The organism is Peribacillus sp. FW305-BF15, assembly GCF_058783805.1.
In genome coordinates this window covers 39645-97315 of sequence record NZ_JBYSYV010000007.1, presented here as the reverse complement: position 1 = coordinate 97315, position 57671 = coordinate 39645, and the positions used below count along the sequence as shown (strand labels likewise).

Genomic DNA, 57671 nt, shown 5'->3' with positions numbered 1-57671 from the left:
GGATGCCCATTACAAAGGGGCCACAGAACTCGGCCGCGGCATCGACTACCTTTATCCGCATGACTACGAGAATGGCTGGGTGAAACAGCAATACTTACCGGACAAACTTCGCAGCAAAAAATATTACAAACCGAAAAAAAGCGGGAAATTTGAACAAGCACTTGCCTCGGTCTATGAAAATATCGAGAAAAAGAAATAACTCCGGATCACTTCAAATCCGGAGTTTTTTTATTGAAAACTTTCAACATGCCTATGTTGACAAAACTGCCTCCCCATTGTTCATTCATCATCTCAATGATGAAATCTTTCATCGCACTGATCATCCCACTAATCTAACGGACGCAAACTAAATCACGGACCAGTTTTTTGGTTTGTAAACAGAAAAGTGTACAGCCACATTCCATTTAAACTTATTTCAATTAATATCCCAACTGCACGTATTTTCCAAAGAGTTCCAGTTCAATATATTGACCATTATCCCGCAAAAAACCACCAGTAAACCATTGTGTTTTACTCATCCATAGGCAATATGTACAATTGTCAGCCAAATGCCCCGTCTAGGTCCTTTCTTAAGAGATCGCTTAAGCTAAATTCCCTTTGAATTGCCTTGCTTGGCCAATTTTGCTCGTATCTAGTAAATGGATTACAATCCTAGCGTCAATTATGAGTCTAGCGGCATGTCCTTTTACAAAGGCTGTTTTAACATACTTTGTTGCTATTTACCAGGTGGTGAGTTGTGGTTGATTTCCCCTCCAGATGCTCGCTTTCCGCGGGGCGGGCGGTGAGCCTCCTCGGCGTAAACGCCTGTGGGGTCTCACCTGTCCCGCTGCTCCCGCAGGAGTCTCGCACTTCCGCTCCAATCAACCTTAAATAGTTTCGTTTTAAAAACAACAATCTTTACGAAAAGAGCCTTTACAAAAGAAGGCACAACAACTCTTTGGTTGCTGTACCTGTATGGTCAATCTTCGTCTTTATAGATACCCTTCGATGCTTTAATCATATTTTCCAGCCACATTTTCTTAAATACATTCACACGACGAGGAGTGCCATTTTCCTCACCCTCAGCTGAATTTTCAGTTTCTTCTTCTGCAGCCTCGGAAAGGATTTCATTTGAACTGCTTTCATCTGATGAACTTTCCGTTGAACTGCTTTCATCTGATGAGCTTTCCGTTGAACTGCTTTCATCTGATGAGCTTTCCGTTGAGCTGCTTTCATCTGATGAACTTTCCGGTGAATCACTTTCGTACGATGAGCTTTCCGTTGAATCACTTTCGTACGAGGAACTTTCCGGTGAATCACTTTCGTACGATGCACTTTCCGTTGTATATTCCATTTATTCTTTAACCTCCAAAATTTATTTATCCTCTAGGGATATCCGTACTGCATATATATGTTCCTACTTTCTAATAGGGACTTTGCTTATCACCCATTTTTAAGTAAATCTCCGTTCTAATTTAACTAGTTGTTAAATCTGATTAGCTTTCAGTTGAACTACTTTCATCATCTGATTGGCTTTCCGTTAAATCACCCTCGTCTGATGAGCACACTCTCGTACGATGAGCTTTCCGTTGAATCACTCTCGTATGATGAGCTTTCCGCTGAATCACATTCGTATGATGAACTTTCCGTTGAATCACTTTCGTATGATGAACTTTCCGTTGAATCACATTCGTATGATGAACTTTCCGTTGAATCACTTTCGTATGATGAACTTTCCGTTGAATCACTTTCGTATGATGAGCTTTCCGCCGAATCACTTTCGTATGATGAACTTTCAGTTGAAAATTCCATTTGTGCTTAGCCTCCAAGACTTATTTATTCTTTAAGGATATCGTATTGCATATATATGCGCCTTCTTTCTTGGAGGGACTTTGCTTATCACCCATTTTGAAGGAACACTCTCCATCCATTTTGACTGGTCCAATTCATTAGATTCATAGTTTTTCTCATTCCAAACAAAAAAAGTAACCACGGACTCTTTTCCGAAGCTACTTTATTATTCCTTCATATTAGCTATGATGTCCCTTTAGCCAACCGATCACTGATTTCCCACTAGATTCTCGAAGACCCTCGACACTTTCCTTAGAGATGATCTCGCCATCCTTAATCAGAATGACTTCATCCTTATAAACTGAAGTGACCCAAACAGTCGTTGAATCCTTTCGAGTTGAAACACTCCCCATAAACACACATAAACATGGTAATGACAAAACTTACCGCCGTCACAATATTTTACTTCCAAGCAACATCGCTGCAGACTGGGGATTGTACATCCACAATTGCATCTCCCTTCATAATTCAAACATTTAAAAATCACCTAAAAAGACTTGCAACCTCTAAATATCCGGATGTAAACAAAAAACAAACACTAGGCCAAATTACACAACCATCAACGAAAAAAATGTAGTTTTCCCAATCAGTCATTATATTAATCTTTTAATGAATCTAACTTCCTACCCCCTCAGATTTGTTCTAGTTACTAGTAATCAGCACACCAAAATATGTAAAAGGTATTATAAAATAGTAAAATATACTATTCATTTATTATGAAATTAAATATAATAGATGAAGTGGTTACAAAATGAGGAAGGAAGTAAAATATGAGACATGAAAAAAAGAAGAAAAAGAAACGGACGTGGCTGAAGGTAGTCGGGATAATTGTCCTACTTTTTATACTAGCTGGGGGAGCCTTTGCCTACTCCGTATGGAATTCACTGACTAAAACCGTTGACACGATGCATACACCAATAGACCGTACCACGGATAAACGAACGAAAGACCTTGCACTGTCAGATCAAGAGCCATTCTCGATGCTCATGCTTGGTGTCGATGAACGTGATGGCGACAAAGGCCGTTCAGATACAATGATTGTCTTAACAGTCAATCCACAAAAGAAATCGGTCAAAATGCTAAGCATTCCGCGTGATACACGGACCGAGATCGTCGGTCATGGGACACAGGATAAAATCAACCATGCATTTGCCTTCGGCGGCGCAAAAATGTCCATGGACACCGTTGAGAACTTCCTGGATATTCCAATCGACTATTATATGAAGATCAATATGGAAGGCTTTAAGGATATCGTTGACGCAGTCGGCGGCGTGACCGTTCAAAACGATTTGGACTTTACATCCGATGGCATTCATTTTGCAAAAGGTACGCATACCCTTAACGGTAAAGAAGCTCTTGCCTATTCAAGAATGAGACATGATGATCCAAGTGGTGATTTTGGCCGTCAATCCAGACAACGTTCCATCATCGAAGCAGTCATCAAGGAAGGCGCAAGCCTTTCCTCCCTGACGAAATACGATGAAGTCTTCGCTGCACTCGGTAATAATATCCAGACTAATTTGACGTTTGATGACATGATGGACATCCAAAAGAACTACAGGGATGCAAGCAAAAGCATTACCCAGTCGTCCATAAATGGCAATGGAACGAAAATCGACGGAATCTACTATTATATTGTGTCGGATGAAGAAAAAGAAAAGGTTCAATCCGAATTAAAAGAACAATTATCCATTAAATAAGAAAAAATGAAAGAGCTGTCCGGACCCGCATCCTGACAGCTTTTTCATTTTTTCCGTCCAATATTCTGACAAAAAACGAACACCAAATGTAGAGATTTGTTGGAATTTTTGTTGTTTATTAGGCATGAAAAGACGGTATAATCTAATATGAGCTGACAATTCCATCTTCCCCTTGCCCCTTTCATCACTTGACACAATTATTCTTTGGACCCGGAATTCCATCAACCACCATTCATCAACTATAATAAATGATCCTAAAAAAAGGAGTGGATTTAAATGAAAATCAAAGCAGGCAGCTGGGCTATGCTAAGCAAACAGGACAAAATGTTTATTCTGAAAGCCATCAGTGACCGTTCAAGAATGAAATATGTTTCATGAGAATTAAATCTATTCGGCATTATATGAGAGCAGCGCCTCTCCCTTTTCAATAAAACGAACTTGAGCCTGAAAAAGGAGAGGAATCTATTTAAACCGATAATCCCATAATATACGCCATTCGCCCTTTTCTTTGACGACATAGCAATTTTGTTTCAAAGTAAACATTCCAAAGCGAGAATTGAAGACCTGTGTAACTGGAATTTCATAGGCCGTTTTATGCAGCCTTCCACTCTTATCCAACTTCCAGTTCTTCACTTTCTTAGAATGGCCTACATCATACTGAAAGGACTCCACATCCATATGCTGTAAAAATACATGTGACCGATTTTGCACATAATCTGCCCGATTCGGAAACCGCTGCTTCATTTCAGAACTTAACAAATCCCAGGATTTCCCGAACTCCGCTTCACTTTCATACTCATAGAAATCTTCAACCACGCTTTTTGATCCGCTGGGAAAAAGAGAAATGATACAGGCTCCTACAGCTAAAACCACGAGAATAGCCGTCAATACTCCTATTGGAATCTTACTGATTCTCCTCACCCTCATCACCCTCACAGGTTATCATTCATATATATATATATGGGAAAACGATAAAAAAGAAGCATGTTATTAAACATGCTTCTTAAGTATATGTATCAAAAATGATTTCTTAGATTCATTGACGCCTCCTCCATCGATACAAGAAAAGAAAATGACAATCGCCCATTAAATGAGAAAAAAAGAGCGAAGTATCCAAGAATCATATACTATCAGGTTGTTCAATGATCCCGCTTAATTTCTCCTTAATCTCCTCCACAAGTTCATTTACAGTAACAACTTGTCCAGACTCACCCTTGGCAAAAGTGTCTTTTAAAATATCATAAAAATCCATGCGAAATTTCCACTCCAATATATAATTGAGCCACCATTTCATACTGTTGTCCTAATATTTTTTTCAAAAATAAGGAATATAGCTCATGTATTTGATATTCACATATAAAGCGGGAATTAGCAAGCAGAAACTAGTTTAAAAACCAAAAATTTACCCAATTTTAACATTTCTGAAATTTTCCTTAGGAATGAATACTAGTAAGTTATAGGTAGATAGTTTGTGTATAAAAACAAAAAAGGACCGATTCCTCAGCCCCTTCGATAACACAAATTATGCTTGTCCCATTAAATAAGTCATTAATGATATCAAAACTAAAATAATTGTAATATAAGTCCCAATAAAAATTTTCTTGCTTCTCTGTTTCTTTTCATAAACTTCCTCGAACGTAATGAATTTGTTTTTTGTCATCAAATAGTCTCCTTATATCTTGATGGCAGCTATCTGACATCGCCTTTTGCGAAGTCCCTTTGCTTGATCTCTATAATGTAATATCGGCATATAACCAAAAATATTTAGGTATTATTAACTACTTTTTTAATAGGCGATATTTCTTAAATGTGTAGAAGGTTAAGACTAACGCATTATGTACAATAACTAAATTCTATGATTATCATGTTAAATCCTGCCTAGGCATCAGTTTAATTAAGCACTTACTTTATGACATTCATTATTATTTTTATCCAACCTAAAAATGCCAACCATAACGGTACACTAAATACAGTTCCCCACATTAATCCCTTCAAAAAGGCAATAGGTACATCCATAATAAAAATCCCCCTCAATAAGGTTGCATTTTTTTATTATTATCGCCATGTTCTTTATTCTGGATACCTTTTACGTTAATGAAAATAAAAAAAGAAGACTGTATAACAGCCTTCCCTAACGTAATTTTTATCCTGATTTGCTTTTTCCAGTTTATTTTCCCTTGATGAACTCCCGCACATCTTCAATAGATAATCCTAGATTTTTAGCCTCTAACATTAAATAAACCCATTCTTCCCGTTCATTGTTAGCTTCCATGATAAACCCCACCCAGCTTGTGGTAACACAGCCGTCTTAGCATGTAGCCTTAGACCTGTAATTTTGCGTCCCTACTTTTCAATAGGTTTGCCTTTCTCAAGAATATTTCACATTATGATCTTCCTATTTTGGTTCATGGAGTTAATTTTTCATTCTTTCTTTTTAAGAAATCGTAATAACCCATGAATTTTTTCACTAAGTATTAAATACTATATTCATGTTAATTATACTTAAAATCCTGACCATTAATTAAAATACTTTTCGTTAATTTCCGCCATCATTCTACAATATTCTTCAAATAACAACTAGATAAATAGGAATTTTTATCAATCACAACAAGCTGAATAGGGATTAATATTAAACAAAGCATTACGTTAACTTTCTTCGCCGTTTATTAAAAACTTTCATAAAAATACTTCCTTCTTCTGTTTTAAAAAACTTAACTCCAACTAATTTTAAAGGTGTCCATATTTCTCTCATTTGGTATAAAGGCATTAAAGATCATCCTTTCTTCTATAAATTATTAATTGAGCTTTTTCTTTTAAAAGTGACAGGTATATATTAAATAGCAACATCTATTATTTTACATTTTTTGTTACTTTATTTTTATTCTTCGATAGAATTAACATAACAAACAAAATGTTCTTTATAACGAATAGTTAAATTGAAATTACCATCTTTACATTATTATGTCAATTGGTTTCTTAGTTTATTCTATTTGCATATTTAGTAGTTTATTTCCCTCTTACAGGAATAATAAACATCACCTGTATGTCTAATCCACAACTTGCTAACCAATCCCCAAACTTCCATATCTTACATTAAATTTATGGTAGTGGGAACAGGATTTATCCATTGGCCAAAGTCTTGAAATTATTAAGGCATTTGTGTTCCGACTTTCAACTATGCTCCTTTTTATTAATTGACAAAAGTTTTTATTCGCCCATTAAACATTTCATAATTGAGCCTAAAAATTAGGATATGATGGTTAATTTTGTATTTTTCTGTCTTTTCTTGTCTGTTTTAAAGAACTAACTATACTTTATTAAGAACAAGTGCTATATTATAAAAAAAACGGTTCTTATGGAGGAGGATATGACTAGATATGAGGAATTCGACTCATTAAGGGGTTTAGCCGCTCTCATTGTGTTAATTGGGCATTATTTGATGGTATACCCTTCATATGCTAATTATCAGTATGGTTCAAACAGCTCCTACATAATTTATTTATTCAAGGAAACTCCTTTACGCCTTTTTTTCAGCAGTGGAAATGAGTCTGTCATTCTATTCTTTGTATTGAGTGGTTTTGTTTTGTATTTATCAGTTAATAGTGCTAAATTCCACTATTCTACATACTTAATAAAACGAGTGTTTCGAATTTATTTACCATATTTAGTAGCAATAAGCATGGCTATATTGGCTAAAATGTTTTTAAGCCAAATTGATTTGCCCTTTATCACAGACTGGTTTAATAAATCTTGGACAGGCCCAGATACTCCTTTCTTATTAATAGAACATCTTTTGTTTATAGGGCAGTACAATACAGACGCCTATAACAATGTTATATGGTCTCTTGTACACGAAATGAGAATTTCAATTATATTTCCTTTACTGATTTTTTTATTTATACGAAAAAAGCTTAAAGACTCTTTATTATGGCTTTTTGTTTTAATGTTTTCGTCGACTATTTTATTGTTTTTGTTTGGTTCTGGTGGCGATATAACCAGCATTCTTCTAAGTTTCCACTACTGTACTCTTTTTTTAATGGGAGCAATAATAGCGAAATATCGACATGGGCTTTTTTCCTATACCTTGAAAATGAAAAAACCTGTAAAAATCGCATTGTTGTTGGGTGCAATTATCTGTTTTATGTACGAAGGCATCATTGGTGAAGTGGATTTTTTAAACAATTATATTTTCAGGGATTATGTAGTCTCGTGCGGTGTTTGCATTTTTATTTTCATGAGCGTGTCATCCCAGAAAGTTTCAAAGATTTTGAGGTCTAGAATGCTAACTCTTCTTGGGAAAATTTCCTATAGCTTGTATTTGTACCATCTTATATCCTTATTCTCATTGATGTACCTTTTCTATAACAAGCTGCCTACCGTTTTAATATTGATCTTTTCATTTTTCTTATCTTTTTTACTCTCTTCAGCGTCCTATCTACTCGTGGAAAAACCATGCATGAGGCTCGGAACGTATTTCACAAGAAACAAACAAGAAAAAGTAATATCCAGAGATTCGATAGCTTTAAAACGTAAAATAGGATAATTCCAACTATTATATAAATATTCTTTGCAAGTTGTGAACGTATTCTTACTATCTCTAAAAAAGTGGTGAAATCGATGAATGAAAAAGTAAAAATTAAAGATTTTATACGAATCTTAAAAAAGCGAATATTTATCATTATTCTATCTACCCTTTGTATTACTGGTTTCATTATTTTTTCGTCCATGTACCTTATGAAACCAACCTATCAGTATTCCACTCAAGTTCTGGCAGGATCATTAAGCATGGATGAAAAGGAAGCCTCGATAAACAAGGTTCAAGAGAACAGACAGCTTGCCCTTTCGTATATGGACATCATTAAAAGTCCGCAAATCATGATAGGAGTTAAAGAGGAATTGAAACTTAAGGCTTCAAGCTATGACTTACTTAAGCAAGTTTCCATTACAAATAGAGATAATTCCCAAATCATCACGATAACCGTCAAGGATTCGAATCCTGAATCCGCTAAGGACATTGCCCAGACTGTCGCGAGGCATTCGATATCTAATTTTAAAGACATTACAAACGTTAAACAGATTAGTATTCTCAATGATAATAAAATGGAACAAGCAGAACTTCTTTTCCCAAAACCGAAATTCATCATAGCTATTTCAATCGTAATAGGCTTTTTCGCTGGAATAGGTTTAGCACTTCTTAGAGAACACTTTGATGATTCTACCTACTCCGATAGGGAGCTTGAGCTCCTTGGAATTCCATTATTAGGGAGGCTTGATTTAAACACCAAAAGGATAAACAAAAAACGTAAAACAACTTATAAAACCTTACCTTCCACAAAACGAGGTGAATATAGTGAGTATTAAATTCACAAGGAAACAATCCTTTTACCTAAATGAAATCAATAAAGAGCAATTTTATTCTATTTGTACCAATATCGAGTCGCATCTTCAAAAAGGCGATTCTATATTGATGATTACCTCTCTTTCACAATCACAGAATATTTCAAATGCTACCGCGTACTTAGCACTTGCCTTTTCTGAGCAACGTAAACGGGTGCTTGTAGTGGATGCTAATCTGCGCCAGCCTTCGCTGCATCAAGTGTTTAATATTGATAATTCATTCGGTTTGACCAACTTGCTTTTAAATGAGACGCCCATTAACGAACATGCTATACATATTAAGGGTCATCTATTCTGTATCCCTACAAGCGAAGCCATTTATGAACCAGCAACATTATTAACATTAGAGACCCTTCCGACTCTGATTGAAGAGTGGAAGAAGGATTTTGACATCATTTTATTCCATACATCAGACAGTTTAAATAAACCTGATGCAAATATCGTTGCTAAATATTGTGATGGCATAATATTAGCGATACAAGAAGGCAGAGATAAGTTAGAGAAAATTGCCGGTGTGAAAATGCAATTTGAACGGGCAAATCTTGAAATTTCAGGATCAATGATCATTTCTTAATTCAGGGAGGATAACCAGTGGATTCGAAAGTCAGAGTCGATAGGCAGGAAGAAATCCTGATAAAACCACTATCGACATCATCTAGTTTTAATATAAAGCGCGTTATGGATATAATCATCTCGTTTTTTATGCTGATACTTACAGCACCTATTTTACTTTTATTCTGCATTCTAATCCCTATTGATTCAACTGGCTCCCCTTTTTTTTATCAGCAAAGACTAGGCCTTGATGGGAAGCCTTTCAATATGATCAAGCTGCGTTCCATGGGCATCGATGCCGAAAAAAATGGTCCGAAGTGGGCAAGTGCAAATGATTCCAGGGTTACTAGAATAGGAGCCTTTATACGAAAAACACGGATTGATGAAATCCCTCAGCTTATTAATGTTTTAAAAGGAGATATGTCACTCATCGGGCCAAGACCTGAAAGAGAATTTTTCTATAAAGAATTTGAAAAGTTTTTGCCTGGCTTTAAAAACCGTTTATATGTAAAACCTGGAATTACTGGATGGGCACAAGTAAATGGGGGGTATGATTTATCACCAAAAGAAAAGCTGCATTACGACCTATATTATATTCAACACCGCTCATTTGCTATGGAAATCAAGATTTTGTTCCGAACATTGACCATAGTCTTTACTGGTAATGGAGCTAGATAACCTAAAAAAAGGGGTAGTGAAAAATGAAAAAAGTACTAGTAACTGGGGGCTTTGGATTTATTGGTTCTCATATAGTTGATACATTAATCCGTAATAATTATGAAGTGGCTATATATGATAACCTCTCCACCGGATCTATCGGAAATGTCCAGGCCAAAGTCACTCCCTTCTTTGGAAATGTTGAAGATGAGGTCCTGCTTGAAAATGCGATGGAGACATTTAGGCCTGACTATGTCATTCATCAAGCTGCACAAGTAAGTGTACAACAATCCATTTCGGATATTACGAATGATGCACGAATCAATATCATGGGAACGATAAACATCGCTAAACTCTCTCACAAGTATGCCGTTAAAAAGATCGTGTTTGCCTCTTCAGCAGCTGTATATGGAGATGCTGATGTCATGCCAATCACATTATCACATCTTACCTCTCCATTATCACCTTATGGTGCATCAAAAAAAACGGCAGAGGATTATCTGAAGCTTGCTAAAGAATTATACGATTTAAATTATGTGAATCTTCGATACAGCAATGTCTATGGACCAAGACAGACAGCTAGCGGCGAAGGCGGTGTTATATCGATTTTCACTAATCTTGTCATAAAAAATGAGCGGCCCGTCATTTATGGAGACGGTACTCAAACAAGGGATTTCATCTATGTAAAGGATGTAGCCGATGCCAATCTGAAAGCGTTGGAATATGAAGAAAGCGGCACCTTCAATGTCTCATCAACCACCAGTACAAGCATCAATCAATTATTCTCGATTATTCAATCCTTTGGCAGTAATGATTTATCTCCTATTTATCAGCTAGCGAAAAATGGGGATATCAAAGAAAGCATACTCTGTAATAAAACGACACTCCAAAAATTGGCTTGGCATCCCGCCTATTCACTTGAACAGGGTCTTACGAGCACATATGAATATTATTTAAACCAAAATCAGCCTTCTTTAACCAGCAAGACAATTCATTCACCTGCACCTCTACTCAAGCCAACGACTTTATCGTCATAAAATCGGGAGCGAATAAAGTGAATACTAAGAAGAACTCTATTTTAAAAAATATTGTCCATTTATTTTACAGTACCATTCTATCCAATGTTCTTAATGCGGCGACTCTCATTTTATTAGCTAATTATTTTAACTCAAAGAACTATGGAATTTTCAGTGTGGCATTGGCTCTCGCCATGGTCATGAACTTTTTTACAGATCTCGGTACAAGTAATACTTTTTTAAGGGAAGGATCAAAAAAGGAAAACCTAGGAAGAACATTTTCTTCCTATATTAAGATTCGGATTGTTTGCTCCCTTTTGACCTTTTTTGTTTTTTTTGCCGGCATTCATATTCTTTATCAAGAACAAAAAATTCTTTATATGATCTATAGCTTAATGATTCCAATGGTCATTGGCCTGGCGATGCAAAGTATAGGGATAACCTATTTTCAATTAACTGAAAGGATGCAATTCATCGCGTCGATAAAAATCTTCTCTTCTTTTGCGTTGATACTTTCAACCACGGTGAGTATGGGCTTAAAAGTGGATGTTCATCTAGCAGCCTTTTTATATGGTTTCTCGTATTTAGCCGGTGGATTTTACAGCCTTTATTTACTGCTGAAAAAAGCGGAAATAAAATGGAAATCTCCTTTTGAAAAACAATTATTAATGAATCTCAGTCCGTTTTTAATCAGTGGGTTATTTATTATGCTAACCCCACAATTGGGTCCATTGGTGCTGGAAAAAACACTGCCTTTAGCGCTTGTCGGCCTCTTTGCAGTAGCCTATCGGATTCCTTCTGCTTTATACCAAATACCAGGGGTCATCGCAGGTGCTTTTTTTCCGCTTTTATTTAAGCGATACAACCAAGGGGAGCTTGCAGAACACACAAGATTGAATATCCTGCAAATGAAAATCATGGCCTATATCGGCATGTGCATGACTATAACCTTATTCTACTTGGCCACTTATCTCGTCACCATCTTATTTGGACCCGAGTGGGGATCTGCGGTTCAGCCTTTAAAAATATTGGCTTTTATAATCGTTCTGCAAGGCTTTAACATTGCCATTGCTGACGGTCTCACAACAAGGGGATTACAGAACCGGCGTACAATTGTCCAGTTTATAACCATCACCGTTGGTTTGGTTTCCTTCTATTTCATGAGCGTTAACTATGCAGTGGCTGGCTCAGCTTTTGCCGTCCTTACCATGGAAATTGTCTCATTCATTGGATATGTCGCTGCCAACCCAGAAAAAAGAACGGCAATTTTCAAGGTCGTCCTGCCGTATGGTATCTTCTTTTCCATTAGTTTCATCCTAATTCACAACTTATTATCCAAGTATCCTTTTATAGCCATGATTTCTACCATCATTTTTGTCACTGCTCTAATTTTGCTGCTCGATAAGAACATCAAACAATTAATCGTTGGCTTCATTAAAAAGAAAACTGCTACCGAACATTTACAAGATGGGAGACAAAAAGAGAATGGAAAGATTGCTAATTAATAAAAACACCTCTATCTGGTCAGTCTTTCTCTTGTTATTTTTTATTACGCTCAGTAAATATAATATCTCCATTGGTTTTTCTTTAAAAATTTACATGATTTTTCTTGCCATTTTCTTTTGCATTCATTTTCGGGATTTTTATTTCCATACCCTTTATCATTATGAAATCCTTTTGCTCTTATTTTATTTCACCTATTGTCTGAGCGGCGCTTTTTCTCAGTATCCTGAATCGAGCATACGGGTCATTCTAGGAGTGATACTCGTACTTGGCTGTTATTTCATCATGAGATATGTATTGGAGCTAACTTCGTTAAGTGCGATTGAGAAATCGATTGCAAATGTCGGAATCATCTTTAACGTCATTAGCCTATTATTATACTTCATTGGAATACAGGTGACAGGAAGATTTCCAACTGGTGTTGAGATTACATCATATGGATTATTATTGGACCGGGATTATCCAAGATTAATCGGTTTGCTGGATGACCCCAACATCTTCATTTTTTTTAACACAATCTTTTTTTCCTATTATTTAACCAATTTAAAGGGATTCAAGCATTCAATCGGGTTCCTCCTATGTATGATTACCTCCCTCCTTACATTTTCTAGAGGCGGTGTTTTAGCGCTTGTATTGGTGGTCTTTTTGTACATGCTGTTAGCTAATTTCTCAAAAAAAATCAAAATGTTAGCTGTTTCCTTATTATTTTTAGGGGTAATATATGTTGCTGGATCTCTTATCAATATAGATCTCAATGAAATCGTCACGAGCCGCATTTCTGACTTTTCAACAGATGGGGGAAGCGGAAGGTTTGAATTATGGGGGCAGGCGATCAACTACTTTGTGTCAAATCCCCTTTTTGGCATTGGCGCTTTTAATTTTTCCGATTATTACGCTTTTGAGCATAATGAAAAACTATATGTTCACAATACGTATCTCGAGGTTTTAGTAGAGTCTGGAATCATTGGTTTTCTTTTTTACCTTTCCTTTTTATTGATGCTTATACTCACCTTATTCAAGACTAAATTACATAAAGAAAAACCGTTCATTGTTCTTACTCTTTTTGCTTTCTTAATACAGATGATGTCCCTTTCACTCATGATTAATGAAGCATTTTTTTCCTTTTTAGCACTAACTTTAAAATATATTTCGGTATATGAGAAAAAAGAGGTGGAATGTAATGACCTACAGCAAAAAGGATGATAGACCTTTAGTTTCCGTGATAACTCCTTCTTATAACTGCTCGTCTTTTATCCCTGAAACGATAAAAACTGTCCAGGATCAAACCTATTTTAACTGGGAGATGATCATTGTAGATGATCAATCAAAGGATGGTTCTGTTTCTATCATTAAAACCTTTGCAGAGCACGATTCACGGATCAGACTTATTCCCTTATCCAAGAATGTCGGAGCTGCCCGCGCAAGAAATATAGCCATTAAAGAAGCCAACGGAAAATATATCGCGTTTCTTGATAGTGATGATTTATGGCTCCCAACTAAATTGGAAGAACAAGTCGCATTTATGCAAAAGGGAAATCTCGCTTTCTCTTTCACCTCCTATTCTTTAATAGATGAAGAAGGTAAGTCTCTTGAAGTTGAAGTAAAGGCACCTAAAGAAGTGGATTATAAGCATCTGATTGGAAATACAACAATTGGCTGTTTAACCGTGATGCTGGATAGGCTGCAATTCAAGCATATCGAAATGCCCGATATTCAGCCTGAGGATACTGCATTATGGCTGTTACTGTTACGACAAGGATATAAAGCACATGGCTTACCGAAAGTTTTATCCAAATATCGGATTGTAAGTAACTCTACTTCAAGAAATAAATTTAAGGCTGCTTACCGATATTGGAAGCTGTTACGAAGCCAGGAAAAATTAAGCTTTGTAAAAGCTAACTTCTATTTTAGCAAATACGCCTATAACGCATACAACAAAAACAGAGGTTCACAGCCTGCCTCTTTACTAAATGGAGGGAAATAAGGTATATGAACAATGTCCTGCTACTTACAGATAAACTCATAACAGGCGGAGCTGAGATGTATTTTTGCAAATTGGAAAACCATCTCCAGGATGAAAACATGACGTTTTACTCTGCTGCTGCGACGGGGGAATTGTACAAGCAAATTCATAACAAACAACAATTCATTCCTTTAAGCTTAAAGAATCACCTTGCCAACCTTAAAATACTGACTAAAGAAGTCAGCTTAAAACACATCAATGTCATTCATGCCAATAGTTTACGAATGCTGCTATACTCGATCGCCATCAAGAAACTGACAAGAAGAAATATCAAGCTGGTGTATACCAAGCATAATGTAACCATCCTAGAAAAAAAGATGCCCTTTCTATTTAAAAGAGTGCTGAATCAGCATGTGGAAGAAATTATCGCTATTAGTAATTTTGAACGGGATAACTTACTTCAGCTTGGTGTTAGGAAGGAGCTTATTCGGACGATTTACAATGGCGTAGATGTGGAGCACTTTTCTTTTAAACAATTACAGCCTAAAGAAACCTTCAATGTGGGAATCTTAGCCCGCTTATCAAAGGAGAAAAATCATGAACTTTTCTTAAAAATCGTTAATGAATTAAAGGATGTACCTAATGTGATGTTTTATATTGCTGGTGATGGACCGGAGCGGGATTCTGTAGAAAAAATGATTAAAGACTTAAAGCTAAGCCATAAAGTGATGCTCCAAGGCAATTCCTCTAATCCATATGAATTTATATGCAATATGGACGTACTTCTTTTAACATCACTTAGAGAAGTTTTTCCGATGGTCGTCCTGGAAGCAATGGCAGCCGGAACACCAATTATGTCAGTCGATGTAGGCGGCATTAAAGAGGCGGTTGTGGACCATGAAACCGGGATTCTCATTTCACAGCATTCAGAACAGGAATTTGCCAAACAAATAAAAGCGCTTCAAGATAGTGTAGATTTAAGACAACGCTTGGGAAGTAAAGCGAGACAAAAAGTAGAAGAATCCTTCTCCCTCTCGAATATGATTCATTCTACAATGAAAACCTATCAATGAACAAAAAACAAACGATGACCTCGTTTGTTTTTTGTTTTTTATACCTATACATACTTTTTGGACAAGCATATGCTATATAACATCACCATAAAAGGAGCGTTATATATGGCAGACCCACACAACCTCCCTGAGGATTGCCAGAACAGGAATGTCGCTAATATAGATTGTTTTGGCGCCGATCCGAATCTAGGGGATAATTCACCAGCCATTCAAGCAGCGATTGATTATTGTGTAGATAATAACTACTCTAAAGTTGTCATTACAGGGAAGAAACAATATATCCTCTCCTCCCCCATTGTCATTAAGCAAAATGTCCATCTAGAAATTGATCCGACGATAACATTAATAATTAAAGGTAATTTCCAGGTTTTTGAGCTTCAAAAGGATGCTTCCCTCTCCGGCGGGACGATTGAAGTAGTCGATACCAGCTTCAATTCATCCGTAATTTTTCTTTCCGGGGCGCAGCAAATAGAAATCCATAATCATACAGCTATATCCAATATCAATATTATTAATAGTACAACAACATATCAAGGTATCGCCATCCATTTATACTGTAACAAAGCATGGGATTTCATCAGCTTCTTTAAGGCAAGCTCCCTCCAAATTACAAACTTCCATACAGCCCTCTATTTAAAAACTGAAAAACTATCAAATGTAGATACCCCATGCTGGATTAATGCCAACTCCTTCGAGTCCATCTTTATAGATGGCTGCCAGTACGGAATCGAGATTGTCGGAAGCAGTGATCTACCTTACGAAATTTCGGGCAACACCTTTACTGGAATTCAAGTTCAAAGCCGAAAACAAACGAAAAAAGTCATTCGATGCTCAGGTGCTTATAATATATTTGAAGGCATCATATGGGATACCTACCGTATGGATGCTCCCCCGCTCGTGATTGAATTCTCCTCCACTTCCCATCACAACTACCTAAGCTCGAATCAGGTATCCACATCCATCCTTGATCGCGGCCAATACAATCGATGCACATCTCCTCATGAAGAATCGCTCCAAGTAATTCCACCTCTTGCCTTAGGAAAAGCCCATCTGGTCGGGAATCAAGACGATATTTTAGTAAGTGCAAACGTTCGCTACGCAGTACGTCAGCTTTCTGGAAAGGCTCCTTATGGAGGAAATATCAATAACTGTTTCAATTTACTCGATGAGCAAAGTGTAAATTACCTCGATGTCCCTAGTTCCCAACCGGTAGTGATTGAATTGGATTTTACCAAACAGCCTATTAAAATGCTAAATTGCTTTGGTATTTATTTTGGATGGAATGAAAGTCCCAGCCGAGTATTAATTGAATATCAACAAAGCTTAAATGGACCATGGATTGCAGCTAAAAATCTCCCTTTTAACGCCGGTAACACGGTTATCTCAGAAGCAAGAGCAGAAACACTGTATAAAATTAAACTGACCTTAAGCGGGTATACACAAGAGCACAAACGATTCCGGATCAATCGAATCTTCGCAAGATCATCGTTACAGCAAGGTGCAGCTTGGCTACCGACTACAGGCGGAACATTATATGGAGATTTAGAACTTCAAAAGGGAAAAGCTGTGACAATGGCTTCACCAAACGGAACTAAGTGGAAAGTGACTATTAATGATCAAGGTCAAATTATCACTACAAAGCTATGACCATTAAATATAAAAAAACTGGCATATATACTCTTTATCCAAAGAGGAAAGGATTATTCCCCAGTGATAAAGAACAATAGTACCAGTTGATTAATGGTTATTAATGTTATCTCCAATTACATTACAGGGTGTGTGCCTATCCATTAGCTGCTAATCACCCTTTTCAATTTTATTATTGATTCAAGATATTGGCTTGGCCTCTGTCAGTGATTTTGCTCATATTCAAGGATGGGATATCAATGATAGTGCCCATGCTATTTTCCGTAAGTTCAATAATATCGTTTTGAAGTGTGATTTTGTCCAGATCCCAAACCATGCCCTCAAACTTATTGTATTGCCCATTTACCTTCAAAATGCTCTTTGTTTTCCCTGAAGGCTGTATCTGTAAGTTAGTAAATTGATTACCACTAACCTCATTCGGTACGGTAGAGTTACTATCTATGTAAATCATATACACACAATCTTCTAAGGAAAGATTCAAAAAACGATTAGCATTGATCCAGGCCTTACCAGAAGACGGTTCTTCAGCTATTAACTTTACTCCAGTCTCCATCCCAGCAACCTTGACATTTTCAAAGTTCACGAAAGAAATCTCATGTTCCTTACCGCCAGCATATAAAGATATCGCTGTACCCTGATTACTCTCAGACCAATTAATGATATTTACATCCTTCACTTTCGTTTTGTTCCAGGTATTATAATATTTATACTTACCATCTAAGTAAATGACCTCTGAGTTAAATTCAGCATCATTAATCACTACATAAGCACCTTCGATGGAAGCATTCTGCTCAAGCTCAAGCACCCTAAAGTTCCCCTCAACAACAAACTTCGTTCCGTATCCAAATAGCAGCTTAACACCTTTCCTAACGATGATCGGGGATAAAATCGTATACTCCCTATCATCCAGCATAACCGTCTTTAACTTATTGGCCTTTGCATGATCAATGGCAGCCTGAATCTTAGCAGAATCATCGGACCCTTTAAAATCTTCAACGTATATCTTTTCTTTGTGATTTGATAGAGAATGTTTCTGCTGAAAAATGAAGAAAACAATCAGCAAAAAACATAAGGAAAAAACGATGATTTTTTTCATGAAATTCATCCTTTTTAAAGTTTTTTATTTAGGTGACTCTACAGGAGATAAGAGTCTCCCATCAATTTTTGCATAATAGTTTCAGTAACTGTCAATATTTAAAAGTACAGACAGCTAAAAAATGTTTCAATATTAACAAATATGACTGAAATGTTTGTGGGCTTTAATTATGAAGGAAATGTAGGACTATCACGAGGTATATATAATAATAGAAGAATCCCTTTTCGAGTTAAAAAAAAAGACAAAGAGCTTTCAAAAACACTCTCTGTCTCTATTAATCTTAGAAAATTCTTAGGGCCTGGCATCAAAAAAAATTTCATACCATTTATCAGTTTACTATTGTTACTTTTTATTATAATATTCCACATACCAATTTGCGAACTTTTGCAAACCCTCTTCTATTGAAGTTTCCGGTTTAAATCCGACAGCCTTCTGCAGCAAATCAGTAGAAGCATAAGTGGCAGGTACATCTCCAGGTTTGATTGGTTCGAAAACCTTATAAAATTCTATCTCCTTACCTAGAGCATTACTTAAACATTTCTCCAAAGCTCCAATGAAAGCCATCAACTTTTCAGGATTGTTGTTTCCTATGTTAAATACTTTGTGAGGAACAGCATTTTCTTCAACTGAAGGATTGGAAAGAAGCCGCTCAATTCCTTCCACAATGTCATCAATGTAGGTGAAGTCTCTATATAGATCATTATCAAAATCACCATTATTAAAGATCTTAATTGGTTCATCAGCAAAATACTTATCCGTAAATCCAAAGTAGGCCATGTCCGGTCGTCCCATAGGGCCATAAACCGTAAAGAAACGGAGTCCAGTTGCTGGGATATTATATAGATGACTGTAAGTATGGGCCATCAATTCATTGGATTTCTTAGTCGATGCATAAAGCGATACAGGATTGTCCACAAAATCCGTTTCTTCAAATGGAACCTTTTTGTTAGCTCCATAAACTGAACTGGAAGAAGCATAGACAAGATGGTCGACAGGATAGTGCCTGCAAGCTTCAAGTATGTTGTAAAAACCAATGATATTACTTTGAATGTACACATCTGGATTCTCGATCGAGTATCGTACTCCCGCTTGTGCAGCCAGATTTACTACAATATTAGGTTTATACTCTTCGAAGATATTGGAGATCATCGCTTTGTCAGAAATATCACCCTTAATAAAGGTAAATTTCTCATAAGGTTTAAGCTGCTCCAAACGAGCATATTTAAGCTTCACATCATAGTAATCATTTATATTATCAACACCGATCACATTACAGCCCTGTTCTAATAGTTTTCTTGATAAGAAAAAACCGATGAAACCTGCCGCTCCAGTAATCAAGTATGTTTTACTAGGATCTAGGGATTTGTAATTCAACTTGTTTCGACTCCTTTATAGCTTCTCTACTTGCAGGTTTTCTTCCAATGGAGTGATACTCCACACCTGATTTTTGCATTTCTTCAACATTATAGATATTTCTTCCGTCATATACTAAAGGAGTCCTCATCAACTTTTTATATGTTTCAGGAGTTAATGCTTTCACTTCTCCCCATTCAGTAAAAATAAAACAGACATTTGCACTTTCTAAGGCATGCTCTATATTCGCAACATACGTGATACTGCCTTTGCCATTTTTACCTTCTGGATACACTCTAGCAAAATTCTCTGCTCCAACAGGATCAAAAGCATAGATATCGGCACCTTGTTCTAATAATAAAGGCACGTTCTCAAGAGATGCAGCCTCTCTTAAATCGTCAGTCCCAGGCTTAAAAGTCAATCCTAGTACAGCTACCTTAAGACCATTAAAAGTAATGAGCCTTTTACTAGCTTTTTTATACAGCATCGTCTTTTGGTCCTTGTTCACATCAATGGCGGCTTTGACGGTTTTAAGCTCGTAACCGTTTTGTCTTGCCAGATACTCCAATGCTTTAGTATCCTTTGGAAAACATGAACCTCCATAACCAATACCTGCGTTTAAAAACTTGCTTCCGATACGATTATCAAAGCTCATTCCTCTTGCGACATCCTGAACATCCGCACCAACCAGTTCACATAGATTGGCAATATCATTCATATAAGAGATTTTAAGAGCAAGAAAATCATTTGATGCATACTTGATCATTTCTGCGGATCTTCTATTGACTGAGACAACTGGTAAATGAAATGGCTCATAGATATTCTGCATGAGTTCTTCAGCCCATTTACTTTCCGTTCCGATAATAATCCGTTCGGCATGCAGTGTATCATGCACAGCAGAACCTTGTGCCAAGAATTCCGGGTTCGATACAACTTCAACTTTTACATCATTAACTAAAAAGTCTTGGATAAACTGCTCAACTTTATCATTCGTTCCTACAGGAACTGTTGATTTGACAACTACTAAACAGTCCTTTTCCACCGATTCAGCAATTTGTCTTGCAACGGTTGCGATATAAGAAAGATTGGCTGAACCATCAGCTTGCTCTGGAGTTCCGACACCGATAAAAATTGCATCCGCATCCCTGTAAGCTGTTTTATAATCAGTCGTATAATCAATCCTTCCAGCGGCATAATTCTTTTGCATTAAGTCTTCTAAATCAGCTTCATAGATAGGAGAAATTCCAGACTTCATTACGTTTACTTTATTTTCATCTATATCAACACAAGTAACGTGATGACCAACTTCGGCAAAACATACACCGGCTACTAAGCCGACATAACCTGTTCCTGCTACTGCTAATTTGAACATAGTTGCGCCTCCCTTCTCTCTTTTGTACATAGGATAAGAACCGTAATATTTCTTCTTAAATAGACTTATTACACAAAGAAACACGAAATACTAACAGTTCTTACAACAATTTTATGATTTTCTCCACACAACTCTATTAACATAATCCGTATATGACAAAATTATTCTAAGCACCTTATCCGATACATTAGGCATACTATAATCTCCAACAAGCCTTAATGTACTTCTTGCTTGTGTTTCTAATACTTCTAAACCCTGTAATATTCTTTCCTTTTTCAAACCAACCATCATAACCGATGTTTCTTCCATTGCTTCAGGTCTTTCATGAGCTTGTCTAATATTGAGTGCTTTAAATCCAAGAATAGAAGACTCTTCACTAATTGTTCCGCTATCACTAAGAACTGCCTTAGCTTTTGTTTGAAGCTTCACATAATCATTAAACCCTAAAGGTTTCATCGTTTTTACTAAAGGATTAAACTCTATCCCTTTAGAATTAATCATATTTCTAGTCCTAGGATGGGTACTCATAATTACAGGCATATTGTATTTTTCGGCTATTAAATTCAAACTATCTACTAAATTCATGAAATTAGTTTCTGAACTAATATTTTCTTCCCTATGGGCAGAAACTATAAAATATTTCCCCTCTTCAAGATTCAATCTCTCTAATACATCTGATTCTTCAATGTCATCTTTTCTTGAATTGAGGACTTCAAACATTGGACTTCCAGTTTTTATTATTCTATCTGCAGGTAGTCCCTCTCTTAATAAATATTCTCTAGCAATATCACTATAAGTTAAATTAATATCAGCTGTATGATCAACTATTTTTCTATTAGTTTCTTCTGGTACTCTTTGATCAAAGCATCTGTTGCCTGCTTCCATATGGAAAATAGGAATTTGTCTTCTCTTAGCTGCAATAGCACATAAGCAGCTATTAGTATCACCTAGAATCAAAACAGCATCTGGTTTTACTTCTTCCATAATAGGATCAATTCTAATCAAAATATTCCCTATAGTTTCTACTGCTGTTCCGTTTGCAGCATCAAGGAAATAATTGGGTTTTTTAAGTTTAAAATCATTAAAAAACACTTCATTTAATTCATAATCATAATTTTGACCAGTATGAATAAGTATATGTTCTACAGCTTCTGACTCTTCCAATTTATTAATAACAGCAGATAATCTTATAATCTCAGGCCTAGTGCCCACGACTGTCATTACTTTTAATTTCTTCATTAATTATACCTCCAAGAAGTAAGTATCTGGTTTTTCTGGATCAAAACATTCATTAACCCACATAACTGTTACAAGATCGCTTTCTCCTACATTTACAATGGAATGTGTATATCCAGTAGGTATATCTACAACTTGTAACTTTTCGCCGCTTACTCTATATTCAATAATTTCATCTGAATTTATTTTTCTAAATTTAATAAGTCCTTCTCCACTTACTACTAAAAATTTTTCATTTTTAGTATGATGCCAGTGGTTTCCTTTGGTAATGCCAGGTTTTGATACATTTACTGACACCTGTCCTCTCTCAGGAGTTCTTATAAACTCTGTAAAAGAGCCTCTGTGATCACAATTCATTTTTAAATCATAGGAAAAGTTGTCTTCTGGTAAAAAGCTTAAATATGTACTGTAGAGCTTCTTTGTTAATGGGTCTTCCATATCAGGAATACTTAACGCTACTCTACTATCTTTAAAGCTTTCTATACGTTCAGCTAAATCCCCTAATTTAATAGTATGTGTTGTTTTTACAAAGCAATATTGTCCCTTTTTAGTCGGATTTCCTTCTAAAGCGTTTATAAACTCTGCTAGAACATCATCAATATAACAGAGTGTTAATACGGCATCATGATTGTTAATTTGAATATCAAAATTTCTTGCAATATTATAACAATATGTTGCTACAACCGTATTGTAGTTAGGTTTACTCCACTTCCCAAATAAATTGGGAAGTCTATATACGAATGGCTCCGCTCCTGTTTGATGACTATATTCAAACAGGACATCTTCACCAGCTTTTTTGCTTCTACCATATGGATTATCTTTTTCAGCCTGTATAGACGAGGTAATAAGCACGGGTGATTTATTATTATGCTTTTTTAATAGCTCTAGTAATTCAAGCGTAAAATGGAAGTTGCCTTGCATAAAATCTTTTTCATCGTCAGGACGGTTTACTCCCGCCAAATGAAAAACGAAATCACATTCTTTTGTATAAATATCTAATAAAGACGGTTCAGTTTCTCTCGTAACCTTAAGAATATCTTCAAAGCCTTTATTTTGTAATTCTGCAATTAAATTTTTCCCTACGAATCCATTTGCTCCTGTAACGAGTATTTTCACTTTATAAACCAACCTTTCTAAGTACCTAAAAAGTAAACATATTAGATGAAGCTAATATCTGAATACGGATAAGGCGAAATAATTGCTTCATGTATTATTATTATTTTGAAGAAAGTACTTTCATATCCTTGAGTTCATTTTGAACATACTCTAATTCAAGTAGTTTTTCTTTAATCTGTTCTATACTTAAGATTTGCGTATTATGAGAGTTATATTCTTCTTCAGTAGATAACTTTTTATCTCCTTCAGCAAAATATTTATCATAATTTAAATCTCTTTTATCTGCTGGAACTCGGAAGAAACCACCTAAATCCTCTGCAACTACATACTCTTCTCTTGTTAAAAGTGTTTCGTATAACTTTTCTCCGTGTCTTGTACCAATAACCTTAATCTCATTTTCTGCATTAAATAATTCTTTAATGGCTTGAGCTAAATCTCCAATGTAACTTGCAGGTGCTTTCTGTACCATAATATCTCCAGCTGCTGCATTTTGGAACGCAAATATAACTAGCTCGACTGCTTCTTCAAGACTCATAAGATACCTAGTCATATTAGGGTCGGTAATGGTTAAAGGCTGGCCACTTTTGATTTGTTCAATAAATAACGGGATGACAGATCCACGTGAGGCCATTACATTACCATACCTAGTTCCACAAATAAGTGTTCTTTCTTCATCGACAGTTTTTGCTTTAGCAACAAAAACTTTTTCCATCATGGCTTTTGATATCCCCATAGCATTAATTGGATACGCTGCTTTGTCAGTTGAAAGGCATATGACCTTTTTGACTCCGTAATCTATAGCCGCTGTTAAAACATTATCCGTCCCTAAAATGTTAGTTTTCACAGCTTCTAATGGAAAGAATTCACAAGAAGGCACTTGTTTAAGAGCAGCTGCATGGAAAACATAATCTACTCCATGCATAGCATTTTTAACACTTGCCAAGTCTCTAACATCTCCAAGATAAAACTTAAGTTTATCGTTATTAAATAATTTTCTCATATCGTCTTGCTTCTTTTCATCACGTGAAAAAATTCTAATTTCTTTTATATCAGTATCTAGGAATCTTTTCATAACAGCATTACCGAATGAGCCGGTTCCTCCAGTTATTAATAATGTTTTATTTTCAAACATGTTTATACCTCTTTCTTTTTTTATCTAAACATTTTTATTCTGCAATAATTTTACAGCAATATATAAGTTTAACTTAGAAAATTAACATTCGAAGTTCAATCCAGCATAAAATCTTCAAATTCCTTTATATAGTTCTTATAATGAAAAGAAATTTTCGCTTCTTCACAAGCCTTATTACTCATTTGATAAATCTCTCTATCACTCAATTTTATAACTCTTTGTAAACCTTCAATTATAGAGTTTAGTGAATTACCTTCCAAAACAATTCCATTTATATTATTTTTCAAGAACAAATTTATATCCCCTGTATAATTTGATATAACAGGAGTTCCTACTGACATGCTCTCAGCAACTTTTGTTGGAAAACCTGCATTAGAATTCAAAGTACTCTCTCTTGCTAGAATTGTAAAGTCAGCTTTTTTGACAAGCCCCAGTGCCTTATCTCTCGAAACTTTTCCATAGGTAGTGATATTATCAGGAGAATTCTCATTTCCTAACACATTATTTAATAGAGACTTTAAATAATTCTCATTTGGCCCCACCAAGTGGAGGTGTATACATTTCTTTAAATCTTCATTGCAAGTGACCGCTTTAATTATTGAGTTTAGTTCATCTTTTTTATTACCTGGAAATCCAGCATAAACAATGTTTAACCTTCTTTTACTTTCCATATTTATTGATTCATCTATCTTCTCATCAATATCTAATAGAGTTGGTACTCTCAATGTGGCTATACCTTGATTAGAATAAAACTCTTCTAACAGTCGACTAATTGCAATAATATAATCAGCTTTCCTATAGTAGTGTTCTCTTGTTAATTTATTATGCCAATAGAAAGGGCCATACTTTCCGAGAGGAAATTGTGTATCATTGAACCATTCACAGATTTCAACAACTAATTTAGCAGAGTTTTTCTTACAGAATTTTCTTATAGGGAAAAAAAGTCGAGAATAACCTCCTGTAACTATTACTACATCTGGTTTAATTACATTGGAAAGAACTGAATTTAATTTAGTACTTCCCAGAACTAAATTTTTTAAGTTTGCTAATTTTCCCGTTATAGTAGGTGCATAGTGAAAAACTTTAATTCCTTCAAGATTGATCCAATTTGTTTTTTGGTTTTTTTCACCTGTCGACATGATTGTAACATTGTATCCAATAGCTTGATAAATTTTACATATAAAATATATTCTAGTCGCATGTGCTGAATTAGATGGGAATGGATTATTAGTAACATATAATAAATTTTTTTTCACTCTAATATCTCCTTTTTTAAACTTTATTGAACTTATTAATCAAACAAAAAATAAATTCACCCTTATTATTTTATTTTTATCAATAAATCCAATTTCATTTCTGTGTTTTATATTTCCTTAACTTTTTTCCTATGTAAACTACGAAAATCAACAACTAAGAAAAGTAAAACATAAATTATATCGTGATTTCCAATTGTTAAAAACATAAGAGAAGAAAGATATACAAATACAAAAATAAATCTAGGGTTAAACTTAATATTAATAGGCATTCCTTTAAAAATTAGTTTTAGAACAAAAAAGAAAATTAGAATACCTACAATACCGAATTCAAATAATTTTTCTATTATTCCATTGTGTGGAGTATTAGATATACCCAGTAGATTACTTATTGCAATTATATTATTTGCACCATAACCTAAAAAGAACCCTAGGAAATCATTACCAAATGCTGAAAAATATTCATTCCACAGATCAACCCTTCCGGAGGTTAATCCCATATCATTTACATCTAAATTGATTCTGTAATCGATCATTTGTTTTATTACAATATAACCGCCTAAAACCGATACATAAAAAACCAACATTGGTATTAAAATTTTTTTGAACCTTAATCTTTGAGCACTTAGTTTATCATCTAGATACCTGAAATTATAATAAAGAAATAAAGCAAGCAGTATAACTCCCATAATAATAAAAATTCTAGAGTAAGTTAAATAACCAAATACTACTAAAACCAAAGTTAATATAAAACCGAGTTTTTTATTGATACTATCTTCTATTATTAAAGTTACAATAAAACAGATTCCTATCATTATTTGTTGTGCAAACACAGTAGGTTCAATAACTGCTCCTCCATATCTATATCCGTAAAATAAATCTGTGTACATAGATGGGTATTTCTCAATTGCTAATAGCAATGCAGCTTCAAAGAAAATGATGGGTGCAAAAAAAGATAAAATTATAGATATAACATAAACCACAGAAGATCTTATAAACATATCAATTTCATATTTAACAACATATCTTATTGAAGTATAAACAAACAAAATCTGTATATAAAAAGGTATGAGAAAAGTAAAGTTATTAAAGTAGTACATAGCAACTATTACTTGTAGGATAAATAAAAAAATAATAGACAATACTAATTTCATATTAAACTTCACAAGTGTTATAGTTTTGAAACAGAATATAAGCATCATGATTGGCAAAACTGTATAAAAATCCATAGAATAAATAATCATATTATTAAACGGTAAAACTTGTACAATCATAATAAGTAGCATTCGAGGCCTTACCATGATTGCTGAAAGAATCAAAACTATGAAAGAAAACTTATACAAAGGTTCATTATTAATATTGATGCCATACATTCCAATAAATATGATTACATATATAAATATAAAAAATAAGACTGCCTTTTTCATTTCTCTCCCCTTCTAAAATAACTAATACATTTTCGTTATCCTTATTCTTCAAAACTTTTATGGGTGTGTACAGCTTCTATTTAATACTATAGAACTTTCTATATATGCAGTAACATGTTGTCATACTTATTAAATATATTACACCCGAACCAAGATATGCATAAGTCAATCCTATTATCTGATATTGAGGAATTAACACATATGAAAGCATAGCTAAAGTTATCCCTGTTATAATAGCCCCTATCATTAACATTCCGCCGTAACCTTTTGCCCCTAAGAAACGATTAATAAAATCACCTAATCCTAAACAAATACCATACAATGCAAAAACCTTCATATAGAAAAGAGAATCTATATACTCTACTGAAAAAATAATTAAAAATAATTTATCTATTAATACTAAGAATAGAAGGTATGCAACTAAATTGAAGCAAATAGTAAAAGAAAATAATTTATATGATATTCTTTTTCTTGTTACATTAGATTTGTATAAAACTGAACCAAGAGTAGAAGCAAGCATCTGAAATGGAATTACAAAGCTAAATGCTAAAGCAAATAGACCGTATTCTTGCATCCCTATTAAACTACCACTTATTAGTCCTACCAATTGTCCGACAACAACTCCAAATAATGAACCAATGTACACTTTAAAACCAAATGACTTATTCTCTTCTTTTAAAGCTCGAAAACTTTCAGAAAAACCTACCCTAGAAGGCTTGCACATATATATTCTATATATAATAGCTATACCATTAATCACAATATAGGGTATAAGCAATGCTGAAACATTTGTATTTTTCAATACATAAATTTGAATGATTATTGTTATAAAAAATAGGGTTTGTGGTATTAAATCAAATATAGCAAGTGAGAACATCCTATTCTGACCAGTTAAAATTGATTTAACGGTTAATTGTATCGTAGATAACAAAATAAAAGGGGTTAAATAAACTAGATACCATGATATATTTATCATATCAACATTATTTAATCCATACATTAATGGCGTAGATATTAAAATATAAACAAATGCTAGAAAAGTGGAAACTTTTATTCCATATCCACTAATTCTCCTTTGCTCTGATTCTTTACTTTTTGCTGCAATTCTTCCAACAGAATTAGCAAAACCAAAATGAATTATTCCAGGAATCAATAAAAGATAACTTACAACATAACGGTATTCACCAAATACATTTGGCTCTAATTGCTTAGCTGCAACAATGTTTATTAAAAAACTTAAAATAATTATTAAGAAGCTTGATATTAATTGAACAATTGTTTGATAAACATATTTTTTTTTGTTTTTATTTTCTGTTCCATTAATAAATAATTTTTTATTGTTTAACTTTATTTTCAATTTATTTTATCCTTCTTTTAGATTCTTCAATTGTATAATTCCATTGCTTTACTACAACATCCATATTAAAATCTTTTGATTTTTTTTCCGCCTCCTTTGCAAGCTCCTTTCTTGTTTGCTCATCTTCTATCAACAATTTTATTGCTTTTATAAGTTCTTTTTCTGATCCTATAGGTACTAGTAATCCATTTTCTCTATTTTGAATCACCTCGTTTGAACCAGCGCAATCAGTTGAGATACATGGTAAACCCATCATCATAGCTTCTAATAAAGCATTTGATAGACCTTCATAATTAGAGGAGAGAACAAATATTTCTGCATCTGATATTTGTTCATGAATGTTAAATATATTTCCGGGCAATAAAACAGACTTTGTGAGACCTAGCTCTCTGATTAGTTTTGTAAGTTTATCCCTTTTCTCACCTTCTCCATATATATATAAATTATATTCTGGAAAATCAGCATGCACTTTTTTAAATGCTCGAATTAATAATTCATGGTTTTTTTGCTCCACCAAGCGACCCACAGTTACTATCTTTTTCTCTTTATTTATTGAAGCTTTTACAGTTACATTAATTGGATTTGCAATAATTACACTATTCTTTTGTATTCTTCTAGAAAAGTAGGATTGAGCCCATTTTGTTTGGAAAACTACCCTATCAGTCAAAGGATAGAGTAGATTCGTTGCGACTCGTACAATTTTAGATCTCCCATCAGCTCTAGGATCATTTCGCTCAGATACAATTATTCTTTGATTTAACCCAATACAAGAGAGTATTGTAATAATATTAATACGGGCAATAAATGAAACCACTCTATCTGGCTTGTTTTCAATAACATACTTTCGAATAGTCTTTATCCAAGTTGGTAATTGACTAATTCTAGAATTGTCTTCATTTCCTATTGGTACTACATTAATACTTTTATTTAGTTCATAATCATTACTGTCGTCAAGAAGTGTTAGAATATCTACCTCCCATCCTCTTTTAGCAAAATTGTTTGCTAAAAGAGATATTACTCTCTCCGCTCCGCCTCTTCTCATACTTCCTATTAAAAAAACTATTCGTCTTTTATTATTATTGTTATTCATTTTTCGGGGTACCCCTTAATTTATATATTCATTATATAATTTTCTCATTTCTTCTTTAACAACAGTGTTATCGTACTTTTTAACTTCTTTGAAATTCCTTTTCCCCATTAACTTTCGGAGATCATCATCAGCTACTAGTTTTTCTATACTTGTTGCAAATCCTTCAACATCTTCAGGCTTGTTCAAATATCCACCATATCCATCTTCTATGAGATCTGTATTCCCTCTTATTGATGAACAAATGATAGGTAATCCCGTAGCCATTGCTTCCATTACAGAAACAGGTAGTCCTTCTTGATATGAAGGGAATAAAAAAAGATCAGAGGCTAAGCATATTTCAGGGATATCATTTCTATACCCTAAAAACTTAACATTATTTTCAATACCCAAATTTTTGCTAAGTTCTTTCAAATAATTTTCTAATTCTCCTCTTCCACAAATCAAATATACAAATTTTTTGTTCTTCAACTTTGCGATTGCTTTTAGAGCAGTCTCATGATTTTTTCTCTTTATCATTTCACCTATTGATAACAGAACTACATCGTTCTTTTTTATACCTAGCTCCGCACGCTTTTCTTCCCTAATAGTTTTAGATGTTAAAAATTTATTGGTATCAACGCCAATTCCAGGAACATATATAACTTTTCTTGCTTTAAATGTTTTCCCTATGTCATAGTCCTCTTTATTAATTGTTATCAATACATCAGTAAATTTAGATAAGAATCTTTCAACCGGATAATACACCAACCAATTAATAAGTGATGCTCCTTTATAAAAATGAAAACCGTGAGCAGTATATATTACTGATGAAATCCCCAATGATTTAGATACTAACCTCGCCAATACTCCGCCCATAGGAGAATGACAATGTACTACATCAAAACACTCTGACTTCATTAACTTTTTAAGTTGACTATATGCTTTTATATTTTTTATTGAGAATGGTGATCGCTGTATATCAAAAGGATGTCTAATTATATCTAATTTTTCCAATCTCTCATTTGCATCACTAAAATTAGCAGCTGCATGTATCTCATATCCAAGTGATTTAAGAACTTCTATATTACTTTGTTCAAACAGATAAAACTGTCTACTTACTGTTGATACAATCAAAATCTTTTTCATTTAAATCCCCCGACTGAACATTTTAAAATCTCCACAAATGATAGACTTGATGGCACTCTACTTGCTTACAACCAAGCTTATGATAAAAGTTAATTGCACCCATGTTCCGCACTTGAGTACCAACTCTTATTTCACCGCAGCCTCGCTTATGTGCTTCATTTTCAACTGCTTTGAATAAACTTGTACCAATACCACCTTTAGTAACATTTTGCGACACAGCAATAAGTTCTATTACACAGGCATTACCTGAATAAGAATGTAATAAAAAACCGTTTAGATCACCATTCTCGTCCTTGGATAACGCATAAAACTTCTCGGACTTATCAAATGAATTTATAAGCCATTTACGGTAAACTTGATCGCCCCCACGTTTAGCCAATTCCGGATCCTCTGTAAACTTCGAGAATTGAAAATCTGCAATCTCAATCACTTGATCATTTCTCTTTAACGATTGATGAACTGTAATGTTTTTTGGCAATTCATGTGGACACTTTATCTTTTTTTTCACAAACTGAATATTCACATCTGCCAAAAACGCAGAAGTATCTTTCCCTATCATCAGTGTATTAACTGGTTCGGAATTTTGATTCACAATTGATATAAACTGATAATCACTAAATCTAGTTTTCAGTTCATCCCATTCATTTAATGTAAGAGGCCTATTTAAAATGACTCTGGCGCTAGTGACTCCAAAATATTCTGTATCCCATTCTAAGTCGTAGAAGGATACCGCTTTCTCAGTTATTTCCTCTTTCATTTATTCTCTTGCCTCCTACATACCTATTCTCTTGTTCTCACTTGACTTTTTACTATTTTCAGAGACAAATACATCTTCACGCTTCAATACTGATACTGCAGTTTTAAAGAATATTTTTATATCAAGCCAAAAGGTTAGGTTATCAATATAGTAAATATCGTGTTGAATACGTTCTTTCCATGGAACAGTATTCCTATAATAAGCTTGATTTAAACCAGTTACACCAGGTCTAACCTCTAACTTACGATTTTCATTACCCTCGTATAGCTCTTCATGTTCAGGCAAATCTGGTCTAGGTCCAATAATACTCATGTCCCCTTTAATAATATTTAAAAGCTGGGGTGTTTCATCCAAACTTGTCTTACGAATAAACTTACCTATTTTAGTTAATCTCGGATCATTTTCTGCATTAAATGTAGAACCATCTTTATTTCTTATATCCGGAGCGTTCACTTTCATAGAACGGAATTTATACATTTCAAACACTTTTCCATTCTTACCAAGTCTTGGTGCAATATAAAAAATTGGCCCTTTGTCTTGAAGGTAAATAATCGGACTAATAATAGCTAAGATAATAAACCAAAATGGTAGTGCTATTACGGCTAGTATTAAATCAATTCCTCTTTTAAAAAAGATCTTATACATTGCGTAGCCCCACTAGAGATTTAAGACTTAAGACTTTATTTATTGTTTTTTTGAAAATCTCCATAATATACTCCACATCCTCATCACTAAGTAGTGTATGAAGTGGCAATGTAATCTCATTCTTATAAACATCAAAAGCATTAGGATAATCCTTAATATCAAATCCTAAATTTTTATAAGCCGTAAACATTGGCAATGGCTTATAATGGACATTACATGCAACACCGGCCTCAGCCATATTTACGATTACTTCATTTCTCTCAGCTTCCCCAATACCAGGTATCCTCACTAGATATAGATGACCTGAAGAAGAAAAATCATCACCATAATGTTGTAAGCTTTGAATACCTAATGGTAATAGTGCTTTATCATACATCTCAATAATCTCTTTACGTCTTTTAATCAGACCTTCATATCTATTTAACTGAATTAAACCGAACCCAGCCATTATATCGGTCATATTGCACTTGTAAGCAGGATAGATAATGTCATATTCCCATGCGCCTTTTTGTGTTTTCGCAAATGCATCTTTAGATTGACCATGAAGACTGTAGAGCATGAATTGCTTATAAAGCCATTCATCATCTAACCCAATTTCATTACTCCAAACAACTGCACCACCTTCAGCAGTAGTCAGGTTCTTTACTGCGTGGAAAGAGTAGCAAGTAAAATCAGCAATTTGACCACTTTTCCTACCTTTTCTCTCAGCTCCAAAAGCATGAGCAGCATCAGTCATTACAATTACTCTATTAAATAACTCTTGAAGTTTATTATTAGCCTTAAACAGTTCTTTTTTACTCTCCACTATTTCGTATATCGCATCGTAATTACACATCTTTCCAGCTATATCAACGGGAATAATAGCTTTTGTCTTCTCATTAATCGCATCAGTAAGTTGTGAATAATCCATTTCAAAAGAATCTGGAGCGGTATCAACTAGTACAATTTTTGCACCCACATGATCTATAATGGAAGCAGATGCAGTATATGTATATGCCGATGTAATGACCTCATCTCCTGGGCCAATTCCTAAAATACGAAGAGTAAGCTCCATAGCTGCTGTTGCGGAATTTAAGCAAACAGCTTTATTTGTCCCTACAAATTCAGCTATTCTTTTTTCAAACTCTTTTGTTCTAGGTCCAGTTGTAATCCAACCAGACTTCATTGCTTTTATGACTTCTTCAATTTCCTCATCTGTAATATCTGGCGGAGAAAAAGGTATATTTCTAACTTTTATGTCAACCACTTTGGTTTCCTCACTTTTTCAATTTTAGGTTTTTATTATTTTGAATTTTTCTTAACTTAGCCGAACCAGTAAGGCAGAAAAACTACCACCGGGTCAATATGCCTGATTAATAGGTCATCCTATTCCTATGCATTAATCTTTTTTGTAGAAATTTCCATAACCATTTGTTCTAAAAACTCTATTAATTCATCTTTAATTTCTTCGTTCTTAAGGGCAAACTCTATCGTCGTTTTCACAAACCCTAACTTCTCCCCAACATCATATCGTTTTCCTTCAAAATCATAAGCAAAAACTTGCTGTGTCTGGTTTAACTGTTGAATCGCATCTGTTAACTGAATTTCCCCGCCTGCACCTGCTTCTTGTTGATCAAGCATATTGAAGATTTCTGGAGTAAGGATATATCTTCCCATTATTGCCAAATTGGAAGGAGCTGTTCCTAAGGCTGGTTTTTCTACAAAGTTTTCAACTTGATATAGTCGTCCATCTTGAAAAGCAGGTTCTATTATCCCATAGCGATTCGTTTCTTCCTTAGGTACAGTTTGAACTCCGATAATTGAATTGTTTGTTTCCTCAAACTGATTCATTAACTGCTTTAGGCAAGGAGTTTCACTCTGGACAATATCATCACCTAAAAGTACGGCAAATGGCTCGTCCCCAATGAATTTACGTGCACACCATACTGCGTGACCTAACCCTTTTGGTTCCTTTTGTCTAATGTAATGGATATTAGCAAGTTTAGAAGAATATTGTACTTTATTGAGCAACTCTACTTTTCCTTTTTCCAATAAGTTTTGTTCGAGCTCTGGAGCGTAATCAAAATGATCCTCAATCGCACGTTTTCCTTTTCCAGTTACGATTATTATGTCTTTTATACCTGATGCAACAGCTTCCTCCACTATGTACTGAATCGTTGGTTTATCAACGATTGGCAGCATCTCCTTTGGCATCGCTTTTGTGGCAGGCAAAAAACGAGTACCCAACCCGGCTGCAGGGATAATTGCTTTTGTGATTTTTTTCACTTATAGTCCTCCTAATGCTATTTCACTACTGAAAAAGTTCTGTTCTTTCTTCGATTTGCTAAATTGATTACAAATTCTTTAAGTTCTTTTATTGAAAAATCATCATAAGAGTTTAAAAGATACTGTATTTCTTCTTCCTGTTCCAGTACCGCTTTTCCTATAAAGATTTTAGGGAAAACAGCTTCACTATGAACCTCTTTCTCCCCTAAAAGTTCTTCATACATTTTCTCACCTGGTCTGATTCCAGAAAACTCGATTCCAACTTCCTCTATTGAATAACCAGATAACTGGATAAGGTTTGTTGCTAAATCAACAATCTTAACAGGTTCCCCCATATCAAGAACAAATATTTCTCCACCTCGAGCCAAAGAACTTGCCTGAATGACTAATCTGGATGCTTCGGGTATAGTCATAAAATACCTTGTCATATCTGGATGGGTGACCGTTACTGGTCCACCAGCTTGAATTTGTTTTTTAAATAAAGGAATGACACTCCCTCTGCTTCCTAAAACATTTCCGAAGCGCACCGCAACAAATTTTGTTGAGCTATTTTTTGCTAACTGCTGGATGATCATTTCAGCAATGCGCTTGGTCGATCCCATGACGTTTGTTGGGTTAACGGCTTTATCAGAAGAAATCATTACAAACGCACCTACACCAAAAGTATCTGCCGCTTCCGCAACATTCTTTGTACCAAAAACATTATTCTTAATAGCTTCACGAGGATTGTATTCCATAAGTGGAACATGTTTATGTGCAGCCGCATGGTAAACAACATCAGGCCTATAGGTTTCCATCACTTCAAAAATTCTATCTCGATCTTGAATATCTGCAATTAAAGGTATGATTTCAATTTGATCTGCATATAGCTTTTTCAGTTCCATGTCAATTTGATAAATGCTATTTTCTCCATGTCCTAGTATTATAAGAGTTCCTGGAGAGAATCTGCATATCTGACGGCATATCTCCGAACCAATAGATCCTCCAGCTCCAGTTACTAATATGGTCTTACCAGTTACATATTCAGAAATACTATTAATATCTAATTCAACAGGTTCTCTTCCTAAAAGATCTTCTACTTCCACTTCTTTAAACTGATTAACCGCTACTTTTCCTAACATAATATCTTCAAGCATCGGCATGATTTGTGTTTTTGCATCCGTTTTCACACATTCATCAAAAATGACCTTCAATTCTTTCTTACTTAATGAAGGAATCGCAATAACAATATTATCTATATGATATTTTCCAACCATTTCCGGGATATGTTTTGAGTTGCCGACAACAGGTATTCCTAATATGTCTAGCTTATCTTTTTTTGGATCATCATCAATGAATGCTACTGGTTTTAGTTCCGTATCATGATTATTAAGAAGCTGACGTACAACCATGGTTCCAGCAGAACCGGCCCCGATTACCAATGTGTTTTTGGTTTCCTTCTGATTATTTATCAAACGGTCACGCAGCATTCTCCACGAAAAACGGGAACCGCCAATAAGGATGACGTGCATCATCCACGTCAATGCCATGGCCCTTACATAAACATCTTGAAAAACGATTAACTGGATGGCGATAACTGTGATAACCGATAGGCTTACGGCTTTAACGATGGACAATAACTCTCCAATACTCGCATATTCCCAGGCCTTCTTATACAGTTTATAAATAGAAGCAAAAAAATGATGGCTGATTAATAGAGAGACTGATGTGACTAAGAGTGTTGGTAATTTAAATATTTCCAAATAGGGATACAAGAATAAATAACTTACATAAATGGCCGATAATACTATTAATGAGTCCAATAGGGCCAGAAGTGTTAATCGTTTTCGGTAGGCCAACCACATTTCCCCCTTTAATATTGTTTGATTTACTCTCTATTAAATACAGTTTTTACGAATTGTCATTTTTATATAAAAATGAAATATACTGTGTAAGTTTCTTTTTGTTTGCCTTTTTTTAAGTCCTTATGACCTTATGGTTATTTGTCGTTGAACGGGTTACTAATCTGTATGAAGGTAATTTACCAATCTATAATTTACATCCAGTAGATATATAACGTAGGAAACATACATGATGGCAAAATTTTTTCTACTATGTAACTTTTCCTAATAATCTATCTTTCTAAAATATTCCCAAAATTCTCTTTTTGAATGGCACCGGTTTTTCAACAGCAGGGCATTGGTCCTTTAATAACTGTTCAGCGTTTTCTTTGAAATAAAATGTACGTTCTATTCCATATGCTTTTTTTATAGTTTCATAGGCTTGTTGTAACGTGAATCCTCGCGATCCTATATTATGAGCATCTGTTGCAATAAAATGAGCAAGATTATGTTCCACTATTTTATTTGAAAATGATTTAACATTTTTGCCAAAGTGACCGATAATACTACCAGATGTAAGTTGAGTTAAGGCACCTTCTTGGACCAATTCAAATAATAGTTTAGGATTTTCAATCAATTCCTTATTTCTCTCCGGATGTACGATAATCGGTGTGATTCCTTTAAGCAGCAGCTCATATATCACTTCTTGTGTGTATGTAGGAACCCTTCCAGACGGGAGCTCCAGCAGCATATATGTACCGTTATCGTCTAACGTTAGAATTTCTTCCTTTTCAAGTGAAGTAAATATGTCCCGGTGTATTCTTACTTCTTGTCCGAGATGGATGGTAAGTGGAATATTGTTTTGGTGTAAATTCTCATTTAACATCACTGCCCGGTCAATGATGTTACTTTTAACATTTACATATTTCTCATTTAAGTGATGTGGCGTGGCAAAAATATGGGTGATTCCTGCTTCTACCGCTTTTCTTGCCATATTCATGCTTTCATTCATGTCCGCAGATCCATCATCAATCCCTGGGAGAATGTGACAATGTATGTCAATCAAATTTCATACACTTCCTTTATAAAACAAATAGAAAAAAGCCCGACTTCTAAAAATAGGAATTATTACCCTGACTAATAGTAGCATATAAAACTGCCATTAAACAGGGTCTTATTTTGTCGAAAATTGTTTTATTTCGTTAGGATTGATAGTAATAATAATTGCTGTTATCTGTTTCAACACCATTCAAAACGACTCCAAGCAAGGATGTGTTAGCTTTCATTAAAAGGTCCTTTGCTTTTACTGCACTTTGTTTATTTGTCTTGCCGCTCGCCACTACCATGATCACGCCATCACATTTATTGGCCACAATCTGGGAATCCGGCACTACTAGAACCGGCGGTGTATCAAAAATGATATAATCATACATTTCTTTTAGGTCATCAATGGCGGATTCTATAGCTTTGGAATTTAATAACTCTGAAGGATTAGGCGGTATCGGCCCACTTGATAAAATGTCTAAATTAAAAACATTTGATTTCAAGATAGTTTTTCTTAAATCCATTTTCTTTGTCAATACGCTAGTAAGTCCATGTATATTACTAAGGTTAAAAGCATAATGAACCGATGGTTTCCTTAAGTCCGCATCCACAAGTAATACTTTTTTCTCTTCTTGAGCAAGCACAATCGCTAGGTTGGCAGCTGTAGTCGATTTCCCATCATTAGGCTCCGATGAAGTAACCACAATCGTTTTGATTTCTTTATCCACTGAAGAGAATTGTATGTTTGTCCTAATTAATCGATATTGTTCAGTAATAGGTGATTTAGGATTAGTCTGTGCAATTAAATTCACCTGTTTTTCATCTTTACTTCTCAAAAATCCCACTTCCTTTCTTAATGTCAACTGAATGGTTCTTTATTTATGTTGCGATATTTTCTGAATAGATCCAAGTAATGGCAAGTCAAGGAGTGTCTCAATATCCTTCTCGTCTCTAATCGTATTATCCATATACTCCAGTAGGAATGCCAAGCCGACTCCAGCCATCAATCCGATGACCACCGCAATAGCGATATTCAATAATGGAGAAGGTTTTACAGGAGTAGGATTTTCCTTTATTTCTGCCTTAGCAAGTATGCTAACATTGTCAACTTTCATAATATCTTTGATTTCCTTTTGAAAAATTGAAGAAACCGTGTTGGCAATCTCTACTGCCTTGGCGGGATTACTATCTTGAACCGTTAATGAGAAGACTTGCGAATTTTCTTGACTGTTAATCGTGATTTTTTGACTAAGTTGATCTACACTTTGGTCTAGTTCAAGCTTATCAATGACCTTCTCCAAAATGGCAGGGCTTTTTATGATCACACTGTATGTATTGATCATGTCGATATTAGATCGGATTTGTGTAGAGTCCAATTGGTTTTCCGATTGTTTCTGATTAACGAGAATCTGTGTTGAAGATTGGTAAACTGGTGTTAATAAGAAATAAGAAATTGATCCACTAATCAACGCGGCAATCAATGTCAGCAGCATGATTAGCTTCCAACGTTTCTTTAATGTTTTAAAAATATCTTTAATACTAATAGTTTCTTCCATTTCATCCTCCTGATATGTTAAAAATGACCTATTGCATTATACCATAATATTACCTATATTTATGTATTTTCAAGGAAATTTTCATAAAACTTACAATGAATGAATACTTTTCAAATCCCTTAGTAATATTACAAAAAAGAAAACGGTAATACAAATGAAATAATTGTCATTTTTGAAATATTGCATTTATCACATCTAAATAACTCATTTTCCAGAATATTTGTGACTTAAATTTCAATAAACCTAAGTATACACCTAATACCATATTTTGTTAGGCACGCATGTATTTTAACAACATTTACCATAATAAAAACCTAACTAAATGCCTACCAACACAGGAAAATTCGTTTATATAGATACTTGTGTCAAGTATTTTAGTGCCTAGTTATCATTAAAAATGATAGGAAAATGTGTAAACTGAAAGTAATAGTTTAAATTAGTATATTATTTTCATATTAATGGTTAGGTGTGGTCAAATGATAGGTTACCGAGTTAAGTCGCTTAGGGAAGAAAGGAAAATGTCAATTACTGAACTCTCCGCAAAATCCGGCGTTGCCAAATCCTATATAAGCTCACTGGAAAGAAACCTTCAAACAAACCCTACTATTTTAGTTTTGGAAAAAATCGCTAGAATCCTTTGTATTAAAGTGGATGCTCTGTTGAATGAACAAGCAGACAAGAGCATGGATGAAGAGTGGTTGGAAATCATGCAGGATGTTATGGGTTCAGGTATATCGAAAGAAGAAATGCGCGAATTTATTCAAGGTAGAAAGTGATGTCTTTAAGGTTTGAGAAATTATGATACCGCTTTCTTTTAGTGCAATGAATAAAATAAAAGGGGGAAACGTGGATATAGCCACGTTTCCCCCTTTTATTTATACTACATTAACTTAAAATATTCCTGTATCACCTCGAACCATATGTAATGCCCTTGATCATTGGGATGGATATTATCATTCGTCAGTATATCAGCCAATCTCATATTCTTTTCCTTTAGCTTCTTTTCTATTCCTTCTTTGCTATTCATATAGGTCCATTCATTCTTATTGATGACCTGCTCGGAAGCTTGAATATAATCAGAATAATTCAATCCTAAACTATTCTCCGTTTTATCGTTTGCAACTGGATTTGGCGAAAGTATTAGAATTTTGGCATTCGGCAACTCTTTTTGTAACTTTGCCATGATGCTTTCCAAATCTTTTTTTGTCTGTTCCAAGCTTAATGATTGATAATGATTATTTATCAGCGAATTTTCAAAAATAATCAGATCGGGATCATCTTGTATGACCGCTTCAATTTTCTTACCTTCCAGCAAATCCTCTGTTGAATACCCCTCATGTCCATGATTAATGAAACGTAATGTTTCCAGATCATCACGGTCAGCGCGCAGACTCTTCTCTAAAAGCCCTGCCCAACTATTGGAAGTCTTACTTGCCCCGGTTCCGGAAGTACCATTACTCCCCACTAAGGAAACAATAACCCTATCTTGCGTTAGCGACTTATAATGCAGGTAATCTATTAGCGGCTGCTGTTTATTATTTTCCGGTTTTAAACTTTGGATTAATGCTTCCCTTTCTTCTTTTTCCTCTTCTTTCACTTTTGCTGCAGCTTCTCTAGCCTCTCCCCCTGCTGCCTGACTTATGTTTTTCCAATGCAGATGGCCAAAAACCAGTACTGCTAAGCAAATTCCAGCGATAATGACTAAACCATATTTCCTCATCTTTACCTCCCATAATAAATGAACATTAGTGACTGACATGGAAGCCTTATAAAATAGAGTAAAACTCTTATTTTTGTACTGCTACTGGAGCTCTATTTCACTTTTTTCGGTTATTTTTCTCTCATTAATTATAACTATCAAATTTTTTGCGATAAAGAATATTCTCCCAATTTATTCCGACAACACTCGACAATTAATTTTTTATCCGACAGATTTAACTTGTCTGCTTTCTCTTAAGGTTTAAATTGTAAAGTAATTGCCTCAAATGTCTCATATACAAGGAAAGCGCTTTCATTTATAATTATCACAAGAAAACCAAGCCGAGAGGTGTGTTCTATATGGTAGGTGAAAATGAAGGGAATTTCTTTAAAGGACTTTTGTTTGGTACATCTTTGAGCATACCGTTATGGATTTCTTTTATTGGTTGGATTAAATTGATCATTAATAGTTTATTTTAGAGCCCAAGGGCTCTTTTTGTTTTGCTTTGGTAGAGACGAACCGTGCGAGCATTCAAACCTAATACTAAAAACGAATCTCCTTCAATTTTTTAACCCCATGTAAAGTATGTTATGGTTTTATTTGTTTTAAGTAATGTTATTGTATTTCCTGTTTCCCTCTCTCTTTTTCGTTGTATGATAGAAAAAAAAGGAGTTTTGGGAATGATTATTCTGCAGTATATTGGAAAAGTTTTTTCATTCATGCATAAGGATATACCGGAAACTCATGTTAAATGCCATGTTTGTGCAGGTACAGGTGCCTACGATATTTATACAGATTGTCTTACCTGTAATGCAAAGGGATTGATCAGTAAAGTAGAGTATAATAGGAGGCTTGAAGAGGGTGAAATTTAATGAATTTCATGAAGTCGATATATGTAATCCAAGAAGCAATATTGGCTATTGCTTCTTTTTTTGTCCCCAAAACAGTACGGTTTCCCCCTCCATTAAAGGATATTTAATATCAGGGAGATACATATGATTAAATTAATACATGTTTTATATTCAGCTAAATCTTAATAGTCCCAAAAAGACTTTCCATCGACGCATTATCCAAACAGTTTCCCTTGCTGGTCATGGATTTGGTTAGCCCAAGTTCCTTCACTTTGTTTTGAAATTGCGGAAGGTTATATGGGAAGCCTTGGTCAGAATGCAAGATTGCACTCGGGTGAACTCGTGATTCAGAGCCAGCCTTAGCTTATTTAATTACATAAACGATAATCATATCTAATGAAAGAATCCCTTGGGAATTTCAAGGGATTCTTTCACTAGTTTTGTGCAAAGACTTTTCTGTAGCTTTCTACAGTACCAAAGTCATTTTCATAAATTATACTGCTTTAATTTCAATTGCTACTGTTTTATTTCCTGACTTCTCACTAGTATTATCTTGTGTTCTGTAAACAGGTTTTTTTAATACTCCAATTATACAAGCTGTAATAATTGAACCAATTAAAATACATACAATGTATAACAATGGACTGCTTGCAGCAATAGGAATTACAAAGATTCCGCCATGAGGAGCCTGTAAAGAAATTCCTAATGCCATACAAATCCCTCCACCAATTGCTGAACCAACAATATTTGCTGGAATTATTCTTAATGGATCACTTGCAGCAAACGGAATGGCTGCCTCAGTAATAAAAGATGCCCCCATAATATAAGCCGCTTTTCCTGCGTTGCGTTCTTCCAGTGAGAATTTATTTTTAAATAGTGTTGTTGCTAATGCAATCCCTAATGGAGGAACCATTCCTCCAACCATTAGTGCAGCAGATGGTTCGTATATTTGATTTGCAAACATCGCTAAGCCAAATGCTGATGCTGTTTTATTGATAGGGCCGCCCATATCAGATGCCATCATTCCTGCCAAAAGCGCTCCTAATAAAATTGCATTCGAACCAGTTAAACCATTTAACCAACCTTGTAACGACTCATTAATCCACGCCATCGGACTATTTATTACAAAGTGCATAATAAAGGCTGTTACAAACGTAGCCAACAAAGGAAGTATAAGCACCGGTGAAAGACTTTGTAATGAATCTGGAATGCCTTTTAATAATTTTTTCAATGCTAAGATTGTATAACCAGCAATAAAACCTGCTATCATACCACCTAAAAATCCTGAACCACCAAGTGTCGCCATCATACCACCAATCATACCTGGTGCTAAACCTGGACGATCTGCAATACTATACGCAATATATCCTGCTAGTACTGGAACCATTAGTGCAAAGGCTGCACTGCCACCTGCTGTACCTAGAAAAGCGGCGAATGCATTATATTCTGAACTATTCGGGTCAGAAGCATGAATGCCAAACATAAAGGAGATTGCGATTAATATACCGCCAGCAACAACAAATGGAATCATAAAAGATACCCCATTCATTATATGGCTGTATATTTTAGGTTGTTTTAATCGTGTTTTTTCTTTTGCTTCCTTTAACTTATTGTTCCCCTGATTTAAAACCGTACCTTTTCCAGAAATAGCATCTTCAATCAAATCCTTAGCATGATGTATCCCATTTTTAACAGACGTTTTAATGACCTTACGATCACCGAAGACATCCATGTCCACTTTAACATCTGCAGCAACAATTATGCCATCTGCTTCATCAATATCTTGTTGAGTTAAACTGTTCTGTATTCCTGTCGATCCATTGGTTTGAACTTTTATTTGAACGCCAAGCTCCTCAGCGGCATTTTTTAATGCTTCTGCAGCCATAAATGTATGTGCTATACCAGTAGGGCATCCAGTTACTCCGACCAATTTCTTACCAAAATACTTCTTATCATTCGCATCTACTTGTACCATTTTTTCTTCAGCATTTACAAATAGCTGGACAACTTCATGACTATCTTTGGCAAGAATGAGCTTAGCTCTAAAGGTTTCATCCATTAGAAAAGTGGAGATTTTAGATAAAGTCTTTAAGTGCTCAGTTGAAGAATCCTTGCCGGCTGCTATCATGAAAAATAAATTACATGTTTCAGAACTATACTTAATTCCACTTAAAGATCTTCCCATAATAATAGCGGGCGATTTAACTCCAGCCGATTTTGCATGTGGAATAGCAATACCAAACCCTACTTCTGTTGGAACCTGATCTTCTCGTGCCCAAATATCCTGTTTAAATTGTTCAAGATCATGTAAATATCCGTTTGAATTTAATTTTTCTGCAAGCTCATTAATTAAGTCCTCTTTCGTTTCAGCAACTAAATCTAATATTATGTTTTCTGGCCTTAAGACACTAGAAGTCATCATATCTATCCCTCCTATTAAATTTCTCCTAATTTATAGAGTGATGCTTTTCCAGTTGAACCAAATAGATCCATTTTCTTCTTTACTAATTCAATAGCGGCCTTCGTTGCTTCAGGCATTAATATATCTGGTTCGTAAGCATTTGGATTTTCATCAAGCGTAGCTCTTAATTGGTTATAAAACGCTCTCTTCATATCTGTTGATAAATTAATTTTGGCAATACCATGCTTCACAGCTTGTCTTATTTCTTCATCTGGGTTGTCTGATCCACCGTGGAGAACTAAAGGAATGTTTACTTTTTCATGAATCTTCCTTAATCGATCAATTTTAATAGAGTGATCTTTCGTTTCTGGGTATAAGCCATGTGAAGTTCCAACAGCAACAGCAAGCGTATCAATTCCTGTTGTTTCAACAAAAATGGCTGCTTCATCAGGATTCGTATATAAGATCTCATCTGCTCCGCCTTCTGAACTGCCCTCATTACTTCCAATAGTACCTAGTTCACCCTCTACAGACACACCTACCATATGAGCAAGTTCTACTGCTTTTTTTGTTAATGCCATATTTTCTTCAAATGGTAAATGTGATGCATCCATCATCACAGACGTATAGCCATTTCTAATAGATCGAGTAATATCTTCGATTGTTGCCCCGTGGTCTAAATGAATAACAAAAGGAACTTTAGACTTTGACGCAGCCTCGCGTACATAGGCCACAAATTCATCAGTCACTAAATTTATTTCATTCGGGTGAATTTGAAGTATAGCAGGAGATTTTTGCTCCTCTGCAGCACTTACTACAACTTTGACAAATTCGCTATTTGCTACATTAAATGACCCGACTGCAAATTTATTCTCATAAGCTACTAAAAGTAAATCTTTCATATTCATTAACATTTTTATTCCTCCTAATATTATTTGGAAGACCAAACTTCCAAAAACTCATCATAATTGGTTACATTCAATAATTTTTCTGTCATGTTTGTTTGCTTAAACACATCATGAATCTCTTCAAAAAACTTTGTATTATTTACCTTTTGATTTTTTGGAGGGATAAATAGAAAGATAATTTGAGCCATTTTGTCTCCCCACAAAATTCTTTGTTTATTTATTGCTACTAACACTCTTAATTTAGTGTTATTTCCACAATCAAATGGATGCGGCATGGCCACTAAATTACCAATATTAGTACTCGACATCTTTTCTCTTTCATTAATGCTTGTATACAGATGTCGAATATCTCCAAACTGCGTAAGAGTTTTTAATAAATCTATTTGATTCTCTTCATCTAAGAAATAAAGATCATTCGGAGATAAATAGTACTTTAGTAAGCCACGATTCAATTGAATAGAAATAGTCTTCATATCTTCATTTGTAATCATTTCACTAATACGAATACAATTTTTCACATTTCGGTGTTGCTCCTCAAGGATTACACTAGTAGTTACTATAGTTTCTATCTCTTCAGGAATTAAATGGATTTCATGATTTGCAAATAAACCATCAATTTTAATATTTGGGAAGTATAAATTTATTTTTCTTTCTATTAGCTTACCTACTAACGGATTTTTCCCATAAATAATTGCAATACTTTTCCTTGTTTCTTGGGAATTTTCAAGAATATTCATAACATGCAGTGTCAAGTAACCGATTTCATTTTCTGGTATCTTTATATTTAAGCAAAATTGTAATTCTTTCGCTAAAACCACTGCAATATTATAAGCATTCATATATTCCGACTTTATTTGAGAAATAAATGGATTCTCTAAAGGAAAGTAATATTTTAATGGATATAATGACTTTGTAATATGTACCAATAGGCGATTAAATAACTTTTCATTCTTTCGACTTGAAAAACCATATCGATCCCCAACATTTTTTATAACCGCTTTTACTTTTTCCTCTATTTCATCTGAGTGTTCATGCACAGTTACTTCATTTTCCTTTGGTAATATTTGCAAAGAAATTAACAGGTAGCATAAATACTGATATTCATATTCGTCAAACGGTACATTCATTTCCTTAGCTAATCGACTAAGGATTAACTTTGCTATTTCTAATTCTTCAAAGCACGTATTATCTAACTTCATGTCTTTTTCAGCAATTTTTTGATGAAGGCCTACTCGTTTTAAACTAATCATTATGTTCACACATATTGAGAATAGTTCTTCAGAGCTTAGTAACAAATTGTACTTAGTGACTTCTTCTTCAATACAAGAATATACTAATTGAATGGAGGCCTGACTAAACCAATCACCAAAATAGTATTGCAGCGCTTCATCAAGAGACATTCGCTTTAAACAATTTGTTGTTACTAACTTTTTTAGTAATAGACGTTTTTCTACTTCACTTCCCTTAAGCCTTACCCCTTGAAAGATAATTGCTTCAACCTCAATGTTCCATTTTTCGGCTTGGATTATTTGAAATAATCTTTGTACGTCTTTCCTAATTGTTTGAGTAGAAAAATAAAGTTTTTTTGCCAGTTCATCATAAGTTATAAAACCAGTTTCAGATAAAAGTGTTTTTATAATATGAAAAGCTCGTTCTTCGTAATCATCTTCATTTTGCTGAATACTTGATAAATCCCCAACTAATTTATACCCTTTTTGAGTACTACCAGTAATTATTACTTTATCTAAAAAAGTTTCATTTATTTCCTTAATGTCATTTCTGATTGTTCTTGTCGTTACATTAAATAGATTAGCAAGTTCGCTTCCACTTACAAAGTCATCGTTAGATTGTTCTAAATATTCCAATAACTTAATGTAACGTTTTTTCATTGGTATTTCCTCCTCACACTTATATTAATGTAAGCGTTTCACTTTTACCAAGCCTATACATTTTCCTAATAGTTAGGAAGTGTTTAATACTAGGATGATGTTATAATAGACCAACGAAGGAAAAATGGTCGAAGAACTCTATCCAATTTGGAAATAAAACGATACCGTATACACTCACGAGAAGCCAACGTCTCAAACCATTTTATATTTCTGTAGATTAGCAGGGCGTGTCTGTCATAGCTCCTTCTAATATAGATGTAGTAAAACACCTATTGGATTCCAATGATATTCAATTTACTATATCCTGATCGTTTTCTGCCATGGCAACTAAATACACACAAAGGGAATTCTTCTCTAATGAGGAACACGTGGTTTACATATAGAAAGAGATGAATTACGCCTAGCTTCAGCGTCATAAGAAGATTTTCATAAGGAACATAAGGTTGGTGTAAGCAAATTGCTCAATAAATTTTATTCCATTAGTGCAAGCCAATAAACCATACCTCTCCAAGACTGTATGATGCAAGGAATTACCGGTGCAAACCCAAAGAATGAAGGTTGAAAAAATTGAAGAAAATATCAGTCATCTTAGTTATTATTGTAGGCTCCGTAATGCTGTTCAAATTATGGAATCCTTTTTCACCTCCCACCCCGGATCGGTCTTCTGAAAAGACAGTAGAGCAATCTACAATCCGGAAACCTTTTACGGAAGAAATATTGCAGCTTTTGCAAAAAGACTACAAAACAATCCCAGTATCAATCCCACACGGAAGTGATGCAAGTAAACAAATTCAAAAAGCATTGAACACTGCAAGAGATTCGGATACGCCTATTAAAATACTATTGCCTAAAGGAAAATACACACTGAAAAAACCATTACACATTTATAGTAATACATGGCTTAAAGTTCCAACTAAAACAATTCTGCAAAAAGCTGACTCAAATAATGACATAATGTTGTTGAATGGAGATTTTAAAGCTACCTACCATGGTTATAATGGAAATTCCAACATTATTATAGATGGCGGGATTTGGGACGCTGGGGGAGCGGATATAAAACTACGAACTCCTTCTGTGTTTGGTTTTGCCCATGGTCATAATATCCTTATCCGGGATACCGTGTTAAAGAACATAGTAGGTGGCCATGCGATAGATTTAGCAGGTAATAAAAATGTTCTCATACGAAATAGTAAGTTTTTGGGATCTCGTTCGAGTAATGATGATTACACAGAAGCCATTCAGATTGATGGGATGATATCTGATAAAGCATTTCGACGATTTGGGAGTGTAGACTTTACTATAACTAAAAACGTTAGGATAGAACATAACTATTTTGGGAATTCGCACGTAAGAAATATGAATCCGTGGGGGGTTGGCGTAGGCAGCCATTCAGCGTCCCATAATAGACCATACACAAACATTCAAATTATAGACAATACCTTTGAAAAAATGACATATGCAGCTGTACGAGGACATAATTGGAAAGACATTCTTATAAAAGAAAATCAATTCATAGAATGTGCACAAGGAATTCAGATTGATAGTCTAGGTAACTATTACTATTCGAAGAATGGAAAGGATAAAAGCTCAAAAGGGGCATTAGTGATTGCTAAGTTTGAAATACACAATAATGAATTCGTGGATACATTAGGTTCCCCAATAGTTCTATATGGGAAAACTATAGAATTCAGAAAGAATGTGAATGCTTCTTCAAATTCCTTTATTAATTCACCCTCAAAATCATTAGAAACAAATACTGCAGCTGATTAGCCGGTACCTAATCCATAGATAAAAACCCCTAGTTCAAATCCTAGGGGCTTTTATTTTTACCGTTAAAATTTTAAACTAACGGCATTTCAAGTTTTCACCTTAATATATTTAACATGCTCATGCCAATCCGGCCAACAATTGGATTTTGCTTGTACTTTCTCCAAACATATTTAAGAAGGTAACTTCTTTTCAAGACTTTTAGAATTCCATCCGATTTAACAAGTGATTTTTCACGTTCACTGATATATTTATAAATCCTTGAGCTGTTATCGTGATCAACATGTTTAAAATAATTGTTTCTAATTGAACTGAATTCTTCTTTTTCTTTAAACCCATTGTTTATATAAACTCTTAATTTATCAACTAACTCTGAAGAGTTGTAAGCAACCTCTCCAAAAACATCATTTCTTAAATCCATGTAGCTACCCTGATTCTCTATATATTTATCCAAATCAAAATGAAAGAAGAGAACGGGTTTCTTTTGATAATATGTCTCCCAGGCTACGCTAGAGTAATCTGTAATCAATAAACTTGAGCGCATAATTAAATCATTAATTTTTGCCTCGCCAAATTGTATAACATTAATATGCTCATGAGAACTAGTGAAATTTGCAACGTACGGCATAAATTTTGGATGGACATAGAAGTTTAATGTGATATCATTTTCCTTTAATAATTGGGAGAGCTTTTCTGATTGTATTAAACTGTTATATTCATGATAATAATCAGATAAAACAAATTTATCATCCTCTACCTCTTCAAGCCAATTTCTCCATGTAGGCATTAAGAAAATCTCTTTTTTTGTATTTTGAAGCGATTTATCCTCTAATGCATCCCATCTTGACAGGCCTGTAACAATGACGTTTTCTTCATTGTATCCAAAATAGCTTTTTACGATTTCTTTTTCAAAATCAGAGGATACTACAAATAGGTCTGCACCGTTGGATGAATTTGCTTTAAATGTATTATCGACTCTTTTCAAACCTAGTACTCCATGTTGTAAAAACACATATTTCTTCTCATTTAAAAACTCCCGGATAGCTCCTTGGGAAACCCTCCATGCATACCCGTGACCTTTTGTCTCCGAAGATACAATTAGCTTTGATCCAAGTAATAGGAGGAGGTGTTTGACACTCATAAAATAAACGATGCGCTTTTTATAGGGGGCTAAATTTTTTTCATCAGCTGATCCCTTTTTAATCACATAGTATATCTTTTTATTATAATGATTTTCATAACAATATTTGAAGAAATAGAAACTATTATCTTGAGCCGTTTCGGAATATTTTTCATGAATAAGCCAAATTGGCTTCCATGCAAAGTACCAACCCAAAAGAATGTATAGGAAATAGGCCGTATACTCGTTAATCTTATGCTTGAAAGACTCAAATTCACCTATTTGTCGATAGGTTAAACTCAGACAATCATTCATAGTAATATAGGGATAAATCATATATTCATCCGGGGTATTTATCGTATATCGAAACATACCATGTTTCAATTTTTTACTAATTAAATAATTATCATTGTTAAGACGTACATGGCGTTTATCACCATTACCTAGAGTAATTGTAATGAAAAAATCCCAATAAAATTGCTCTAATTCTAACTGACTAATATTTAATTCTGCTTTGACCTTTATACTATTCTTGTCCTGTGACACCTCTTTAGCACATGGGACCTGAATTACCTGGCTCTTATCCTGTCGTAACCTTAGTGTTACATGGTCTACTACAAAATCATTTGTTTCTTTTACATGAATAGAGGCAGTAAGTTGTAGTAATCCTTCCCTATTCATAGATACTTCATGAAGTTTTGTTTTTGCAGGATACTTTGAATTCATATACTGTTCTTCAGTACAAAAATATAATGAGAACTCGTTATCTTTTGTCAGATATGGTGATATACCTACGGCTTCATTTAGCATTAAATACCCTGCACGCTTATCTTTCTCTGACAAAGGCATAACGTTGTAGTTTCCTATCCGTCTGTTCACTTTCACGTGATCATGGGAGAGTTCCATATACAAATCCCAACGGCTTATAACAGCAATCTTATCTTTTAACTGTGAAGCCGGAATGAAGATCTGTTCTTTCCCCCCGGACACGGTCCTTTTTACATCAAGTGTTATTATTTCAGGCTCTTGTCTTTTCTTTAGATAAAATTCAACCTTATTTGCATGCTTCAATTCTTTTGACGATATATCAAATGTTATATATCCATCCTCAACCCTTAGATTTTCTGCATCCACTTGCCCTTTAATATGTTGAATAATCGTGGACATTTGTTTTACTTGTTTTCTTACAAGAAACTTCATTTCATCATCTTGGTATTTCACTTGAACATTTATACCATAGCGTTCTAGTATATGGCCTTTGGTAATTTGTAAATATAAGTTCCATTTTCCTTTTAGTGAAACCGAATGAAGGTCTTTTTTACTGACTATAAGAGTTTTTCCATCAGTATCTATATTCATGGGAAGAACAAAAACACTGTCCCCGCTTTTCATAACAAGTCTCGTATCTTTTATGTTATTATTTAAAGTCCCAGAAAAGTTGAGGAATACTTTTGTATCTGTTTCTTTTACACTCAATACTTGTTTAGAAAGACGTATAACATTATAACTAATGTCTTCCAGTTGCAGCATATTAGCGCTGTGGATAGATAAACCATTTTTTTCTGTTAGATAAGGAATAAAAGCCTGTGTTCCATTATTAATAATGGGCTTTAAATAGCGCATTAATTCAGATGCTGCACGTGCAGCATATAGGCCTATTCTCTTCTTACGAACATCTTTATTGCTTTCAACTTCAATAAAGAAGTCCCAACGTCCCTTGTCTAACCCTTCAAGTTCCTTTAAAGGAATTATAATTATGTGCTCCTTTAATAACGCTTTACGCTTGTAAGATACAATTCTTTTCTTATTACTATACCGACTTTGAATTTGAAGTTGAAATGTATCTATATTATCTAAAATTTCTTTAGCAAAAGTAATTTGTAGATTTACCCCATCCCAGGTGACATTATTAAATGCCAGTTCATTTTCTTTTCTCTCACGCATTTTGATACTCCTACTCCTCCTTATTTTCCCCATAGCCATACACTTATTATCTTTTGTATGATTAGCTCTAATTGTAAAGGGAAGCACTGATGTTGATTGAATTTTCTGATTTGATTAACATTGGCTCATATGAAGAGATAGCAAAAATTTTATTTTTTATTCATGTATTTCTTTTTCACTTTGTCATATGCTTTTAAAACTTGAGTTTCTGTATTTCTAGAAATTATTTTAGCTGGAATACCTACAACGGTGACATTATCAGGTACGTCTTTGGTTACTACTGAATTAGCACCAATTGCAACATTGTTGCCGATTTTGATACCCCCAAATATCTTGGCGCCAGGTCCTATGTACACATTATTTCCGATTTTAGGAACCTGACCTTTATGAGCTCCAATGTTAACTCCAGAATGAATTTCACAATTCTTACCGATTCGAGCCTTCTTATTAACAATTACAGAACCACTGTGAGGTATCTTTAACCCTGGACCGAAGGACACTGGATGTATTGATATTCCTAGCATAGATCCTACCTTTTTAAGTTTTCTCAATGACCTGTTATATCTCCACATGGAAAATGAACTGTTTAATTTCTTAGTCTTTAAATACTCTGATTTCCTAAGTAGACGTTGGAAATAAAGTTCTGGATGCATTACTTTATAGCTGTACTTCCACTTTTTCAACTTTCTTGCTACTAAATCAGATTCTAGATAAATGTTATAATCGTCACGATTCTTAATTGCCAAAATGCTCTCTCCTTGATGAAAGGTTACTGTTTCACTTTACTCTTTACGATTTTTCTCTAATTCCCACACGAAGAAAAAGCCAGTAGTAACTAGCCTAATACCTCTAGAAAGTCTCCGTGCGGGACAGAGAAATATAAATTAAATTAGTTAACCTGTAACAGCTCTTCTTTTTCTAAAATGCCTTTTAAATATCCAAGAAGATCTTTCTTTAACTCTTCATTTTGCAATGCAAATTCTATAGTAGTTTGAATAAATCCTAATTTCTCTCCGACATCATATCTTGTACCTTCGAAATCGTAAGCGAAAACACTTTGAATTTGGTTTAATTGTTGTATTGCATCGGTTAACTGGATTTCTCCACCAGCTCCAACCTCTTGTTGTTCTAATAACAAGAAGATTTCTGGTGTTAATATATATCGTCCCATGATTGCTAAGTTAGATGGTGCTGTACCTGGTGAAGGCTTTTCTACAAAGTTAAGAACTTGGTAACAATTACCTTCTTTCATTAGAGGATCAACAATTCCATAACGATGTGTCTGATTTTCAGGTACTGTTTGTACACCAATTACAGATGAAGAAGTTCTTTCGTACTCATTTATGAGTTGTTCCAAACAAGGTGTTTCAGCCTGGACAATGTCATCTCCTAGTAGGACTGCAAATGGTTCATTTCCAATAAATTTACGAGCACACCATACTGCATGACCAAGACCACGTGGTTCTTTTTGTCTTATATAATGAATATTTACCTTGGAAGACGCTTGTACCTTTTCAAGCAAGTCATTTTTCCCTTTTTCTAAAAGATTCTGTTCCAATTCGACAGCGTAATCAAAATGATCTTCTATAGACCGCTTTCCTTTACCAGTTACAATAATGATATCTTCAATTCCAGATGCTATTGCCTCTTCCACTACATATTGAATGGTAGGCTTATCTACAATTGGCAACATCTCTTTTGGAATGGCTTTGGTTGCAGGTAAAAATCTTGTTCCGAGACCTGCAGCTGGAATAATAGCTTTTTTAACTCTCATCTTTTGGTTCTCCCTCTCTTGTCTATAAGTAAAATCGTAATGTTTTTTTATCTTTTGCTTGGAAAAGAACCATATGTTGTTCAACCGTTATATAAACTCGAATATGGTTGTATATGAATCTTGTTTTAGATTTCAAAAATATCCCCAGTATTTTATACAAGAGTTTTTTTCTAAGAAATGGAAAAATATCTCGAATTTGAGATAGGTAACTCAACTTTTCATTAGTTTCAGTGTTTATTTATTCCTACTTCAAGGCATCTTAAAGAAGCTCGAACAACTGCTCCAATGAACAGCAAAATCGAGTTCGTTTACTTTGTCACAAAGGTTACCCTATAGCTAGAGCCTTGGTATAGTTCTGTAGAATTCAAGTTTTCAAGGTGAGAAACTTGAGTAAATAATATAATCTGCAAAATTTTTAGAGTATTTAACTATCATGATAATGCGATTTTATTACCGTTCCTTATTAAGCATCATCAGTCCCTAGTACGATGTACTTATTGTTACAACTTTATAAAAAAACAAGGGTCTTTTTAAACATAAAATATATTTTAACACACTTTTTACAATTAGTAACATTGTTTTAATAATTGGCATAAATGTGATGTTAATTCCCTTGGAATATGAGTGAAAATATGATTATTATTAATTGCAGGTGTGCACTTTACATTGAAGCAAGATTAGCCCGGCTTTCTTCCAATGATTCAAGTATTTCTCCTTGATGTTATATAGGGAATATAGACCAAGCGTTTAAACCTACCACATATCATACTTAGCCCCTTATAAAATTTGTTAGTTTAACAAATGATAAGTCTAAGGAGTGATACATTTGAAAGTGGAAGGTGTATATACTTATTTATGTGAGAATTGTTCAACACTGTTTGGCGTAGTTTCTCGTTTTTCTGTTATGGAAGATAAAGTTGATACACTGACGTGTCCCAAGTGTTCTAAGAAAGTAGCAGTTTGCATGGGAGAAGGGCATATAAATTACGTAAATCATGAAAGAAGGGCAGAAATAATAACGAACGAAACGGATGAGATTTCACAACTGCCGGAATTATTAACTGTAGAGCATTTGGCAGCTTATTTAAATGTTAGTGAAAGAACAGCTGATGAATACATGGGAAATCCCGATTTTCCTTTAATTCGTTTAAAAAGGTCCAAGAGGGTTTTCAGGGATGACTTTTTAGACTGGTTACAATCAAAGAAAGAATAAATGGTTTGGATTTTGTATGGCTAATAGAAATTTTTAAAAGCTGAGGTGCTACGTAATGGCAGCACCTTATTTGTTTTTTATTAAAACGACGATCCCACTTTCAATAAGATCTGATTTATTGAATTTCTGCAAAGCTGGAACGTCACCTTCATTACATTCATTTTCCTCGACTTCTTATCTTGTTTTGGCTATTGCTTATTTTTTGCCCAAAACGGTATCGTTCCCCCCTTCAATTGATACAAAAACAGCCCCCAATTAGATGATTGGGGGCTGTTCCTGTTTTTCTTTCACTTTTTAACTGTTACTTTTCTTGATTCGCTTACGTTTTTCGCTTTGTCTTTGGCATGAATATATAGGTTCTTACCGGCTTTTTGCTTAGGGATTCTAACCGAGAATGTGCCTTTAGTCGTTGCTGTTGCAGAGCCGATCACTTTTTTTGATGCTCTGATGTACACTGTGGAGTTAGCTTCTGCCTTTCCGGTTACTATTGTCGTTTTTGTCGTGACTGTGTTGACCGTCGGTTTACTTGGTGCCGTTTTGTCTGCGACGGTCACGGTTTTGATCGAGCTTATATTTCCGGCTTTATCGGTTGCTGTAACGGATAGGACTTTTCCGGCTTTTTGTTTTTTTGACATCGTTACGGTGAAATTCCCTGCGCTGTTGGAATTTGCTTTGCCTAGAACCGTTTTGCCGGTTTTAACGGTGACGGAAGAGCTTGCTTCCGCTTTGCCGGTTACTTTTACGGTATTGTCACCTACCGTATTTACGGACGGTCTTGCAGGAGCCGTTTTATCTGCCACTTTAAATGAAACGGGAATACTTTTATTTCCCGATTTATCGATGAGCCTAGTAGAGATGGTCGTGCCGGCTGTTTGTTTTGCGATGGTCGCTGTAAACGTTTTTTCGCCGTTGATCTTCACTGTGGCGAGTTGTTTTTTATCGGTATAAATGGAGACGGTCCCCGTTTTGAAATCAGCCGGGATTTTCCCATTGATCTTGGTGTCCTTATCGGATATCGCAGTCACGGACGGTTTGGTCAGCGTCTTCATTTCCAGTGCTTTTTTGGCATTGACCCGCCCGTTTCCATAGTAAATGTCTTTCCCTTTTGTACCTAGGTCCACGGCTGAATCATAGAGACGGTATTCAACCTCCGTTTTGTTGAGCTTAGGCTCGTGGGACCAAATCAATGCCGCTACACCCGCCACCATTGGCGTCGCCATCGATGTTCCGCTCATCCAGCCGTATTTACCATTTGGCAAGGTTGAAAGGATGTCATCTCCAGGGGCCGCAATATCGACTGTTGAATGGTAGTTGGAATAACTGGGACGTTTGTCACTTGAGTTAGTGGCAGCAACGGAAATGACGTGGCTGAATGCAGCTGGGTACACACGCTGGACATTTTTTCCCATATCCCCTTCATTCCCGGCAGCCGCGACGATGAGTACGCCTTTTTTATAAGCTTCCTGGACGGCCTTGTTCAAGGACTCCGAATAACTGGTGTCGCCTAAACTCATATTGATGATGTTTGCCTTCTGCTGAACGGCATAATGTATCGCGTCAATGATATCGGCCGTATCGGCATACTCTCCATCAAAGACGTTGATCGGCATTAGTTTAACGTTCGGGGCAACACCCGCTCCGCCTATGCCGTTGTTTGCAGAACCGGCAATGATGCCAGCGATATGCGTTCCATGCTCCCCTTTTGGGACGATATGCTTCCGATTGCGTATCGTATCATAGGCATTGACGATCCTCCCTTTTAAATCTTCGTGGTTACGATCGATGCCGTCGTCAATGATCGCCACGATTAGTTCCTTTGATCCCATTGATTTTGTCCACGCTGCACCCGTACCAAGCTTTTTATGGTGCCACTGGTCTATGTACGCTGGATCATTCGGGCTTTCCATCTTCTTGAACAGATAGTTTGGTTCTGCATATTCCACATCCTTCTGTTCTTCAAGTTCCTCGATCAGGTTATCGGTTGATTCCCCTTTAGGAACCTCCACCTTTTCTATCAACTCGTTGATCGGCTCATCGCTCGTCTCTTTGTACTTGACGATGACACCATCAGATTGCGGCGTCTCTTCCGCAGATGCAGAGTCTTGCTGGTAGATTGGCAGAATCATAAACAGTAATAATACCGGCAATATAGCCTTAATAAGCTTGTGCATACAATCACTCCAAAAAATATGATTAAGAATAGCTATCGATGAGGTTAGATCATGAACCAATTCTACTATTATTCCTAACTAGATTGTATACCGTCCGATTCGGTTTTACTAACCTTTTCATCTAGTTAAATTAACTTATTTACACAACAAAAAAAACGCTATAAAGCGGTCTCAGATTGTCGACAAAATGGGGTTCTATCTAATTTTAAAACAAAGGGGTTGACTGTAGACAAACTTGATAATAATTGATTACTTTAAAATTTGCACTTTGATTTCCACTCCAGGCACTCGCTTTCCGCGGGCGGTCCGTGAGCCTCCTCGACGCTTCGCGCCTGCGGGGTCTCCCCTGGACTCGCTTTTCCCGCAGGAGTCTCGAACACCCGCTCCAATCAACTTCGTTTGAAAAATTCAGATAGAAGCACTTTTGTCTAATAAAGAGAGTTCCGATTGGTCTAATCCTAAACTATGATTTTAAAACAAGACTAGATTATTCTTCATGTTTTTTACTGTAATCCTTATTGGATGGAAGAAATTTGCGACACTCCTGCCGAATTACTGGCTAGCCGAGACACAGGAGGCGCTTGCGCCGAGGAGGGTTGGCAAACAGTCGGCGGAAAGGGAGCGGATTTCTGAAATCAACTGGAACCTTTTTTTAAAAAAAACTTGCAAGCAAACTCGTTTTTCCTCGAATATATCTCCAGTCAGTCTGGGACTTCCGATTGGTCTAATCCTAAACTATGATTTTAAAACAAGACTAAATTATTCTTCATGTTTTTTACTGTAATACTTAATAGATGGAAGAAATTTGCGACACTCCTGCCGAATTACTGGCTACCCGAGACACCGCAGCCGCTAGGCGAGGAGGCTTGGCAGACAGTCGGCGGAAAGGGAGCGGATTTCTGAAATCAACTGGAACCTTTTTTTAAAAAAAACTTGCAAGCAAACTCGTTGT

General features: G+C 35.0%; 48 protein-coding genes and 1 riboswitch (1 of these 49 only partly in view). Of the genes, 17 read left to right on the top strand and 31 right to left on the bottom strand.

Annotated elements, in window-relative coordinates; genetic code table 11:
- Positions 1–199: the 3' end of a replication-associated recombination protein A gene (locus tag AC3WLU_RS09190; protein ID WP_095678531.1), read on the top strand. The gene continues 1073 nt to the left of window position 1, outside the view; the window shows 199 of its 1272 coding nt (coding positions 1074–1272); its start codon lies beyond the left edge, outside the window; its stop codon occupies positions 197–199.
- Between the two features lie 759 nt (positions 200–958).
- On the opposite strand, the gene AC3WLU_RS09185 is transcribed toward AC3WLU_RS09190, so the two are convergent.
- Positions 959–1333 carry a hypothetical protein gene (locus AC3WLU_RS09185; protein WP_492597176.1) on the bottom strand — a complete coding sequence of 125 codons (375 nt, stop codon included), beginning with the start codon at positions 1331–1333 and terminating at the stop codon, positions 959–961.
- 153 nt (positions 1334–1486) lie between these two features.
- On the opposite strand from AC3WLU_RS09185, the gene AC3WLU_RS09180 reads away from it, so the two are divergent.
- Both AC3WLU_RS09180 and tagU read left to right on the top strand, forming a co-directional pair.
- A complete protein-coding gene (locus AC3WLU_RS09180; protein WP_492597175.1) occupies positions 1487–1801 on the top strand; it encodes a hypothetical protein in 315 nt (104 codons plus the stop codon).
- A 799-nt stretch (positions 1802–2600) separates the two neighbouring features.
- Positions 2601–3530 (top strand): polyisoprenyl-teichoic acid--peptidoglycan teichoic acid transferase TagU, encoded by a 930-nt coding sequence (gene tagU, locus AC3WLU_RS09175; RefSeq protein ID WP_440439801.1) that lies wholly within the window; start codon positions 2601–2603, stop codon positions 3528–3530.
- A gap of 462 nt (positions 3531–3992) precedes the next feature.
- Here the strand turns inward: tagU and AC3WLU_RS09170 are convergent, their stop codons facing one another.
- The 3 genes from AC3WLU_RS09170 to AC3WLU_RS09160 form a co-directional block, all read right to left on the bottom strand.
- Positions 3993–4451, bottom strand: coding sequence for a hypothetical protein (locus AC3WLU_RS09170; protein WP_492597174.1), 459 nt, complete (start codon positions 4449–4451; stop codon positions 3993–3995).
- 199 nt (positions 4452–4650) lie between these two features.
- Positions 4651–4800, bottom strand: a complete 150-nt coding sequence (locus tag AC3WLU_RS09165) for a YwzD family small protein (protein ID WP_413009825.1) — start codon at positions 4798–4800, stop codon at positions 4651–4653.
- A gap of 897 nt (positions 4801–5697) precedes the next feature.
- Complete coding sequence (locus AC3WLU_RS09160; RefSeq protein ID WP_252267184.1) at positions 5698–5802, bottom strand: anti-repressor SinI family protein; 105 nt, start codon at positions 5800–5802, stop codon at positions 5698–5700.
- A gap of 18 nt (positions 5803–5820) precedes the next feature.
- Positions 5821–5904, bottom strand: a riboswitch (cyclic di-GMP riboswitch).
- A 993-nt stretch (positions 5905–6897) separates the two neighbouring features.
- On the opposite strand from AC3WLU_RS09160, the gene AC3WLU_RS09155 reads away from it, so the two are divergent.
- The 10 genes from AC3WLU_RS09155 (at position 6898) to AC3WLU_RS09110 (ending at position 17338) form a co-directional block, all read left to right on the top strand.
- A complete protein-coding gene (locus tag AC3WLU_RS09155) occupies positions 6898–8073 on the top strand; it encodes an acyltransferase family protein (protein ID WP_492597173.1) in 1176 nt (391 codons plus the stop codon).
- Positions 8074–8147: 74 nt separating this feature from the next.
- A complete protein-coding gene (locus tag AC3WLU_RS09150; RefSeq protein WP_492597172.1) occupies positions 8148–8891 on the top strand; it encodes a YveK family protein in 744 nt (247 codons plus the stop codon).
- Positions 8881–9501 (top strand): CpsD/CapB family tyrosine-protein kinase, encoded by a 621-nt coding sequence (locus tag AC3WLU_RS09145; protein ID WP_412995469.1) that lies wholly within the window; start codon positions 8881–8883, stop codon positions 9499–9501. The genes AC3WLU_RS09150 and AC3WLU_RS09145 overlap by 11 nt, the downstream gene beginning before the upstream one ends.
- 104 nt (positions 9502–9605) lie before the next feature.
- On the top strand, positions 9606–10157 hold the full coding sequence (locus AC3WLU_RS09140; RefSeq protein WP_492597211.1) for a sugar transferase: 552 nt from the start codon (positions 9606–9608) through the stop codon (positions 10155–10157).
- A gap of 23 nt (positions 10158–10180) precedes the next feature.
- A complete protein-coding gene (locus AC3WLU_RS09135; RefSeq protein WP_492597171.1) occupies positions 10181–11173 on the top strand; it encodes an NAD-dependent epimerase/dehydratase family protein in 993 nt (330 codons plus the stop codon).
- 17 nt (positions 11174–11190) lie between these two features.
- The gene (locus tag AC3WLU_RS09130) at positions 11191–12657 is read left to right on the top strand and encodes an oligosaccharide flippase family protein (protein ID WP_492597170.1); all 1467 of its coding nucleotides are present in this window, start codon (positions 11191–11193) and stop codon (positions 12655–12657) included.
- Positions 12638–13858 carry an O-antigen ligase family protein gene (locus AC3WLU_RS09125; protein WP_492597169.1) on the top strand — a complete coding sequence of 407 codons (1221 nt, stop codon included), beginning with the start codon at positions 12638–12640 and terminating at the stop codon, positions 13856–13858. The genes AC3WLU_RS09130 and AC3WLU_RS09125 overlap by 20 nt, the downstream gene beginning before the upstream one ends.
- Positions 13836–14639 carry a glycosyltransferase family 2 protein gene (locus AC3WLU_RS09120; RefSeq protein ID WP_492597168.1) on the top strand — a complete coding sequence of 268 codons (804 nt, stop codon included), beginning with the start codon at positions 13836–13838 and terminating at the stop codon, positions 14637–14639. The genes AC3WLU_RS09125 and AC3WLU_RS09120 overlap by 23 nt, the downstream gene beginning before the upstream one ends.
- A 5-nt stretch (positions 14640–14644) precedes the next feature.
- Positions 14645–15691: a glycosyltransferase family 4 protein gene (locus AC3WLU_RS09115; protein ID WP_492597167.1), complete on the top strand. Its 1047-nt coding sequence runs from the start codon at positions 14645–14647 to the stop codon at positions 15689–15691.
- A 105-nt stretch (positions 15692–15796) separates the two neighbouring features.
- On the top strand, positions 15797–17338 hold the full coding sequence (locus tag AC3WLU_RS09110; protein ID WP_492597166.1) for a hypothetical protein: 1542 nt from the start codon (positions 15797–15799) through the stop codon (positions 17336–17338).
- A gap of 172 nt (positions 17339–17510) precedes the next feature.
- On the opposite strand, the gene AC3WLU_RS09105 is transcribed toward AC3WLU_RS09110, so the two are convergent.
- The 19 genes from AC3WLU_RS09105 to AC3WLU_RS09015 all read right to left on the bottom strand — a co-directional run bounded on the left by AC3WLU_RS09105 (position 17511) and on the right by AC3WLU_RS09015 (position 38982).
- On the bottom strand, positions 17511–18434 hold the full coding sequence (locus AC3WLU_RS09105; RefSeq protein WP_492597165.1) for a hypothetical protein: 924 nt from the start codon (positions 18432–18434) through the stop codon (positions 17511–17513).
- A gap of 342 nt (positions 18435–18776) precedes the next feature.
- Complete coding sequence (locus AC3WLU_RS09100; protein ID WP_492597164.1) at positions 18777–19808, bottom strand: SDR family NAD(P)-dependent oxidoreductase; 1032 nt, start codon at positions 19806–19808, stop codon at positions 18777–18779.
- The gene (locus AC3WLU_RS09095) at positions 19783–21159 is read right to left on the bottom strand and encodes a UDP-glucose dehydrogenase family protein (protein WP_492597163.1); all 1377 of its coding nucleotides are present in this window, start codon (positions 21157–21159) and stop codon (positions 19783–19785) included. Before AC3WLU_RS09095 ends, AC3WLU_RS09100 begins: the two co-directional genes overlap by 26 nt.
- Positions 21160–21270: 111 nt before the next feature.
- A complete protein-coding gene (gene wecB / locus AC3WLU_RS09090; RefSeq protein WP_492597162.1) occupies positions 21271–22398 on the bottom strand; it encodes a non-hydrolyzing UDP-N-acetylglucosamine 2-epimerase in 1128 nt (375 codons plus the stop codon).
- Positions 22399–22401: 3 nt separating this feature from the next.
- Positions 22402–23511 carry a capsular polysaccharide biosynthesis protein CapF gene (locus AC3WLU_RS09085; protein WP_492597161.1) on the bottom strand — a complete coding sequence of 370 codons (1110 nt, stop codon included), beginning with the start codon at positions 23509–23511 and terminating at the stop codon, positions 22402–22404.
- A 100-nt stretch (positions 23512–23611) separates the two neighbouring features.
- Entirely contained in the window at positions 23612–24643 is a 1032-nt protein-coding gene (locus tag AC3WLU_RS09080; protein ID WP_492597160.1) for a polysaccharide biosynthesis protein, read from the bottom strand.
- Positions 24644–24738: 95 nt separating this feature from the next.
- Positions 24739–25899, bottom strand: coding sequence for a glycosyltransferase (locus AC3WLU_RS09075; protein ID WP_492597159.1), 1161 nt, complete (start codon positions 25897–25899; stop codon positions 24739–24741).
- A gap of 107 nt (positions 25900–26006) precedes the next feature.
- Complete coding sequence (locus AC3WLU_RS09070; RefSeq protein WP_492597158.1) at positions 26007–27323, bottom strand: O-antigen ligase family protein; 1317 nt, start codon at positions 27321–27323, stop codon at positions 26007–26009.
- 76 nt (positions 27324–27399) lie between these two features.
- Positions 27400–28680, bottom strand: a complete 1281-nt coding sequence (locus tag AC3WLU_RS09065) for a lipopolysaccharide biosynthesis protein (RefSeq protein ID WP_492597157.1) — start codon at positions 28678–28680, stop codon at positions 27400–27402.
- A gap of 1 nt (position 28681) precedes the next feature.
- Complete coding sequence (locus AC3WLU_RS09060) at positions 28682–29770, bottom strand: glycosyltransferase family 4 protein (RefSeq protein WP_492597156.1); 1089 nt, start codon at positions 29768–29770, stop codon at positions 28682–28684.
- Between the two features lie 15 nt (positions 29771–29785).
- Positions 29786–30895, bottom strand: coding sequence for a glycosyltransferase family 4 protein (locus tag AC3WLU_RS09055; protein ID WP_492597155.1), 1110 nt, complete (start codon positions 30893–30895; stop codon positions 29786–29788).
- A gap of 22 nt (positions 30896–30917) precedes the next feature.
- Positions 30918–31652 (bottom strand): GNAT family N-acetyltransferase, encoded by a 735-nt coding sequence (locus AC3WLU_RS09050; RefSeq protein WP_492597154.1) that lies wholly within the window; start codon positions 31650–31652, stop codon positions 30918–30920.
- A 15-nt stretch (positions 31653–31667) separates the two neighbouring features.
- Positions 31668–32297, bottom strand: coding sequence for a sugar transferase (locus AC3WLU_RS09045; protein WP_492597153.1), 630 nt, complete (start codon positions 32295–32297; stop codon positions 31668–31670).
- On the bottom strand, positions 32290–33543 hold the full coding sequence (locus tag AC3WLU_RS09040; protein ID WP_492597152.1) for a DegT/DnrJ/EryC1/StrS family aminotransferase: 1254 nt from the start codon (positions 33541–33543) through the stop codon (positions 32290–32292). Before AC3WLU_RS09040 ends, AC3WLU_RS09045 begins: the two co-directional genes overlap by 8 nt.
- Before the next feature lie 125 nt (positions 33544–33668).
- Positions 33669–34562 (bottom strand): UTP--glucose-1-phosphate uridylyltransferase GalU, encoded by an 894-nt coding sequence (gene galU, locus AC3WLU_RS09035; RefSeq protein WP_492597151.1) that lies wholly within the window; start codon positions 34560–34562, stop codon positions 33669–33671.
- A 17-nt stretch (positions 34563–34579) separates the two neighbouring features.
- Positions 34580–36400, bottom strand: coding sequence for a polysaccharide biosynthesis protein (locus tag AC3WLU_RS09030; protein ID WP_492597150.1), 1821 nt, complete (start codon positions 36398–36400; stop codon positions 34580–34582).
- Between the two features lie 283 nt (positions 36401–36683).
- Positions 36684–37448 carry a tyrosine-protein phosphatase gene (locus AC3WLU_RS09025; RefSeq protein ID WP_492597149.1) on the bottom strand — a complete coding sequence of 255 codons (765 nt, stop codon included), beginning with the start codon at positions 37446–37448 and terminating at the stop codon, positions 36684–36686.
- 136 nt (positions 37449–37584) lie between these two features.
- A complete protein-coding gene (locus AC3WLU_RS09020) occupies positions 37585–38262 on the bottom strand; it encodes a CpsD/CapB family tyrosine-protein kinase (protein WP_492597148.1) in 678 nt (225 codons plus the stop codon).
- A gap of 39 nt (positions 38263–38301) precedes the next feature.
- Positions 38302–38982, bottom strand: coding sequence for a YveK family protein (locus tag AC3WLU_RS09015; RefSeq protein WP_492597147.1), 681 nt, complete (start codon positions 38980–38982; stop codon positions 38302–38304).
- A gap of 476 nt (positions 38983–39458) precedes the next feature.
- Here AC3WLU_RS09015 and AC3WLU_RS09010 point away from each other — a divergent pair, with 476 nt between their 5' ends.
- Entirely contained in the window at positions 39459–39758 is a 300-nt protein-coding gene (locus AC3WLU_RS09010) for a helix-turn-helix domain-containing protein (RefSeq protein WP_369315734.1), read from the top strand.
- Positions 39759–39862: 104 nt separating this feature from the next.
- On the opposite strand, the gene AC3WLU_RS09005 is transcribed toward AC3WLU_RS09010, so the two are convergent.
- Positions 39863–40702, bottom strand: coding sequence for an SGNH/GDSL hydrolase family protein (locus tag AC3WLU_RS09005; RefSeq protein WP_492597146.1), 840 nt, complete (start codon positions 40700–40702; stop codon positions 39863–39865).
- Positions 40703–41361: 659 nt separating this feature from the next.
- Here AC3WLU_RS09005 and AC3WLU_RS09000 point away from each other — a divergent pair.
- Positions 41362–41553 carry a hypothetical protein gene (locus AC3WLU_RS09000; RefSeq protein ID WP_048681418.1) on the top strand — a complete coding sequence of 64 codons (192 nt, stop codon included), beginning with the start codon at positions 41362–41364 and terminating at the stop codon, positions 41551–41553.
- A 472-nt stretch (positions 41554–42025) separates the two neighbouring features.
- Here the strand turns inward: AC3WLU_RS09000 and AC3WLU_RS08995 are convergent, their stop codons facing one another.
- The 3 genes from AC3WLU_RS08995 to AC3WLU_RS08985 are packed head-to-tail and all read right to left on the bottom strand — an operon-like array spanning position 42026 to position 46730.
- Positions 42026–43954: a PTS fructose transporter subunit IIABC gene (locus AC3WLU_RS08995; RefSeq protein WP_492597145.1), complete on the bottom strand. Its 1929-nt coding sequence runs from the start codon at positions 43952–43954 to the stop codon at positions 42026–42028.
- Positions 43955–43968: 14 nt separating this feature from the next.
- Positions 43969–44847 carry a ketose-bisphosphate aldolase gene (locus AC3WLU_RS08990; RefSeq protein WP_413001171.1) on the bottom strand — a complete coding sequence of 293 codons (879 nt, stop codon included), beginning with the start codon at positions 44845–44847 and terminating at the stop codon, positions 43969–43971.
- A 17-nt stretch (positions 44848–44864) separates the two neighbouring features.
- Entirely contained in the window at positions 44865–46730 is a 1866-nt protein-coding gene (locus AC3WLU_RS08985) for a BglG family transcription antiterminator (protein ID WP_492597144.1), read from the bottom strand.
- A gap of 567 nt (positions 46731–47297) precedes the next feature.
- On the opposite strand from AC3WLU_RS08985, the gene AC3WLU_RS08980 reads away from it, so the two are divergent.
- Positions 47298–48500, top strand: coding sequence for a right-handed parallel beta-helix repeat-containing protein (locus AC3WLU_RS08980; RefSeq protein WP_492597143.1), 1203 nt, complete (start codon positions 47298–47300; stop codon positions 48498–48500).
- 94 nt (positions 48501–48594) lie between these two features.
- On the opposite strand, the gene AC3WLU_RS08975 is transcribed toward AC3WLU_RS08980, so the two are convergent.
- From AC3WLU_RS08975 to galU (AC3WLU_RS08965), 3 genes are all read right to left on the bottom strand, one after another.
- Positions 48595–51561 carry a CDP-glycerol glycerophosphotransferase family protein gene (locus AC3WLU_RS08975; protein WP_492597142.1) on the bottom strand — a complete coding sequence of 989 codons (2967 nt, stop codon included), beginning with the start codon at positions 51559–51561 and terminating at the stop codon, positions 48595–48597.
- A gap of 149 nt (positions 51562–51710) precedes the next feature.
- Complete coding sequence (locus AC3WLU_RS08970) at positions 51711–52307, bottom strand: serine O-acetyltransferase (RefSeq protein ID WP_034308732.1); 597 nt, start codon at positions 52305–52307, stop codon at positions 51711–51713.
- A 143-nt stretch (positions 52308–52450) separates the two neighbouring features.
- A complete protein-coding gene (gene galU, locus AC3WLU_RS08965; RefSeq protein ID WP_440438817.1) occupies positions 52451–53335 on the bottom strand; it encodes a UTP--glucose-1-phosphate uridylyltransferase GalU in 885 nt (294 codons plus the stop codon).
- 832 nt (positions 53336–54167) lie between these two features.
- On the opposite strand from galU (AC3WLU_RS08965), the gene AC3WLU_RS08960 reads away from it, so the two are divergent.
- Complete coding sequence (locus AC3WLU_RS08960; protein WP_492597210.1) at positions 54168–54548, top strand: helix-turn-helix transcriptional regulator; 381 nt, start codon at positions 54168–54170, stop codon at positions 54546–54548.
- A gap of 287 nt (positions 54549–54835) precedes the next feature.
- Here the strand turns inward: AC3WLU_RS08960 and AC3WLU_RS08955 are convergent, their stop codons facing one another.
- Positions 54836–56719: a S8 family peptidase gene (locus AC3WLU_RS08955; protein WP_492597141.1), complete on the bottom strand. Its 1884-nt coding sequence runs from the start codon at positions 56717–56719 to the stop codon at positions 54836–54838.
- Positions 56720–57671: the final 952 nt, after the last annotated feature.

Bases quoted from the DNA above. Each gene is read 5' to 3' on its own strand.
- AC3WLU_RS09185 (WP_492597176.1), bottom strand. From the start codon at position 1,333: ATGGAATATACAACGGAAAGTGCATCGTACGAAAGTGATTCACCGGAA.
- tagU (WP_440439801.1), top strand. From the start codon at position 2,601: ATGAGACATGAAAAAAAGAAGAAAAAGAAACGGACGTGGCTGAAGGTA.
- AC3WLU_RS09160 (WP_252267184.1), bottom strand. From the start codon at position 5,802: ATGGAAGCTAACAATGAACGGGAAGAATGGGTTTATTTAATGTTAGAG.
- AC3WLU_RS09155 (WP_492597173.1), top strand. From the start codon at position 6,898: ATGACTAGATATGAGGAATTCGACTCATTAAGGGGTTTAGCCGCTCTC.
- AC3WLU_RS09150 (WP_492597172.1), top strand. From the start codon at position 8,148: ATGAATGAAAAAGTAAAAATTAAAGATTTTATACGAATCTTAAAAAAG.
- AC3WLU_RS09140 (WP_492597211.1), top strand. From the start codon at position 9,606: ATGGATATAATCATCTCGTTTTTTATGCTGATACTTACAGCACCTATT.
- AC3WLU_RS09135 (WP_492597171.1), top strand. From the start codon at position 10,181: ATGAAAAAAGTACTAGTAACTGGGGGCTTTGGATTTATTGGTTCTCAT.
- AC3WLU_RS09125 (WP_492597169.1), top strand. From the start codon at position 12,638: ATGGAAAGATTGCTAATTAATAAAAACACCTCTATCTGGTCAGTCTTT.
- AC3WLU_RS09120 (WP_492597168.1), top strand. From the start codon at position 13,836: ATGACCTACAGCAAAAAGGATGATAGACCTTTAGTTTCCGTGATAACT.
- AC3WLU_RS09115 (WP_492597167.1), top strand. From the start codon at position 14,645: ATGAACAATGTCCTGCTACTTACAGATAAACTCATAACAGGCGGAGCT.
- AC3WLU_RS09110 (WP_492597166.1), top strand. From the start codon at position 15,797: ATGGCAGACCCACACAACCTCCCTGAGGATTGCCAGAACAGGAATGTC.
- AC3WLU_RS09105 (WP_492597165.1), bottom strand. From the start codon at position 18,434: ATGAAAAAAATCATCGTTTTTTCCTTATGTTTTTTGCTGATTGTTTTC.
- AC3WLU_RS09095 (WP_492597163.1), bottom strand. From the start codon at position 21,159: ATGTTCAAATTAGCAGTAGCAGGAACAGGTTATGTCGGCTTAGTAGCC.
- wecB (WP_492597162.1), bottom strand. From the start codon at position 22,398: ATGAAGAAATTAAAAGTAATGACAGTCGTGGGCACTAGGCCTGAGATT.
- AC3WLU_RS09080 (WP_492597160.1), bottom strand. From the start codon at position 24,643: ATGTTTGAAAATAAAACATTATTAATAACTGGAGGAACCGGCTCATTC.
- AC3WLU_RS09070 (WP_492597158.1), bottom strand. From the start codon at position 27,323: ATGAAAAAGGCAGTCTTATTTTTTATATTTATATATGTAATCATATTT.
- AC3WLU_RS09060 (WP_492597156.1), bottom strand. From the start codon at position 29,770: ATGAATAACAATAATAATAAAAGACGAATAGTTTTTTTAATAGGAAGT.
- AC3WLU_RS09055 (WP_492597155.1), bottom strand. From the start codon at position 30,895: ATGAAAAAGATTTTGATTGTATCAACAGTAAGTAGACAGTTTTATCTG.
- AC3WLU_RS09050 (WP_492597154.1), bottom strand. From the start codon at position 31,652: ATGAAAGAGGAAATAACTGAGAAAGCGGTATCCTTCTACGACTTAGAA.
- AC3WLU_RS09045 (WP_492597153.1), bottom strand. From the start codon at position 32,297: ATGTATAAGATCTTTTTTAAAAGAGGAATTGATTTAATACTAGCCGTA.
- AC3WLU_RS09015 (WP_492597147.1), bottom strand. From the start codon at position 38,982: ATGGAAGAAACTATTAGTATTAAAGATATTTTTAAAACATTAAAGAAA.
- AC3WLU_RS09010 (WP_369315734.1), top strand. From the start codon at position 39,459: ATGATAGGTTACCGAGTTAAGTCGCTTAGGGAAGAAAGGAAAATGTCA.
- AC3WLU_RS09005 (WP_492597146.1), bottom strand. From the start codon at position 40,702: ATGAGGAAATATGGTTTAGTCATTATCGCTGGAATTTGCTTAGCAGTA.
- AC3WLU_RS09000 (WP_048681418.1), top strand. From the start codon at position 41,362: ATGATTATTCTGCAGTATATTGGAAAAGTTTTTTCATTCATGCATAAG.
- AC3WLU_RS08995 (WP_492597145.1), bottom strand. From the start codon at position 43,954: ATGATGACTTCTAGTGTCTTAAGGCCAGAAAACATAATATTAGATTTA.
- AC3WLU_RS08990 (WP_413001171.1), bottom strand. From the start codon at position 44,847: ATGTTAATGAATATGAAAGATTTACTTTTAGTAGCTTATGAGAATAAA.
- AC3WLU_RS08985 (WP_492597144.1), bottom strand. From the start codon at position 46,730: ATGAAAAAACGTTACATTAAGTTATTGGAATATTTAGAACAATCTAAC.
- AC3WLU_RS08975 (WP_492597142.1), bottom strand. From the start codon at position 51,561: ATGCGTGAGAGAAAAGAAAATGAACTGGCATTTAATAATGTCACCTGG.
- galU (WP_440438817.1), bottom strand. From the start codon at position 53,335: ATGAGAGTTAAAAAAGCTATTATTCCAGCTGCAGGTCTCGGAACAAGA.
- AC3WLU_RS08955 (WP_492597141.1), bottom strand. From the start codon at position 56,719: ATGCACAAGCTTATTAAGGCTATATTGCCGGTATTATTACTGTTTATG.